The sequence below is a fragment of the Micromonospora fulviviridis genome, from assembly GCF_014648395.1.
Classification (GTDB): Bacteria; Actinomycetota; Actinomycetes; order Mycobacteriales; family Micromonosporaceae; genus Micromonospora; species Micromonospora fulviviridis.
On the sequence record NZ_BMRA01000002.1, the window covers coordinates 592,150 to 647,089 of the forward strand.

General features: G+C 73.0%; 59 protein-coding genes (1 of these 59 cut by a window edge). 25 read left to right on the top strand and 34 right to left on the bottom strand.

The window, feature by feature from the left end:
- Window positions 1–7: 7 nt before the first annotated feature.
- Both ctaD and IEY96_RS07735 read right to left on the bottom strand, forming a co-directional pair.
- The gene (ctaD, locus tag IEY96_RS07730; RefSeq protein WP_189194084.1) at window positions 8–1,765 is read right to left on the bottom strand and encodes an aa3-type cytochrome oxidase subunit I; all 1,758 of its coding nucleotides are present in this window, start codon (window positions 1,763–1,765) and stop codon (window positions 8–10) included.
- Window positions 1,766–1,893: 128 nt separating this feature from the next.
- Window positions 1,894–3,000 carry an FAD-dependent monooxygenase gene (locus IEY96_RS07735; protein ID WP_189194085.1) on the bottom strand — a complete coding sequence of 369 codons (1,107 nt, stop codon included), beginning with the start codon at window positions 2,998–3,000 and terminating at the stop codon, window positions 1,894–1,896.
- Between the two features lie 342 nt (window positions 3,001–3,342).
- On the opposite strand from IEY96_RS07735, the gene IEY96_RS07740 reads away from it, so the two are divergent.
- Window positions 3,343–4,482, top strand: a complete 1,140-nt coding sequence (locus tag IEY96_RS07740) for a glycoside hydrolase family 12 protein (protein WP_189194086.1) — start codon at window positions 3,343–3,345, stop codon at window positions 4,480–4,482.
- 78 nt (window positions 4,483–4,560) lie between these two features.
- On the opposite strand, the gene IEY96_RS07745 is transcribed toward IEY96_RS07740, so the two are convergent.
- The 4 genes from IEY96_RS07745 to IEY96_RS07760 form a co-directional block, all read right to left on the bottom strand.
- Window positions 4,561–5,019, bottom strand: coding sequence for a hypothetical protein (locus IEY96_RS07745; RefSeq protein WP_189194087.1), 459 nt, complete (start codon window positions 5,017–5,019; stop codon window positions 4,561–4,563).
- 50 nt (window positions 5,020–5,069) lie between these two features.
- Entirely contained in the window at window positions 5,070–5,996 is a 927-nt protein-coding gene (locus IEY96_RS07750; protein ID WP_189194088.1) for a hypothetical protein, read from the bottom strand.
- A gap of 3 nt (window positions 5,997–5,999) precedes the next feature.
- Window positions 6,000–7,181: an AAA family ATPase gene (locus IEY96_RS07755; protein ID WP_189194089.1), complete on the bottom strand. Its 1,182-nt coding sequence runs from the start codon at window positions 7,179–7,181 to the stop codon at window positions 6,000–6,002.
- A 565-nt stretch (window positions 7,182–7,746) separates the two neighbouring features.
- Window positions 7,747–8,529: an aldo/keto reductase gene (locus IEY96_RS07760; RefSeq protein ID WP_189194090.1), complete on the bottom strand. Its 783-nt coding sequence runs from the start codon at window positions 8,527–8,529 to the stop codon at window positions 7,747–7,749.
- A 118-nt stretch (window positions 8,530–8,647) separates the two neighbouring features.
- On the opposite strand from IEY96_RS07760, the gene IEY96_RS07765 reads away from it, so the two are divergent.
- Complete coding sequence (locus IEY96_RS07765; protein ID WP_189194091.1) at window positions 8,648–9,682, top strand: DNA polymerase ligase N-terminal domain-containing protein; 1,035 nt, start codon at window positions 8,648–8,650, stop codon at window positions 9,680–9,682.
- Window positions 9,683–9,690: 8 nt separating this feature from the next.
- Window positions 9,691–10,878, top strand: a complete 1,188-nt coding sequence (locus IEY96_RS07770) for a threonine synthase (protein ID WP_189194092.1) — start codon at window positions 9,691–9,693, stop codon at window positions 10,876–10,878.
- Window positions 10,879–10,917: 39 nt separating this feature from the next.
- On the opposite strand, the gene IEY96_RS07775 is transcribed toward IEY96_RS07770, so the two are convergent.
- The 4 genes from IEY96_RS07775 to IEY96_RS07790 form a co-directional block, all read right to left on the bottom strand.
- Entirely contained in the window at window positions 10,918–12,285 is a 1,368-nt protein-coding gene (locus IEY96_RS07775) for a pectate lyase (protein WP_229791433.1), read from the bottom strand.
- Window positions 12,286–12,556: 271 nt separating this feature from the next.
- Window positions 12,557–12,949 (bottom strand): cupin domain-containing protein, encoded by a 393-nt coding sequence (locus tag IEY96_RS07780; protein WP_189194093.1) that lies wholly within the window; start codon window positions 12,947–12,949, stop codon window positions 12,557–12,559.
- A gap of 200 nt (window positions 12,950–13,149) precedes the next feature.
- Window positions 13,150–13,932 (bottom strand): hypothetical protein, encoded by a 783-nt coding sequence (locus IEY96_RS07785; RefSeq protein WP_189194094.1) that lies wholly within the window; start codon window positions 13,930–13,932, stop codon window positions 13,150–13,152.
- Window positions 13,933–13,979: 47 nt separating this feature from the next.
- Entirely contained in the window at window positions 13,980–14,381 is a 402-nt protein-coding gene (locus IEY96_RS07790; RefSeq protein WP_189194095.1) for a hypothetical protein, read from the bottom strand.
- Window positions 14,382–14,706: 325 nt separating this feature from the next.
- On the opposite strand from IEY96_RS07790, the gene IEY96_RS07795 reads away from it, so the two are divergent.
- Window positions 14,707–15,810, top strand: a complete 1,104-nt coding sequence (locus IEY96_RS07795; protein ID WP_189194096.1) for a beta family protein — start codon at window positions 14,707–14,709, stop codon at window positions 15,808–15,810.
- A 1-nt stretch (window position 15,811) separates the two neighbouring features.
- Here IEY96_RS07795 and IEY96_RS07800 read toward each other — a convergent pair whose 3' ends face one another.
- Window positions 15,812–16,093, bottom strand: a complete 282-nt coding sequence (locus tag IEY96_RS07800) for an iron-sulfur cluster biosynthesis family protein (RefSeq protein ID WP_189194097.1) — start codon at window positions 16,091–16,093, stop codon at window positions 15,812–15,814.
- Between the two features lie 315 nt (window positions 16,094–16,408).
- On the opposite strand from IEY96_RS07800, the gene dacB reads away from it, so the two are divergent.
- Window positions 16,409–17,992, top strand: a complete 1,584-nt coding sequence (gene dacB, locus IEY96_RS07805; protein ID WP_189194098.1) for a D-alanyl-D-alanine carboxypeptidase/D-alanyl-D-alanine endopeptidase — start codon at window positions 16,409–16,411, stop codon at window positions 17,990–17,992.
- Between the two features lie 25 nt (window positions 17,993–18,017).
- On the opposite strand, the gene IEY96_RS07810 is transcribed toward dacB, so the two are convergent.
- The 5 genes from IEY96_RS07810 to IEY96_RS07830 all read right to left on the bottom strand — a co-directional run bounded on the left by IEY96_RS07810 (window position 18,018) and on the right by IEY96_RS07830 (window position 21,072).
- Window positions 18,018–18,329, bottom strand: a complete 312-nt coding sequence (locus IEY96_RS07810; protein ID WP_189194099.1) for a hypothetical protein — start codon at window positions 18,327–18,329, stop codon at window positions 18,018–18,020.
- Window positions 18,330–18,421: 92 nt separating this feature from the next.
- Window positions 18,422–18,859: a nitroreductase family deazaflavin-dependent oxidoreductase gene (locus tag IEY96_RS07815; RefSeq protein WP_189194100.1), complete on the bottom strand. Its 438-nt coding sequence runs from the start codon at window positions 18,857–18,859 to the stop codon at window positions 18,422–18,424.
- Window positions 18,860–18,938: 79 nt separating this feature from the next.
- Window positions 18,939–19,817, bottom strand: coding sequence for a hypothetical protein (locus tag IEY96_RS07820; RefSeq protein WP_229791434.1), 879 nt, complete (start codon window positions 19,815–19,817; stop codon window positions 18,939–18,941).
- A 154-nt stretch (window positions 19,818–19,971) separates the two neighbouring features.
- Window positions 19,972–20,424 carry a pyridoxamine 5'-phosphate oxidase family protein gene (locus tag IEY96_RS07825; RefSeq protein WP_189194101.1) on the bottom strand — a complete coding sequence of 151 codons (453 nt, stop codon included), beginning with the start codon at window positions 20,422–20,424 and terminating at the stop codon, window positions 19,972–19,974.
- A gap of 54 nt (window positions 20,425–20,478) precedes the next feature.
- Window positions 20,479–21,072, bottom strand: a complete 594-nt coding sequence (locus tag IEY96_RS07830; RefSeq protein ID WP_189194102.1) for a pentapeptide repeat-containing protein — start codon at window positions 21,070–21,072, stop codon at window positions 20,479–20,481.
- Window positions 21,073–21,138: 66 nt separating this feature from the next.
- On the opposite strand from IEY96_RS07830, the gene IEY96_RS07835 reads away from it, so the two are divergent.
- Together IEY96_RS07835 and IEY96_RS07840 are read left to right on the top strand one after the other, a co-directional pair.
- The gene (locus IEY96_RS07835) at window positions 21,139–22,371 is read left to right on the top strand and encodes a serine hydrolase domain-containing protein (protein ID WP_189194103.1); all 1,233 of its coding nucleotides are present in this window, start codon (window positions 21,139–21,141) and stop codon (window positions 22,369–22,371) included.
- A 58-nt stretch (window positions 22,372–22,429) separates the two neighbouring features.
- A complete protein-coding gene (locus IEY96_RS07840; RefSeq protein ID WP_189194104.1) occupies window positions 22,430–23,071 on the top strand; it encodes an NAD(P)-dependent oxidoreductase in 642 nt (213 codons plus the stop codon).
- A 2-nt stretch (window positions 23,072–23,073) separates the two neighbouring features.
- On the opposite strand, the gene IEY96_RS07845 is transcribed toward IEY96_RS07840, so the two are convergent.
- Together IEY96_RS07845 and IEY96_RS07850 are read right to left on the bottom strand one after the other, a co-directional pair.
- Window positions 23,074–23,538, bottom strand: a complete 465-nt coding sequence (locus IEY96_RS07845) for a PPOX class F420-dependent oxidoreductase (protein ID WP_189194105.1) — start codon at window positions 23,536–23,538, stop codon at window positions 23,074–23,076.
- Window positions 23,539–23,570: 32 nt separating this feature from the next.
- Window positions 23,571–24,212: a DUF6642 family protein gene (locus IEY96_RS07850; RefSeq protein ID WP_091313069.1), complete on the bottom strand. Its 642-nt coding sequence runs from the start codon at window positions 24,210–24,212 to the stop codon at window positions 23,571–23,573.
- A 342-nt stretch (window positions 24,213–24,554) separates the two neighbouring features.
- On the opposite strand from IEY96_RS07850, the gene IEY96_RS07855 reads away from it, so the two are divergent.
- Window positions 24,555–25,331, top strand: a complete 777-nt coding sequence (locus IEY96_RS07855; protein WP_189194106.1) for a D-Ala-D-Ala carboxypeptidase family metallohydrolase — start codon at window positions 24,555–24,557, stop codon at window positions 25,329–25,331.
- A gap of 126 nt (window positions 25,332–25,457) precedes the next feature.
- On the opposite strand, the gene IEY96_RS07860 is transcribed toward IEY96_RS07855, so the two are convergent.
- The 3 genes from IEY96_RS07860 to IEY96_RS07870 all read right to left on the bottom strand — a co-directional run bounded on the left by IEY96_RS07860 (window position 25,458) and on the right by IEY96_RS07870 (window position 27,928).
- Window positions 25,458–25,910: a hypothetical protein gene (locus tag IEY96_RS07860; protein WP_189194107.1), complete on the bottom strand. Its 453-nt coding sequence runs from the start codon at window positions 25,908–25,910 to the stop codon at window positions 25,458–25,460.
- Between the two features lie 105 nt (window positions 25,911–26,015).
- Window positions 26,016–26,693: a response regulator gene (locus tag IEY96_RS07865; RefSeq protein ID WP_189194108.1), complete on the bottom strand. Its 678-nt coding sequence runs from the start codon at window positions 26,691–26,693 to the stop codon at window positions 26,016–26,018.
- Window positions 26,690–27,928: a sensor histidine kinase gene (locus IEY96_RS07870; protein WP_189194109.1), complete on the bottom strand. Its 1,239-nt coding sequence runs from the start codon at window positions 27,926–27,928 to the stop codon at window positions 26,690–26,692. Before IEY96_RS07870 ends, IEY96_RS07865 begins: the two co-directional genes overlap by 4 nt.
- Before the next feature lie 132 nt (window positions 27,929–28,060).
- On the opposite strand from IEY96_RS07870, the gene IEY96_RS07875 reads away from it, so the two are divergent.
- The 5 genes from IEY96_RS07875 (at window position 28,061) to IEY96_RS07895 (ending at window position 31,616) form a co-directional block, all read left to right on the top strand.
- Complete coding sequence (locus tag IEY96_RS07875; protein ID WP_189194110.1) at window positions 28,061–28,960, top strand: ABC transporter ATP-binding protein; 900 nt, start codon at window positions 28,061–28,063, stop codon at window positions 28,958–28,960.
- Complete coding sequence (locus tag IEY96_RS07880) at window positions 28,957–29,733, top strand: ABC transporter permease (protein WP_189194111.1); 777 nt, start codon at window positions 28,957–28,959, stop codon at window positions 29,731–29,733. Before IEY96_RS07875 ends, IEY96_RS07880 begins: the two co-directional genes overlap by 4 nt.
- Window positions 29,734–29,735: 2 nt before the next feature.
- A complete protein-coding gene (locus IEY96_RS07885) occupies window positions 29,736–30,452 on the top strand; it encodes a YqeB family protein (protein ID WP_189194112.1) in 717 nt (238 codons plus the stop codon).
- A 37-nt stretch (window positions 30,453–30,489) separates the two neighbouring features.
- The gene (locus IEY96_RS07890) at window positions 30,490–31,053 is read left to right on the top strand and encodes an SOUL family heme-binding protein (protein WP_189194113.1); all 564 of its coding nucleotides are present in this window, start codon (window positions 30,490–30,492) and stop codon (window positions 31,051–31,053) included.
- A 68-nt stretch (window positions 31,054–31,121) separates the two neighbouring features.
- Window positions 31,122–31,616, top strand: coding sequence for a hypothetical protein (locus IEY96_RS07895; protein ID WP_189194114.1), 495 nt, complete (start codon window positions 31,122–31,124; stop codon window positions 31,614–31,616).
- Window positions 31,617–31,675: 59 nt separating this feature from the next.
- Here IEY96_RS07895 and IEY96_RS07900 read toward each other — a convergent pair whose 3' ends face one another.
- Complete coding sequence (locus IEY96_RS07900) at window positions 31,676–33,805, bottom strand: M6 family metallopeptidase (protein WP_189194115.1); 2,130 nt, start codon at window positions 33,803–33,805, stop codon at window positions 31,676–31,678.
- A 254-nt stretch (window positions 33,806–34,059) separates the two neighbouring features.
- Here IEY96_RS07900 and IEY96_RS07905 point away from each other — a divergent pair, with 254 nt between their 5' ends.
- Window positions 34,060–34,599, top strand: coding sequence for a DUF1697 domain-containing protein (locus IEY96_RS07905; protein ID WP_189194116.1), 540 nt, complete (start codon window positions 34,060–34,062; stop codon window positions 34,597–34,599).
- Between the two features lie 44 nt (window positions 34,600–34,643).
- On the opposite strand, the gene IEY96_RS07910 is transcribed toward IEY96_RS07905, so the two are convergent.
- Entirely contained in the window at window positions 34,644–35,624 is a 981-nt protein-coding gene (locus IEY96_RS07910; protein ID WP_189194117.1) for an MBL fold metallo-hydrolase, read from the bottom strand.
- 152 nt (window positions 35,625–35,776) lie between these two features.
- A complete protein-coding gene (locus IEY96_RS07915) occupies window positions 35,777–36,658 on the bottom strand; it encodes a serine hydrolase (RefSeq protein WP_189194118.1) in 882 nt (293 codons plus the stop codon).
- A 49-nt stretch (window positions 36,659–36,707) separates the two neighbouring features.
- On the opposite strand from IEY96_RS07915, the gene IEY96_RS07920 reads away from it, so the two are divergent.
- Entirely contained in the window at window positions 36,708–37,700 is a 993-nt protein-coding gene (locus IEY96_RS07920; RefSeq protein WP_189194119.1) for a LysR family transcriptional regulator, read from the top strand.
- On the opposite strand, the gene IEY96_RS07925 is transcribed toward IEY96_RS07920, so the two are convergent.
- Entirely contained in the window at window positions 37,682–38,185 is a 504-nt protein-coding gene (locus IEY96_RS07925; protein WP_189194120.1) for a hypothetical protein, read from the bottom strand. The genes IEY96_RS07920 and IEY96_RS07925 overlap by 19 nt on opposite strands.
- A gap of 289 nt (window positions 38,186–38,474) precedes the next feature.
- On the opposite strand from IEY96_RS07925, the gene IEY96_RS07930 reads away from it, so the two are divergent.
- The gene (locus IEY96_RS07930) at window positions 38,475–39,329 is read left to right on the top strand and encodes an aldo/keto reductase (protein WP_189194121.1); all 855 of its coding nucleotides are present in this window, start codon (window positions 38,475–38,477) and stop codon (window positions 39,327–39,329) included.
- A 46-nt stretch (window positions 39,330–39,375) separates the two neighbouring features.
- On the opposite strand, the gene IEY96_RS07935 is transcribed toward IEY96_RS07930, so the two are convergent.
- The gene (locus IEY96_RS07935) at window positions 39,376–40,212 is read right to left on the bottom strand and encodes a helix-turn-helix transcriptional regulator (RefSeq protein WP_189194122.1); all 837 of its coding nucleotides are present in this window, start codon (window positions 40,210–40,212) and stop codon (window positions 39,376–39,378) included.
- A 102-nt stretch (window positions 40,213–40,314) separates the two neighbouring features.
- On the opposite strand from IEY96_RS07935, the gene IEY96_RS07940 reads away from it, so the two are divergent.
- From IEY96_RS07940 to IEY96_RS07955, 4 genes are all read left to right on the top strand, one after another.
- Window positions 40,315–41,064, top strand: a complete 750-nt coding sequence (locus IEY96_RS07940) for an SDR family oxidoreductase (RefSeq protein ID WP_189194123.1) — start codon at window positions 40,315–40,317, stop codon at window positions 41,062–41,064.
- Window positions 41,065–41,128: 64 nt separating this feature from the next.
- Entirely contained in the window at window positions 41,129–42,112 is a 984-nt protein-coding gene (locus IEY96_RS07945) for an aldo/keto reductase (protein ID WP_189194124.1), read from the top strand.
- Window positions 42,113–42,438: 326 nt separating this feature from the next.
- Entirely contained in the window at window positions 42,439–42,852 is a 414-nt protein-coding gene (locus IEY96_RS07950) for a DUF4357 domain-containing protein (protein ID WP_189194125.1), read from the top strand.
- 156 nt (window positions 42,853–43,008) lie between these two features.
- Window positions 43,009–43,638, top strand: coding sequence for an NYN domain-containing protein (locus IEY96_RS07955; RefSeq protein ID WP_189194126.1), 630 nt, complete (start codon window positions 43,009–43,011; stop codon window positions 43,636–43,638).
- Window positions 43,639–43,668: 30 nt separating this feature from the next.
- Here the strand turns inward: IEY96_RS07955 and IEY96_RS07960 are convergent, their stop codons facing one another.
- Entirely contained in the window at window positions 43,669–44,166 is a 498-nt protein-coding gene (locus tag IEY96_RS07960) for a GNAT family N-acetyltransferase (protein ID WP_189194127.1), read from the bottom strand.
- A gap of 135 nt (window positions 44,167–44,301) precedes the next feature.
- Here IEY96_RS07960 and IEY96_RS07965 point away from each other — a divergent pair, with 135 nt between their 5' ends.
- From IEY96_RS07965 to IEY96_RS07975, 3 genes are read left to right on the top strand one after another with little or no spacing between them, the layout of a single operon-like run.
- Window positions 44,302–44,856 carry an NADPH-dependent FMN reductase gene (locus IEY96_RS07965; RefSeq protein WP_189194128.1) on the top strand — a complete coding sequence of 185 codons (555 nt, stop codon included), beginning with the start codon at window positions 44,302–44,304 and terminating at the stop codon, window positions 44,854–44,856.
- 27 nt (window positions 44,857–44,883) lie between these two features.
- Window positions 44,884–45,894: an ATP-binding cassette domain-containing protein gene (locus IEY96_RS07970; protein ID WP_189194129.1), complete on the top strand. Its 1,011-nt coding sequence runs from the start codon at window positions 44,884–44,886 to the stop codon at window positions 45,892–45,894.
- Window positions 45,891–46,745: an ABC transporter permease gene (locus IEY96_RS07975; RefSeq protein WP_189194130.1), complete on the top strand. Its 855-nt coding sequence runs from the start codon at window positions 45,891–45,893 to the stop codon at window positions 46,743–46,745. Before IEY96_RS07970 ends, IEY96_RS07975 begins: the two co-directional genes overlap by 4 nt.
- Window positions 46,746–46,800: 55 nt before the next feature.
- Here IEY96_RS07975 and IEY96_RS07980 read toward each other — a convergent pair whose 3' ends face one another.
- On the bottom strand, window positions 46,801–47,799 hold the full coding sequence (locus IEY96_RS07980; RefSeq protein WP_189194131.1) for a hypothetical protein: 999 nt from the start codon (window positions 47,797–47,799) through the stop codon (window positions 46,801–46,803).
- A gap of 81 nt (window positions 47,800–47,880) precedes the next feature.
- The gene (locus IEY96_RS07985) at window positions 47,881–51,294 is read right to left on the bottom strand and encodes an ATP-binding protein (protein WP_189194132.1); all 3,414 of its coding nucleotides are present in this window, start codon (window positions 51,292–51,294) and stop codon (window positions 47,881–47,883) included.
- A gap of 234 nt (window positions 51,295–51,528) precedes the next feature.
- Here IEY96_RS07985 and IEY96_RS07990 point away from each other — a divergent pair, with 234 nt between their 5' ends.
- Window positions 51,529–51,750, top strand: coding sequence for a hypothetical protein (locus tag IEY96_RS07990; protein WP_189194133.1), 222 nt, complete (start codon window positions 51,529–51,531; stop codon window positions 51,748–51,750).
- Window position 51,751: 1 nt separating this feature from the next.
- Window positions 51,752–52,072 carry a GYD domain-containing protein gene (locus IEY96_RS07995; RefSeq protein WP_189194134.1) on the top strand — a complete coding sequence of 107 codons (321 nt, stop codon included), beginning with the start codon at window positions 51,752–51,754 and terminating at the stop codon, window positions 52,070–52,072.
- A gap of 42 nt (window positions 52,073–52,114) precedes the next feature.
- Here IEY96_RS07995 and IEY96_RS08000 read toward each other — a convergent pair whose 3' ends face one another.
- The 5 genes from IEY96_RS08000 to IEY96_RS08020 all read right to left on the bottom strand — a co-directional run.
- On the bottom strand, window positions 52,115–52,519 hold the full coding sequence (locus IEY96_RS08000; protein ID WP_229791435.1) for a hypothetical protein: 405 nt from the start codon (window positions 52,517–52,519) through the stop codon (window positions 52,115–52,117).
- On the bottom strand, window positions 52,516–52,776 hold the full coding sequence (locus IEY96_RS08005) for a hypothetical protein (RefSeq protein ID WP_091269514.1): 261 nt from the start codon (window positions 52,774–52,776) through the stop codon (window positions 52,516–52,518). Before IEY96_RS08005 ends, IEY96_RS08000 begins: the two co-directional genes overlap by 4 nt.
- A 13-nt stretch (window positions 52,777–52,789) precedes the next feature.
- Complete coding sequence (locus tag IEY96_RS08010; protein WP_189194135.1) at window positions 52,790–53,497, bottom strand: hypothetical protein; 708 nt, start codon at window positions 53,495–53,497, stop codon at window positions 52,790–52,792.
- A 169-nt stretch (window positions 53,498–53,666) separates the two neighbouring features.
- Complete coding sequence (locus IEY96_RS08015; protein ID WP_189194136.1) at window positions 53,667–54,320, bottom strand: hypothetical protein; 654 nt, start codon at window positions 54,318–54,320, stop codon at window positions 53,667–53,669.
- A gap of 55 nt (window positions 54,321–54,375) precedes the next feature.
- On the bottom strand, window positions 54,376–54,940 hold the end of the coding sequence (locus tag IEY96_RS08020) for a sensor histidine kinase (RefSeq protein WP_189194137.1). It continues 692 nt past the right edge of the window; the window shows 565 of its 1,257 coding nt (coding positions 693–1,257); its start codon lies beyond the right edge, outside the window; its stop codon occupies window positions 54,376–54,378.

Below are 54,940 nucleotides of genomic sequence, written 5' to 3' on the forward strand. Positions count from 1 at the left end.
GCTTGGGTCAGCTCTTCTCGAGCCGGCCCTCGGTGTCCTCCTGGTAGCTGGCGCCACCGTCGGACTCGCGGGTCAGCGGCTTGGCGCCGCCCTCCGGCGGGCCGGCCAGGCTGGTGCCGGCGGCCAGCTCGGGGAACTTGTGGTCGAAAGCCGGCCGCTCCGAGCGGATCCGCGGCATCCGGTCGAAGTTCCGCAGCGGGGGCGGCGAGCTGGTGGCCCACTCGAGCGAGTTGCCGTGGCCCCACGGGTCGTCGACCTCGACCACCGGACCGGTCTTGTACGACTTCCAGCAGTTCCAGATGAACGGCAGGGTCGAGATACCGGTGATGAAGGCGCCGACCGTGGACAGCGTGTTCAGGAACGTGAAGCCGTCACCGGGCAGGTAGTCGGCGTACCGGCGGGGCATGCCCTCGGCACCGAGCCAGTGCTGCACCAGGAAGGTGGTGTGGAAGCCGATCATGGTCAGCCAGAAGTGGATCTTGCCGAGCCGCTCGTCGAGCATCCGGCCGAACATCTTCGGGAACCAGAAGTAGATGCCGCCGAAGACGGCGAACACGATGGTGCCGAAGAGCACGTAGTGGAAGTGCGCCACCACGAAGTACGAGTCGTGCAGGTGGAAGTCGAGCGGCGGGCTGGCCAGCAGCACACCGGTGAGGCCACCGAAGAGGAAGGTCACCAGGAAGCCGACCGCGAAGAGCATCGGCGTCTCGAATGTGATCTGGCCCCGCCACATGGTGCCGATCCAGTTGAAGAACTTCATACCGGTCGGCACGGCGATCAGGTAGCTGAGGAAGCTGAAGAACGGCAGCAGCACCTGGCCGGTGGCGAACATGTGGTGCGCCCACACGCTCATCGACAGGGCGGCGATGGCGATGGTCGCGGCGACCAGGCCCTTGTAACCGAAGATCGGCTTCCGGGAGAAGACCGGGATGATCTCGGTGATGATGCCGAAGAACGGCAGCGCGATGATGTAGACCTCGGGGTGCCCGAAGAACCAGAACAGGTGCTGCCAGAGCATCGGGCCGCCGGTGGCGGGGTCGTACACGTGGGCGCCGATCAGGCGGTCCGCGGCGAGCGCGAACAGCGCGGCGGCCAGCAGCGGGAAGACCAGGATCGCCAGCAGGCTGGTGACCAGCATGTTCCAGGTGAAGATCGGCATCCGGAACATGGTCATGCCGGGGGCGCGCAGGGTCAGGATCGTGGTGATCAGGTTGACCGCGCCGAGGATCGTGCCCAGACCGGAGATGGCCAGGCCGACGACCCACATGTTCGCGCCGACGCCCGGCGCGTGCTCGGCGGTGCTCAGCGGCGTGTACGCCGTCCAGCCGAAGTCGGCCGCACCGCCCGGGGTGATGAAGCCGGCCGTGGCCATGGTGCCGCCGAACAGGTACAGCCAGTAGGCGAACGCGTTCAGTCGGGGGAACGACACGTCGGGCGCGCCGATCTGCAGCGGCACCACGTAGTTCGCGAAGGCGAACACGATCGGCGTCGCGAAGAACAGCAGCATGATCGTGCCGTGCATGGTGAAGAGCTGGTTGTACTGCTCGGGCGACAGGAACTGCAGGCCCGGCCGCGCCAGCTCGGCGCGCATGATCAGGGCCATCAGGCCACCGATCAGGAAGAACGCGAACGCGGTGACCATGTACATGATCCCGATCTGCTTCGCGTCCGTGGTGCGCAGCAGCCGCGCGATTGCCGACCCCTTGACCGGCTCGCGGACCGGCCAGGGCCGGGTCACGACCGGCTTGGGTGCGACGGTGGTCACGAGTGGCCTCCGGTTCTGGGTTGTCCCGCTCGGCGCGCTGTTCATCTGCGCGGCCGTCATCCGCAAGGAGGATAGTCCCCGGTAGGTGGCCCCGCCGCGTGGGGTGGGCGGCTACGATCACCGCCCCGTCAGAGCGGACCGGTCAACAACCGGTAGTGCTCCTGGAAGATCCGCCCGCCACGTCCGCGCAGCAACGGGTCGCGCAGCGCCGGCGGCACGTCGCGGGTGCGGTTGCGGTCCCGGGTCCGGTCCCGCACCCAGCGGGTACGCGGGCGGCGGCGACTCTCGTACGCGATGAGCGCCGCCTCGACGCTGCCGGCCGCCCGCAGCGACTCGGCGAGCACCACGGCGTCCTCCAGCGCCATGGCGGCGCCCTGGGAGAGCGTCGGCGCGGTGGCGTGAGCCGCGTCACCGACGAGCAGCACCCGGCCGTGGAACCAGCGCCCCAGCTCGACCTCCTCGGTGAGTTCCACGTCCACCGTCTCCAGCGCGGCGAGCACCTCGGGGACCGGCCCGCCGTAGTCGCCGAACAGCTCGTGCAGCCGGGCGAGCGGGTCGGCCGGCAGGCTGGTGCCGGCCTCGTCGGCGTAGCAGTGCAGCCGGCCGGCGCCGATCGGCACCACCAGGAAGCCGGCGCGCTGGCCGAGCAGGGCGGTCCAGTCGGCCACCCGGGGGCCGCCGCGCACCACGCTGCGGTAGACCACCTGGCCGGCGGGGCGGGCCGGGCCGCCGAGCGCGGCCAGGGTACGCACCGCCGAGCGGGGGCCGTCGGCGCCGATGACCAGGTCGTACTCGCCGCTGGTGCCGTCGGTGAAGCCGACCGCGACGCCGCCGGGCAGCGGCTCGACGGTGCTGACCTCGGCCCCGTGCCGGACGGCGCCGCCGGCCCCGGTGAGCAGCACCCGGTGCAGCTCGGAGCGGGGCAGCGCGCGGCACTCCCCCACCCCGGCCCAGAGCGCGTCGAGGTCGACCTCGCAGAGCGGCGCGCCGGTGGCGTCCAGGAAGCGCTGCCGGTGGATGACCTGGCCGAGGGGGCGTACCGGGCCGTCCAGGTCGAGCCGGCGCAGTGCCCGGGCCGCGTTGCCCGGGAGGTAGAGGCCGATGTCGGCGCGCTCGGTCGGCGGCAGCTTCTCGGTGACGTCGGGGCGGAACCCCGCGAGGCGCAGCGCCCGGGCCACGGCGAGACCGGCGATGCCCGCGCCGACGACGAGGATGCGCAGGGGGGAACCACCCATCGTGGGGTACGCCTCCGGAGGGGATCGGAACGCGTTGGAGGCAAGACATTACTCGCCGCAACCAACCGGCGGAAGTGCCCATCGGCCCTGGCGTCGCGGCCCGGTCAGCGACGACGGCCCCTCCCACCGGCGGGAATCCCGCCCCGACCGGGTGACCTGGACGTCGACGGCCCCGACGCGCTGCCACCGATCACGTACGGACGGTGGTCGATTCGATTGCTTCGGTCGGTACGGTTGCGCACCTGTTTCAGACATGTAAATGTGTTGCTCTGAGCTTGGGAGCGCTCCCGGCCGTACCTCCCGACACGAACCGGCGCCCCCGCGCCGAGCCCAAGGAGCATCATGAAGCGTCCACTGAGAGCCCTCGCCGCGGCCGGCCTGCTGGCCGCCGGCTCGATCGTCGCCGTCGCGCTCGGCGGCACCGCCTCCGCTGACACCCAGATCTGCGAGCAGTACGGGTCGACCACCATCGGCGGCAAGTACGTCGTGCAGAACAACCGTTGGGGCACCAGCGCGCAGCAGTGCATCAACGTGACCTCCACCGGCTTCTCGATCACCCGCCAGGACGGCGTCGGATCGACCAGCGGCGCGCCGGTGTCGTACCCGTCGATCTTCGTGGGCTGCCACTACACGAACTGCTCACCCGGCACCAACCTGCCGGTGCAGGTGAAGAGCATCAGCAGCGCGCCGGCCAGCATCAGCTACAACTACGTCAGCGGCGCCGTCTACGACGCCGCGTACGACATCTGGCTCGACCCGTCGCCGAAGAAGGACGGCGTGAACCAGATGGAGATCATGATCTGGCTCAACCGGCAGGGCCCCATCCAGCCCATCGGCTCGCCGGTCGGCAACGCCAGCATCGCCGGCCGGACCTGGGAGGTCTGGCGGGGCAGCAACGGCTCGAACAACGTCATCTCGTACGTGGCCCCGTCGGCGATCCCCAGCATGAGCTTCGACGCCATGGCGTTCATCAACGACACGAAGAACCGGGGCGCGATCACCGGTGACTGGTACCTGACCAGCATCCAGGCCGGTTTCGAGCCGTGGCAGGGCGGCGTCGGCCTGGCGGTCAACTCCTTCTCGCAGAGCGTCAACACCGGCGGCAGCACCCCGCCGCCCACCACGACGCCGCCCCCGACCACCACCCCGCCCCCGGGCAATGCGGCCTGCGCGGTGAAGTACACCGCGACCAACGTCTGGAACAACGGCTTCACGGCCGAGGTGACGATCACCAACACCGGCTCCGGCACCGTCAACGGCTGGACCCTGGCCTACAACCTGCCCTCCGGGCAGGCCGTCACGAACGCCTGGAACGCCACCGTGACCCAGAGCGGGTCCGCGGTGACCGCCCGGAACGTCAGCTACAACGGCACGCTGTCGCCCGGGGCCTCGACCAACTTCGGCTACCAGGCGACGCTGAACGGCGCGTTCTCCGCCCCGACCAGCTTCACCCTCAACGGCGCCACCTGCACCAGGGTCTGACAGCGGCACTGCGCGGCTGGAGGTCGGCGACGACCTCCAGCCGCCCGTTCCGGGTTCGGCAGGACAACGTGCGTGTCCTCACCCGGGTCCACCACGACGCCACTGATTGGTGCCGCCACTGTGCCATACGGTCCGTTGGGCGTCCGAGTAGGACCACAACTCCGAACCGACACTCCAGTCGACCTTCGACTCACACCGCACCGTGGCTGACGATGCCCCGCCCGGAGCCAGGTGGCCGAAGAGGACCACGACCGACCCCGCCTCCTGCTCGAGTCGTACGGGACGGTCCGATCTGAGCAGATGGCAGGTCAGCGCTCCGACCGGGTCGATGGACACGGCGACACGCAAATTGAAGATCGGAAGGTCCGAATAACTCTGCGCGTGGAACTCCAACTCCCGGGCATGCGCCCCCACAACGTCCCGCGCCGATACCGAGCCGATGATCGAATGAGCTCTCGACCACCACAGCTTCTCTTCCTCGTCCGCCCGCTTGCGAACCTCGTTCCTGATGGTCCAAGCGGCGAACGTGGCGCTCAACCCGGCTACTCCAGCGCCGAGCCAAGCCGGCACTGTCCCCATGTCCACCATCAAGGGAGAACGCTCGCCGAGCTTCGGAAGTCGATGCCCGACATGATTTGGCTCATGAAGCTGAGGATCGCCTTATCCCTGAGGAATCTGCCGTACGCGACCTCGTACTCGCCGAAGAACTTGCGGTGCTCGAACGGCTCACGGTCCCGGCTGTTCGGTGACTTGTATGTCTCCCCGCCGTATCCGAAGGTGAACCACAGGCCGGCGAACTCCTTGTTGGCCGGCGCTTCCACGGTGTACCTCTCCAGCCGTAGCAGCTGATCCGAGGTGCGGACCCATCTCGAAATGTTGACGTCGATCCGTCCTGCGGTGTCGAACACCTCCTCCTCGTCCGACAGCTGGCCACTGTCGTTCGGCAGGCCTTTGACCAGCTTCCGCATGACCTCTGAGTTACGAATGCGACGCTTGCTGCCCTCGGCATAGAGGCTGTGCACGATGAACTTGAAGTAGAAGCTGGCCCGGAAAATCGTGAACTCTCTACCCGTCAAATTTTTCAGTTCATCGAGACAGCCCGCGATCAGCGCGGAGAGCGGATCTCCGAACTTGAGGAACCAGTAGTGGAAGTCTTCCATCCGCGAGCCGTCCCGGCGGACCAGGATGGTGTCGTTTCCGATCTCTACCTTGAAGTCGTACCGGTCGTCCTGATACACGACGCCGGCTCGGCCCGGCATACCCGAGAGTGCCAGATCGGACTGGTTGAAGAACCGAGCCTTCTCGATTGCCGACAGCACGTGCGGATAGACCTTGGAACTGAGTTCCTGCGCGAAGCCCCCTTCGCCGACCTCCGGGATCGGCGGAATCTCCGCCACCACCGCGAACTCGTTGATGTCAAGTAGCTTGTCGAATATCGAGCGTCGGCCGGAGAACCTTTCCCACGACATCATCTCCTCGCTGGTAGCGTCCCAGCCCGCATCATCGCTGTTCAATTCTCAGGACTCCTTCGGCTGATCCGGTTGCGCCTCGGTCTGCACTTCGGGGAGGGGTTCGAGCGGATTCAGCTGCGATTCACGCCGAAAGTCCTCCACCGCGAGCCGGACGGCGGCTCCCCCTTTAATGTCGGCGGCAACAGTTTTCCGGGCAAGCAGCGGGAACACTACTTGTTGCAAGGCGCGGGCACCCATACGCAGCCGCACCGCCTCCTTGGCGAGGAACGGAAGGACCCGATCCTCGACCTCGAACGGGATGTCGAGACCGGCGAGAGCGTCCTGCCACAACTTGAGCGGTGACACCTGGTCGTTGCGTAGAATCTGCTCCAGATGCCCGGTGCTGAGTTCCGTGAAGGGAACTATCACGGGTAGGCGCGCGACAAGTTCGGGCATGAAGCCGTAGTTCTGTATGTCCTCCGCGGTGACACCGCCGGCGTTGGCGCCTTCGGTCTCGGCGGGCTTGGGCGCGACCCTTCGTTTCGAGCGGACCTCGTTGGAGTCGATACCCGCAAACGCTCCACCCACCAGGATGAGGAGATTCGCGGTGTGAATGTAGTGCTCCGACCAGGAAACGGTCTTTCGCCCGATTGCAACCAGATCGCCCTCGAGCAGGGTCAGCAGCCGACGCTGCACCGCTCTGCCGCGTTCCGAGCCTCCTCGGCCACCCTCCTTGCCGTCAGGACTGGCGAGTTTGTCAAATTCGTCGAAGAAGACGATGCCTCGACCGGCGAGCCAGCGGACGTCATCCTGGCTGGGTCGACTCTGCGTCGAGTCAAGGAGCGTCTGCGCCTCTCCGACCAGCATTTCCATGATGTCCTCGGGCTGGCCGCCCACGATGCCCGCCTCCACCAGGGTGGAGCAGTCGACAGTGACGAAGGGCAGGCCGATCTGGTGGGAGAGGCTTCTCATGCTGTGCGTCTTACCGACGCCCGTAGGGCCCACCAGCACGGCCGACGGGAGCCCCCGTTCCTGATCCTGGCCGGCCAACACCCGGGCGAGGTGGAGCGAGAACAGCACGGAGAGGTAGTCCTTCGCCGTGTCCTGGCCGATGACGGCGGAGAGGCGGGACCGGATGGCGGCAGGGCGGGCTTGCGCCGGTTCGATGTGGACCAGGAGGCGTTCGTGCGGCTTCCGGTCTCGATGCTCGTCCGCAGGAAATTCATCCGGCGAGAACTCGTCCAGCATGGGTTCGGTTGACGGGCCCCATGGACGACCTTCTCGCCGGGTCAGCGGCGGTGGGTCCAACCAGACCGGATCGAACTCATCTGCGTTGTCACGAGAGTCCAATCGGTCAGCCCAGCGCCGGAGCAGCAGCGCCGAACGCCGTCGTATCTTCGGGACCCTGCGCGGCTTCGGCTCACCCCTCACGGCGGGCCGCGGAGTCGCCGGCGGTGCCGACCGCCGTCTGCACGTCCGGGGAGTCTTCTGGCGGAACTGACATCATCTCCGGTCCCCCTGAGCGAGAGGTGCGACTGATGACCAGCGCTGGCGGCGTCGGCTGAGGTCCGCCTCTCGCGGGACCGCGCAAGGCTCGCCCCGGCGGAATCACTCACGCCTGTGTGGGAGACGTGGTTCCGACTGCGCCTTTCGCGTACGTTAAGCGAAGCGTCATCTGGACGCCACCCTCTGAACAGACCGCTGGCGGCCGCAGTAGTCGGCGGGCCGCCCACATCGGACAGGAGTGGGTCGCCTGAGTAGCCGGTCTCGGAACGGCAACCGGCGCACCGGAGTCAGGCGCCGGGAACGGGCGTCAGCCGCCGAGGGCGTCGATGTCGCGCATCTCCTCGGCGGTGAGCGAGAAGCCGAACACGTCGGCGTTGGCCCGGATCCGGTCCGGGGTGACCGACTTGGGGATGACCACGATCTCGTGGTCGATGTGCCAACGCAGCACCACCTGGGCCGGCGAGACGTCGTGCGCCTGGGCGATCCGGACCAGCACCGGGTCGGAGAGGTCGCTGGTCTTGAACGGGCTGTAGCCCTCCAGCACCACGCCCCGGTCCCGGTGCGCGGCGTGCACCTGGCGGTCGTACAGCGACGGGCTCCAGCGGATCTGGTTGACCGCCGGGGTCTCCTCGGTGGCCTGGATCAGCTCGTCGATCTGGCTGACGCTGTAGTTGCTCACCCCGACGGCCCGGGTCAGGTTCTCGTCCCGGGCGGCGAGCAGCTCGCGCCAGACCGGGATGCTGTCGCCGGGCGCGGACGGCGGCCAGTGGATCAGCCACAGGTCGACGTGGTCGGTGTCCAGGGCGGCCAGGCTCGCCTCGATGGTCTCCCGCTCCCGGCCCACCCGGTCCGGCGGCAGCTTCGTGGTGATGAAGAGGTCCTCGCGGCGCAGCCCGCTCTCCCGGACCGCCCGGCCGACCTCCTTCTCGTTGCCGTACATCGTGGCGGTGTCGATGTGCCGGTAACCGGCGTCGAGGGCGGCGAGCACGGCGTCGTACCCGGCGTTGCCGGTGGCCTGCCAGGTGCCGAAGCCGAGCAGCGGCATCCGGACGTCGCCGGTGAGCGGGACGGTGGGCTGGTCGAGGTCCATACCGACGCTTCTACCCGTGATCGCCCCCGCCATGCCGGCGACCCGCCGACCGGCGGTCGAACGGGACAGAAGCGGCAGGAAGCGGGCGATCGGGCCGGACCTGCCGGAGAATGCGGGGGTGGCTGACCGGCTGGAGGAGTACCGGCGGAAACGGGACGCGGCGCGTACCCCGGAGCCGGTGCCGGAACCGACCCCGGAGCGGAAGCGGGCCGCGCGGCGCAAGCCCCGGTTCGTGATCCAGCAGCACCACGCCCGGAGCCTGCACTGGGACCTGCGCCTGGAGCACGACGGCGTGCTGGCCTCCTGGGCGGTGCCGCGCGGCCTGCCCCGCGACCCGGGCCGCAACCACCTCGCCGTGCACACCGAGGACCATCCGATGGAGTACCTCACCTTCCACGGCGAGATCCCGGCCGGCGAGTACGGCGGCGGTCGGATGAGCGTCCACGACACCGGCACCTACCGCGCGGAGAAGTGGCGCGACGACGAGGTGATCGTGGTCCTGGACGGCCGGCGGACGAAGGGGCGGTACGTCCTCTTCGCCACCGGCGGCCGGGGCCGGGACTGGATGGTCCGCCGCACCGACCCGGCCCCGGAGGGCTGGACGCCGATGCCCGAGCTGGTCCGTCCCATGCACACCACGCCCGGCAAGGGCCTGCCGAAGGACGAGGCCTCCTGGGGCTACGAGCTGCGCTGGGACGGCGTGCGGGCGATGGCCTACGTCTCCGGCGGCCGGTTGAGGCTGCTCGACTCCGCGGACGAGGAGGTCACCGGGGCGTACCCGTGGCTGCGGGCGATGGCCGAGGAGCTGGCCCCGGTCGAGGCGGTGCTGGACGGCGTGCTGGTCCGGATCGACCCGGGCGGGCGGGTCAAGCCACCCAGCAAGCGGGACGGCCAGTTCCTCGCCGTCGACCTGCTCTGGCTGGAGGGCGTGACCAGCCTCGACGTGCCGTACGCGCAGCGCCGGGAGCTGCTCGACGGTCTGGCGCTGACCGGCCCGCACTGGCAGACTCCGCCGTGGTTCCCGGGGGTCGGCGCCGACGCCCTGCGGACCGCCCGCGAGCAGGGGCTCCCGGGGGTGGTGGCCAAGCGCCTGGACTCCCCCTATGAGCCGGGTCGGCGCAGCCGGCACTGGTTGAGCCTCGACCCGAGCTGAGGAGCACCGTGCACCTGACGCACCTGGAGTGCCCGCGCTGCGACCGGCGGCATCCGGCCGACAAGTTGCAGAACCTGTGCGAGTGCGGCTCTCCGCTGCTGGCCCGCTACGACCTGGCCGCGGTGGCCGCCGCGGTCACCCCGGAGCAGTTCGGGCTGCGCCCGGCCGACCTGTGGCGCTACCGGGAGCTGTTGCCGGTGGCCGATCCCCGTTTCGTCACCACGCTGGGCGAGGGCTGGACGCCGCTGCTGCGCGCCCCGGCGTACGGGCAGGAGATCGGGATCCCGGACCTGATCGTGAAGGACGAGGGGCTGACCCCGACCGGGTCGTTCAAGGCCCGGGGCGCGGCGGTCGGCGTGAGCCGGGCCCGGGAGCTGGGCGTCGAGCGGATCGCCATGCCGACGAACGGCAACGCGGGCGCGGCCTGGGCGACGTACGCGGCCCGGGCCGGGATGGGCGCGACCATCGCCATGCCCCTCGACGCGCCGACCATCTGCCGGCGGGAGTGCGTCGCCGCCGGGGCGGACCTGCGGCTGGTGGACGGCCTGATCAGCGACGCCGGCCGGTGGGTGGCCCGGCTGGTCGCCGAGTCGGGCGGGCGGGTCTTCGACGCCGGCACGCTGCGCGAGCCGTACCGCCTGGAGGGCAAGAAGACCATGGGGTACGAGATCGTCGAGCAGCTCGGCTGGCAGGTGCCCGACGTGATCATCTATCCGACCGGCGGCGGGGTCGGGCTGATCGGCATCCACAAGGCGCTGCACGAGCTGCGCGAGCTGGGCTGGGTGGAGGACCGGCTGCCCCGCCTCGTCGCGGTGCAGTCCACCGGCTGCGCGCCGATCGTCCGGGCGTTCGCGGCCGGCGAACCGCGGGCCACCCCGTGGGCGGACGCCCACACCCTGGCGTTCGGCATCACCGTGCCCGCCCCGCTCGGCGACGAGCTGATCCTGGCCGCGCTGCGGGAGAGCGGCGGCACCGCGATCGCCGTGGACGACGCGGAGATCCTCACCGACCTGCGTGACTTCGCCGCACGGGAGGGCCTGCTGCTCTGCCCCGAGGGGGCGGCCTGCCTGACCGCCGCCCGGCATCTGCGGGCCGGCGGCTGGATCCGCTCCGGCGAGCGGGTGGTGGTGCTCAACACCGGCGCGGGCCTCAAGTATCCGGAGACGGTGGACGTCTCCGGCGTGCCGACGGTGTGACGCGGGCCCCCGTGACCGGGGAGCCCGCGCCGGACCGTTCTACCGGTAGGTGATGTCGGAGGCGGAGTAGAAGCAGTTCACCCCGTCGGCGCCCGCGCCGATCTCGGTGGGTTCGCTGCCCTTCGGCACGCCCTGGTACTTGACGCAGATCCGGGTGGACCGGTTCGGGTCGTTGAGGATGGTGATCCGGCTGAACCGGGCCGTGTCGCCCCAGTTGGTGTTGATGCCGGCCAGCACCTTGGTGCCGGTGGCGGTGACGTTGTCCATCACCACGTGGCGCTGGTAGGAGGTGGAGCAGTTGCCGCAGGCCCGGTAGAGCTTGCCGGCGCTCTCCACCCGGAAGTTGCGGATGTAAACGGTGCCCGGGCCGTTGTGCTGGAAGACCTTGTCGCTGGCCGACCGGGCGCCCCCGCCGTCCACCGTGTAGGTGGTGCCGCCGCGGAAGGTGGCGGCGTCCTCGCCGACGTCCTCCCACCAGACGTTGACCAGCGTGCAGTTGCCCTCGCAGTGCACGCCGTCGCCAGCCGGCGCGCCGATGATGACGTTCTTCAGCGTGGCGCCGGCGGCCAGCTCGAACATCGGGTCCTGGCTCTCGCTCTGCCCGCCGTCGCCGATGCCGTAGTAGCGCTTCATTCCGCCGTCGAAGGTGCCGGAGACCGCGGTGGTGGCGTCCACCTTGACGCTGGCGGTGGGCGTGGGCCACGAGGCGGGCGGCGGCGTGGTGCCGGTGGGGGTCGGGGTGGGCGAGCCGGGCGGGGTGCTGGTCGGCGGCGTGGTCGGGGTGCTGACCGAGGAGTCCACCGCCACGTCGTCGAAGCTGCCGGCGGCGTAGGCGGTGACCAGGCCGATCCGGCCGGCGCCCACGAGGCTGTTGCTGCCGCCGCCGACCTGGGCGCCGTTGACGTAGCCGCGGATGGTGCTGCCGCTGGCCTCGATCCTCAGGGTGTACCAGGTGCCGGTGGTCGCGCCGACCGACGCCGAGCCGAGCGAGGTGATCTGGCTGCCGTTGACCGCCTGGAGTTCGGCCCGGCCGGAGCCGAGCAGGGCCAGCCGGTACATCTTGGTGCTGCTGCTGGCCCGGGCGGCGAGCCCGACCAGGGCGCTGGACGAGGCGAAGCCGGTCGGGCGTACCCGGGCCTGCACCTGGTAGTCGGTCCAGCCGGTCTGGCCGGCGAACTGGCGGGCCAGCTCGCTGGCGGTGCTGGACTGGGTGAAGGCCCCGTCGGCGACCGCCCAGGTCCCGCCGGACTTGGACCAGCCGGCGGCGTCGCCGTCGGAGAAGGTGTCGGAGAAGACGGTGGCGGCGAAGGCCGAGGTCCCCATCCCGGCGGCGAGCGCCGCCACGGTGGCTCCGGCGCCCACCGCGAGCAGCAGCGGGCGGCGGAGTCTGGCACGTGAGGTCTGCACGGTTGTCCTCCTTGAGGCACGTGGTGGTGGACCGCCGCGGCGGAGGGTCGACGCCTGGCCACGGTCGCGACGGTCGGTGCGCCCCGGCCGGAGGCCCGGTCTCCGGATGCGGGGGCGAGGAAGCGGAGCCCAGGAAAGGGCTTTCCCGTACCAGCAGGCTAGGCCCGTGCAGATATCGACGTCAATGGCTGCGATGTGCAGGATTGTTGCAGGTCAAACGACTCGCGCTCCACCATGGGTGATGGTGGAGCGCGGAAGCGGTTCGGCGCGGTCAGGAGGTGGGCGGCTCGTCCTCGCCGGCTGCCTCGGCCGCCTCGGCCTCCTCCTTGGTCCGGTGCACCGCCCCGTCGGCGTGGTCCGGCGGGCCGTACACCGTGTACAGCACGAGCGGGTTGGGGCCGGTGTTGACGAAGTTGTGTTTCGTGCCGGCCGGTACGACCACGAGGTCGCCCGCCACGACCTCCTTCTTCTCCCCGGCCACCCGCGCCTCGCCGGTGCCGCTGACGAAGGTCAGGATCTGGTCGATGCCCTCGTGGACCTCCTCGCCGATCTCCCCGCCCGCCGGGATCGTCATGATCACCAGCTGGGTGTGCTCCCCGGTCCAGAGCACGCGGCGGAAGTCGGGACTCTTCTCGGCGACGGTCGCGATCGTGAAATGCTCCATGGCCCGCACATACCCGGTCCCCGCGCCGCTCACGCCGGGACTCGCAAATGGTGGAATTCCCCACCCGCCCGGGGTTTGGATCCCCTCTGGACGGGCATCTGCTGCTCCGAGACCGGTGCACGCTGGCCGGTCGAGCCAGGTCCCTGCTGTCGTACCGCCGTACGGCTGCGGTGGTGGGAGACGGCCAGAGCGCGGCGACGTTACGACCCAGGTCGGGCGGCGCCGTGCGCTCGTGTGCGCACCCGGTCCGCCCACCGGCACCCGGCCAGCACGAACGCCGCCGCCAGGAAGCCCAGCAGGTCGGCCCAGACCCCACCCCCGGTCACCCGGACGCGGTACTCCTCCGCGCTGTAGAAGACCAGCCCCGGACCCGGGGCGCCGCCCGCCGGCCAGGCCGGCGGCACCACGCCGAGCGCGGCCACCGCCGCCAGGCCCAGGCCCAGGGCCGCGGGCACCGACCCCGACCGGACCAGGGCCACCAGGGCGAGGGCCACCAGCACGAGGTACGCCGGCAGCACGTCGCCCGGGTCGGGCGGCAGCGCGTACGGGGGCAGGAAGACCGCGCTGTCCCGGACCACGGCGAGCAGGCCGGCCAGCACGGCCAGCACCACGGCGGCAGCCGTGCGACGCCGGTCCGGCGCCCGCCTCGGCAGGGCGGCGACGGCCACCGCTAGCCCGATCCCGGCCACGCCGCGCAGGGCCTGTTCCGCGGTCCACCCCGGCTCGACCGGTGGCGCTGCCACCCAGCCGAACTGCGGCTCACCGTGCAGGGGCGCGGTCGCCACAGCGACGGCGGCCGCGGCGACGGCCAGCCCGTACCGGGCGCGGGGTGGCAGTTCGGGCGCGGTCAGCGCGGCGCCGGCCAGGGCGCACCAGGCCAGGGCCTGCGCGGCCGGCAGCAGCGGCTGGTCGTACCAGCGCCCGACCAGGTGGGCGAGGGCCGACAGGGCCGCGGCGGCGACGAGCAGGCGGTGGGGGCGCACCGCGCGATGCTGCCACAGGACACCCGCCCGGCACCGCCCCGCGCCGGTCAGGCGAGCACGGCCAGGTGGAACGGGCGGTCGGTGTGGCCGCTCGCCGCGTACGTCTCGACGAAGACCGCGTTCGGGATGCCGGTTCGCGGCGCCACCGTGATGGCCCCCTGCGGGGCGAGCCCGCCTGCGGCGGGCCCCACGGTGCCGACGTAGGCCGCGCCGGCGACGTCCTGGTCGAAGGCGACCTGGTACATCCCGGCGGCCAGGCGGGTGGCCGAGGTGGCGCCGAGCCCGCGGACCAGGCTGCCGTTCGCGTCGACCACGGCGAACAGCACGCGGGCGGTGGCCGGCAGTCCGGCCGCGGTGCACGAGTTGATCTCGGTGTCGGCGCGGGCGGCCTCCTCCGCGTCGGGGGCGGGCTGGCCGACCGCTCCCCTCCTCGATCTGGAGCTGGACATGGCGGTCCTCTCTGCCGCCGGTGCGGCGGCGGCGGCGAGGCGTACGGGGCGGGCGGGCGGATCGGCGGCGATCGCCCTCCGTGTTCCCGAAGCTATGCCGGCCCACCGCCCGCCAACCAGCGGCAGCACTGTCCGATCAAGGACAGTTCAGGCCGCTGAGCTGGGAAAACGCGGTCGCGGAGGGCTGTGCGACATCGGATCGGAGCGCTCGGGGCCCCGAGCGTCCGGCCCCGTCAGGAGGTGCCGGCCCGCGCGACGCCGGATGGATCGGCAACGATGCCCGGAAGGCCCGTGGCGGAACGCGATCGGGTCGCTACATTGAAGTATGGTGCCCGCCCACGGGGGTCGGGCGGCGGAACCGGTCTACCGCCCTGTGCTGGCCGGTCGTCGGGGTGAGCTGGAGGCGCTGGCCCATCTCGACGACGCGACCGCTCCGCTGCTCGCTCCGGTCATCGACGTCCACGCGGTGGATCCGTGCACCGTGGACCTGCTCGGCCGGCTGCCGGCCGGGCTCCTTCCCGCCGTCGACGTGTCGGCGCTGCCCGACTCGCCGGAGAGCGAACTGGTCCGCTGGGGCGTACCGCTGCTGCCGGTGATCGGGCTCGCGGAGGGCGACCGGCGGCTGGTGGCGCACGGCGCGGCCGCCCGGGCGTACGCGCGGCGGGCGGTGGTCCGGCTGCGGACCGGGCAGGACCGGGGCGGTCCGGACGCCTCCACGGCCGCGGTCGAGCGGGTGTGGCGGCTGGCCGGGCTGGTGCCGGAGCAGTGCGACCTGCTCGTCGACGCGGGAGACGTGTGCTGCCCGGCCGATGTCCGGCTGGTCGAGCCCCGGGTCCGGCGGCTGGCGGAGTGGGCCCGGCGGCACGCCTGGCGCTCGGTCAGCGTGGCGGCCGGCGGGATGCCGCCGACGCTGGCCCGGCTCCCCACCGACGAGCCGGTACGCGTCGACCGCTTCGACTGGCAGCTCTCGCAGCGCCTGGCCGACCTCGGTCTCGGCTACGGGGACTACGGCGTGAGCTGCGCGGTGCCCGGGGCGGACGGGCCGGGCGACCGGCTGCCGACGCTGCGCTACACCACGACCGGGGCGTGGTGGGTCTACCGGTGGTCGCGCCGGGGTGGCCGCGGTGACGACCGGTTCGCCGACCTGTGCCGCACGCTCGTCGCGTCCCCGCACTGGACGGCCGCGGGCGCGAGCTTCTCCTGGGGCGACCACGAGATCCTGCGCCGGGCACGGCGCGGCGCGGGCGCCGGCTCACCGGCGAACTGGATCGCGTGGAGCACGTCGCACCACCTGGCGCACGTGCTGGCCACGCTGCTCCGCTTGGAGCGGGAACAGCGCGGCGGGCCCTGGCGGGCCGATCAGGACAGCCCCGAGCGGGGGCGTGCCGGCCGGCCGCAGCGCGGCGGCGAGACGCGTCGCGCCGGGTGAGTCACTCCTTCTCGGTGAAGCCGAACTGGACGATGCCCTCGTCGTCGACCGTAGCGTCCACGGAGGTGTCGTTGAGCAGTTCGGCGGCGTCGGCGTCGAGGAAGATGCGGGCCCCCTGGTTGTCCACCACCTGGTCGCCCTGGATCGGCTCCTCGACCAGCTCGATGGAGAGCGAGCCGGCGTCGGTGTCGGCGGCGATGCGCAGGCCACCGGCCTCGGCGACGTCCTGCTGGTTGGCCAGGTCACGGATCACCAGGATGGCGTTTTCGGTCATGGTCAGCATGGCGGCACTCCTCGTGGGCTGGTTCGGGAATCGCGGGCGGTCGACGGCCCGTGCGGCCGGTCGAGGCCCGGGGATGGCGAATCAGGCTTCGCCGTGCAAACCAGGGCAGGTCGAACGCCCCTCACGGCCTACGGTGCCCCCTGCCCGGGCATCCGTCAAATAGAGCCGGGTCAGTCGACACCGGACCGGTGACGCCGCGCCGACGAATGTTTTTCCCGCCGTATTCGGGGTATTGCGGCGGGTTCGGCCCCCGTCCGTCAATAACTTTCGCGCGGGAGTCTTCTCCGGAGGAAAGCTCCATGGCAGCATCGGCACATGCATCGTCGTCTCTTCCCCCGGGCGCTCGCGGTGCTGGCGCTGGTCGCCACCGCGGCCACCGCCGGCGCGCCCACCGCCACGGCCGAAGCGCCCACCCCCGCGCAGACGCGGCTGCACGCGACCATCGACGCGATCCTCGCCGACTCCCGGCTGGCCGGGGCGCAGGCGGGCGTGGTCGTCGTCGACACCACCACCGGGCAGACCCTCTACGACCGCAACGGGGACCGGCGGCTCGTCCCCGCCTCGAACACCAAGCTGCTCACCTCGACGGCGGCCATGGAGCTGCTCGGCCCGGGGCACCGCTTCACCACCGACGTGGCCGGCGACGGGGCAAGGCGGGCGGGGCTGCTCTCCGGCAACCTCTACCTGCGGGGCGGGGGCGACCCCACGATGCTGGCCGAGGACTACGACCGGCTGGCCGCCGAGGTGGCCGCCGCGGGCGTACGGGTGGTGACCGGCAACCTGGTCGCCGACGACACCCGCTACGACCGGACCCGGCTCGGCCCGGACTGGACCTGGGACGACGAGTCCTACTACTACGCGGCGCAGGTGTCCGCGCTGACCGTCGCGCCGGACACCGACTACGACGCCGGCACGGTTATCGTGCACGCCGCGCCGGCCGGGCAGGCCGGCACGCGGCCGAAGATCACCATGACGCCGGCCAACGGCTGGCTTCGGATCGACAACCGGGCCGAGACGGTCGCCACCGGGCAGACGACGATCTCCTTCGAGCGCGAGCACGGTGGCAACACCATCGTGGTCACCGGCCAGATCGCGGTCGGCCAGGCCGAGGAGAGCGACTGGATGACGGTCTGGGAGCCGACCGGGTACGCGGCCGACATCTTCCGGTCGGCGCTGCACCGGCACGGGGTGCGGGTCCTCGGCCGGACCGTGCTCGGCCAGGCCACCCCGGACGACGCCAAGCCGGTCGCCCGGCACGACTCGATGCCGCTGGCCGACCTCATGGTGCCGTTCCTCAAGCTCTCCAACAACGGCCACGCCGAGGTGCTCACCAAGGAGCTGGGCCGGGTGCTCTCCGGCTCCGGCACCTGGGCCGCCGGACTGACCGCGATCAGCGAGTACGTCGGCGACTCCGGAATGGACACCGGGACACTGCGCCAGCGTGACGGCTCCGGGTTGTCCCGGCGCAACATGATCCCGCCCGCCCAGTTCGTCGCGCTGCTCTCGGCGGTCCGCGCCGAACCCTGGTTCGACACCTGGTACGCCGCCCTGCCGGTGGCCGGCAACCCGGAGCGGTTCGTCGGCGGCACGCTGCGCAGCCGGATGCGCGGCACCGCCGCGGCCGACAACGTGCACGCCAAGACCGGCAGCCTGACCGGCGCGTCCAGCCTCTCCGGCTACGCCACCGACGCCGACGGGCACGTGCTGGCCTTCTCCGTCGTGCTCAACAACTACCTGACCTCGTCGGTGAAGGGGCTGGAGGACCAGATCGCGATCGCGCTGGCCTCGTACACCGAGATGGGGACGACCACGGCGCGGCTGGCGGTGCCGACGGCGCCGGAGTCGCCGCGGGTGTCCGAGGGTCTGGAGTGCTCCTGGGTGAAGCCGGTCGTCTGCTGAGCCGCACCCGCTCCGGTCCGGCCGCTCAGGCGCCGGGCCGGGGCGGGCGCGGCTCGGCGGCGGGGTCGCCGCGCTCGATCAGCGCGTCGATCTCGGCCGGCGGCAGGCCGCGCAGCGTGAGCACCCGCCGTCCCCACCGGTGCAGCCGGCACGGGTGAGGGCTGGCGTCGTTGCGGCAGATCGTCCCGCCCGACCAGCGCCGTGGCGCGTGCACCACCACCGCCCGCACCGCGAACTGGGCGTCCTCTCCGGTCACGTACGGCGGCAGCGGGATCTCCCGCAGCACGTCGCCGTCGGACGGCGGAAGGGAACGGACGACGCGGGCCCTGCTGCTCATCGGTCGAGCCTCCACAGCGGATGGTCGGACGGGAACATCGGAAAACTACGGCGTCCCGCGACGGCCGCGACGGACAAACTGTCCCCGGCGACTCAGACCCGTTCCAGCACCACCACCGGGATCTCCCGGTCGGTCTTCGTCTGGTACTCGTCGTACGCCGGCCAGGCGGCCGTCATGGTGCGCCACATCCGCGGCTTCTCCTCCGCCGTCGCGGTGCGCGCCCGGACCGCGAAGGTGTCCGCCCCGACCTGCACCTGCGCCTCGGGGTCGGCCAGCAGGTTGAGGTACCAGGCGGGGTGCTGCGGCGCTCCGCCCTGGGACGCCACCACCAGGTAGGCGTCGCCGTCCCGGCCGTAGATGAGCGCGGTACGCCGCAGCTTGCCCGAGCGCCGGCCGCGGGTGGTGAGCAGCAGGGTGAAGACGCCGGGACGCCACTCGTGGCCCTCCGCGCCGCCGGTCTCCACATATCGCCGGATGTGCTCGGCGACCCAACCCTCGGGGCTGTCCAGCACCTGCTCGCCCGTGGTCATGGTGTCCCTCCCGGATCGTCGGTCGGCCCGCCGGGCCCACGCTACCCCCGGCCGGAGCCGGGCACCGGGCGATCGGCGGTCAGCGCAGCGCGACCGCCTGGAGGCTGACGTTGCCGCAGTCCCCCAGGGACTCCTCCACCGTCCAGGTCATCAGCAGCTTCGCGCCGGCCGGGGCACGGAACCGGATGGTGAAGTCGGCGGTCCGCGCGGTGTGCGGGTCCTCCAGGCGCAGGGTGCTGGCCGGTCCCCCGCCGGAGATCCGCAGGTCGAGGCGGCCGCGGGCCATCCACACCCCGGCGTAGAGGTGCACGGTGCGGGGCTGGCCGTCGGCGGCCACGGCCAGGGTGAAGCCGTTGCCGCGGTCGCAGGTGTACACCCCGGACATGGTGCCGCTGGCCGAGCCGACCGGGGCGCCGTCGTGCCAGGCGTACGCCTCCGGGTTGTTGCTGTAGCTCTGCCGCTCGCCCCGGCCACCCTCGTCGCGGATGTCGCCGGAACCGTGCCGCTTGCGCACCGGCGTCCGTGCCCCGAGCAGTCCCCACTGGACCCAGTCGACCGGGCCCGCCGCGCTGAGGTCGACCCGTGCCGGCACCTCGGCCTGGCTCACCGTCAGGGTCGGCGGCACCGCGGGCGTGGACGGCGACGGGCTGGGCGAGGGTGGGCGCTGGCGGGGGCGCAGCCCCGGCGTGACGGCCCCGGCCTGGGCGCCGCCGGGGGGCGGCAGCACGGGGCGGCCGGTCGGCCGGGCCGGCAGCACGGCGCTCTCCTCCCGCGGCTTGTCGTGCCGCTCGCTGCCGAGGTAGGCCACCAGGGCGGCCAGACAGGCGAACGCGGCCACCGCCTCCAGCAGCCAGCGCCGTCGTCGCCGGGCCCGGGCCAGCCGGCGGAGCGCCGACCGCGTGTGCCCGTGCGGGTACGACGTCCGGTCGCCGACCCGACCGTGGTCCTGCTGCCCCACCGAACCTCCGCTCACCGCCGCGCTCCGGCCGCCGGTTCACGTTTCCATCATGGGCGGCGGTGCGCCATATGTCGGCGGGGGGCAGTTTCCAGTTCGTTACCAAGCGGTAGCGACGGCGGCCCGACTCACCGTAACCGTCTTCCACCCACGACGGTCAGCGCCGCTCGCGCCGCCGCAGGCCGCGGCCCGGGTGCCAGCTCTCGATCACCAGGTGGTCCGGCGGGTCGCCGACCCGGGTCAGCACCACCTCGGTCAGCTCGACGCGGAACCGGTGCGAGCCGTCCTCGCCCGCCGGCTCCTCGTGCGCCCGGCCGGCGATCTTCGCGTCGCCGCCCCAGGAGGCCGGGTCGTCCTCCGGGGTGTCCTCGGTCGGGCAGTGCAGCGCCACCCGGGGGTCGCGGCGCAGGTCGAGCGCCTTCAGGGCACCCGCCATGCTGCCCAGCCGAAGCTGCCCGTCGTCGGCGAAGTCGAACTCCGTGCCACTGATCCGGGGCGAGCCGTCCCGCCGCAGGGTCGCCATCGTGCCGTGCTTGCGGACGGCGAAGCGGGCGCGCACCCGCGCCGCGAAGTCGGGTTCGGACGCCACCAGGTCGGACCACCATGTCATGCGGGCCAGCCTGGCAGGGAAACCTGACACCCCGCGGCGCCTTTCCCCCGCGGGTCAGCGGATCTCGAAGCCCAGCGCCTGCGCCAGCACGACGGCCTGCTCGGCGTCGACGACCGCGCCGGCGCGCTCCACCGCCGTGGGGTCGAGCGCGGTCAGGTCGCTGCCGCGCAGGTCGGCCCGGATCAGCTTGGCGGCGTGCAACTGGGCGCCGGAGAGGTCGACGCCGGTGAGCACCGCGCCGGTCAGGTCGGCGCCGGTCAGGTCGACCTCGCGCATGCGCACGTCGGTGATCCGCACCCCGCGCAGGTCGGCGCCGGGCAGGGCGACGAAGGACCAGTCGCCGCCGTCGACCCGCAGCGGGCGCAGGTCGCACTGCTCGAAGCTGCTGCCGACCAGCTTGCAGCCGGTGAACTCGGCCTCGAAGAGGTTGCACCGCTTGAAGGTGCAGCGGTGGAACGCGGAGTCGGTGTGCCGGGAGGCGTTGAGGGCCACGTTGCCGAAGACGCACTCGGTGAAGGTGGCGCCCTGGCTGACCGCCTCGGTGAGGTCGACGTGGAAGAACTCGCACCGGACGAAGTGCCGGTCGACCAGTTCCTCGGCGTACCAGTCCTGGTGGCGGTAGGTGACGTCCTCGACGGCTTCCGGCATGGGGCCGAGACTAGTGTGCCCGGCCGACACTTCCCGGCCGGCGTACCGGCCGGTAGGTTCGGCGTCGTGAGCGTCGCAGTGAGCACCGACCCGGACCGCATCGGCTTCGACCCCGCCCGGCTGGCGCGGATCGACGAGCACTTCGGCAGGTACGTCGACGACGGCCGGCTCGCCGGCTGGCAGATCGTCGTCACCCGCCGGGGCGAGGTGGCCCACTCCTCGACGTACGGGCTGCGGGACCGGGAGGCCGGCGCGCCGGTCGAGTCGGACACCCTCTGGCGCATCTACTCGATGACCAAGCCGATCACCTCGGTCGCCGCCATGATGCTCTGGGAGGAGGGCCGGCTCGAGCTGAACGACCCGGTCAGCCGCTGGCTGCCGGAGTTCGCCGACGTCCGGGTCTACGACCGGGGTTCGGTGCTCAAGCCGTACACGGTGCCGGCGGTCGAGCCGGTCCGGGTCTGGCACCTGCTCACCCACACGGCCGGCCTGACGTACGGTTTCGCCCAGGTCAGCGTGGTCGACGGCCTCTACCGGGCGGCGGGCTTCGACCTGGGTGTGCCGGCCGGCGCGGACCTGGCCGAGGCGACCCGCGGGATGGCCCGGCTGCCGCTGCTCTTCCAGCCGGGCACCAGCTGGAACTACGGCGTCTCCACCGACGTGCTGGGCCGGCTGGTCGAGGTGGTCTCCGGGCAGTCGCTGGACGCGTTCTTCGCCGAGCGGATCTTCCGGCCGCTGGGCATGACCGACACCCGCTGGTGGGTCGACGAGCCGGACGCCAAGCGCCTCGCCGCGCTCTACACCCCCCATCCGGCCACCGGCCAGGCGGTCCGCGCCGAGGCGATCGGCCGCTACGCGCTCAGCGCGCCGGACTGCCTCTCCGGCGGCGGCGGGCTGGTCTCCACGGCCGCCGACTACCACCGGTTCACCCAGTTCCTGCTGCGCGGCGGCGAGCTGGACGGCGTCCGCCTGCTCGGCCCCCGCACGGTGCGCTTCATGACCCGCAACCACCTGCCCGGCAACCGGGACCTGGCGTCGTTCTCCCCGGAGGGCTTCGCCGAGACGATCCTCGACGGGGTCGGCTTCGGGCTGGGCTTCGCCGTGGTGCTCGACCCGGTGCCGTCCCGGGTGCCGAGCAGCGTGGGCGAGTACTACTGGGGCGGCCTGGCCAGCACGGCCTTCTGGGTGGACCCGGTGGAGGAGGTCACGGCGCTGCTCTTCACCCAGCTCATGCCGTCGAGCACCTACCCGCTCCGCCCCCAGCTGCGCCAGCTCGTCTACTCAGCCCTGGTCGACTGAGCCGGCCGGTTCGTCGGAACGGCACCGGTCGGGCGGCCCGCTCCCTAGCCTGGGGAGCATGAGCGACATCGTCGTGTTCGGCGCCGGCGGCACCGCGGGCTCCCGGATCGCCGCCGAGGCGGCCGAGCGGGGGCACCGGGTCACCGCGGCGGTGCGCCGCCCGGAGGCGACCAGCTACCTGCCGCCCGGGGTCCGCACGGTGACCGGTGACGCGACCTCGGCGCGGAGCGTCCGCGAGCTGGCCGAGGACGCCGACGTGTTCGTGGTGGCCATCGGCGGCGGCGAACGGGAGCTGTGGCGCGACGCCGCGCGGACCCTCGTCGACACCCTGCGCGAGCTGCCCGACCCGCCCCGGGTGATCCACGTGGGCGGCGGCGCGACGCTGCTGACCCCGAAGGGCACCCGCTACCTGGACGAGCCGGACTTCCCCGAGGAGTACCGGGACTCGGCCGAGGGCCAGGCCGAGGCCCTGGACATCTACCGCTCCTCGGCCGACGGGGTGACCTGGACCTACGTGTCGCCGCCGCCGCTGGAGTTCCATCCGGGCGAGCGGACCGGCCACTACCGCACCGGCACCGACCACCCGGTCACCGACGCGCAGGGCCGCTCGGTGCTCACCTACGAGGACCTGGCGGTGGCGATCGTCGACGAGATCGAGAACCCCCGTTTCGGCAACGCCCGTTTCACCGCGGCGTACTGAGGTCAGTCGGCCAGCCGGGCGGGGAAGCCGCCGGTGGCGATCGGCCCCCAGCTGTCGATGGTCACCCGGATCAGCGACTTGCCCTGCTTGACCATGGCGGCGCGGTACTCGTCCCAGTCCGGGTGCTCGCCGGAGATGCTGCGGAAGTACTCGACCAGCGGTTCGAGCGCCGCCGGCAGGTCGAGCACCTCGGCGGTGCCGTCGACCTGCACCCACGGCCCGTTCCAGTCGTCGGAGAGCACGCACGCGGAGACCCGGGGGTCGCGGCGGATGTTGGTGACCTTGGCCCGTTCCGGGTACGTGGAGATCACGAGCCGGCCCTCGGCGTCGACGCCGCAGGAGACCGGGGACGACTGCGGCCGGCCGTCGGCGCGGGTGGTCATGAGCACCACCCGGTGCCGGGGACGGAGGAACTCGATCAGGGCGTCCCGGTCGACCCGGGTGTTGCTCGCGATGCTGCGTGGCATGTCTCGGTTCTACCAGGCGGACCGGGCGGGCCTCAGCGGGGACGGCCGGCGACCCGGCGCGGGGACGCCTGCTCCGGCACGCGTGGCCGGGCGCTGGGCCGCCAGGCGCGGCCGTTGGCGTAGATCACCCGGAAGCCGAGGTAGGAGGCGAGCGGCGCCCAGTGCGCCGAGCCCATCCGCAGCTCGGCGGCGTTGTGCCGCTGCCCGTTGGCCAGCACGTCGAGCAGCACGGTCTCGAAGGCGGCCGACTCGACCCAGTCGACCTCGCGGGTGAAACCGCAGACCAGCGCGGCCCCGGTGACGTCGAGGAAGTCGCGCAGCGCGGCGTCGGATGCGCGCAGCACCGAGCAGCTGCCGAAGTAGAGGCGGCGCCCCTCGCAGCGCCCCGCCATCCGTTCGGCGACGTCGGCCAGCTCGACGGAGTCCCAGTCGGTGAGGCAGAGCCGGCTCGGCTCGCCGTGCATGGCGAAGAAGCCGACCCGGTAGTCGGCGTACTGCTTGAGCAGCCAGCGGTCGAGGAAGTAGAAGAGCTCGTCGCGGGTGGCGGCGTCCTTGTGGATGAAACGGATCCGGCCCAGCCGTTCGAGCAGTTCGAGGGTGGGCAGCACGGAGCCGCGCTCGTTGAGGTCCCGGTGCCACTGCCCCTCGACGCAGAAGACGCCACCACGCGCCAACGCCCACCTCCCCCGCCCGCGAAGGTCGCCCCGGAGGCCGTACCCGGCCTTGGTGGCAGACGTTACCGGGCCGGGGTGACAAGGCGGCATCACCCTCGGTGTGGTCGATTGCCGTATTCCGTCACCGTCGCGCGGTTCCGTCGTCGCCGATGCCGACCGGGCGTGAATGGGCGTTTCGCAATTCACCGCAATTCACAGGCAATGCCCGGCGAGCGCCTAATGTGAGAGCAATTCCGGTTATTCGCCACGAATCGTCAGGGCGGCTGTCACGGTGGAAGGGACGGGACGTCCCGGTCGATGTTCCGTCCCAACCCCGAACCACTCTCAACCGGGAGGAACTCTGTGCGCGTCAACACGCTCAAGCGGGTGGCCGTCGCGTTCGCGCTGGCCCTGCCCGGGGCCGCGATCGCCACTGTCGTCGCCGCGCCACCGGCCCACGCCGACAGCTGCTACACCTGGCCCCGGAACCTCTACCAGGGGCGCTCCGGCGAGGACGTACGGCAGCTCCAGATCCGCGTGGCCGGCTGGGCCGCGTACCGGGACATCGTCCGGGTCGACGGGATCTACGGCCCCGAGACGGCGGCCGCGGTCCGACGCTTCCAGTCCGCGTACGGGCTGCGGGCCGACGGCGTCGCCGGCCCGCAGACCTTCGCCAAGATCTACGACCTCCAGGACAGCGACTGCACGCCGAAGCACTTCAGCTACACCGAACTCGACAACGGCTGCGGCAAGGGCGGGTGGAGCGGGGGCCCGCTCTCGCCGACCGCGACCCGGGAGAAGGCGCTGCGCACCATGTGGAAGCTGGAGGCGCTGCGCCGCAGCCTCGGCGACACGCCGCTCTACATCAGCAGCGGCTTCCGCAGCATCGCCTGCAACCAGCAGGTCGACGGCGCCTCGGACAGCCAGCACCTCTACGGCAACGCGGCCGACGTGACCTCCCGCAACCGGACGCTCTGCCAGGTGGCCCGGTCGGCGCGCGACCACGGCTTCAGCGGCCTCTACGGTCCCGGCTACCCCGGCCACGACGACCACGTCCACGTGGACTCGCGCCGGGAGAACAACCAGGACCGGTCGTCGAACGGCACCAACTGGTCCGTCCCGGACTGCGGGGTGAGCTGACCCGACGTCGACGGCGGCCCGGCGCAGGGGTGGGGGCTCCCTGCGGCCGGGCCGCCGTCCCCCGGTGGAGCAGGACGACCATCCCGGCTCGGCGTGTCCACGCCACGCCGCGACCCGGGATGCCCGTCAGCTCGCCCGGGGCCAGCGCGGCCGGGTGGCGGGGGGCGCCACGGGCCGACCGGTACCGCCGGGCCGGAGAGCGGGCCGCACCGGAGGTGCGGCGACCCGGCCGGCCGGGCCGCGCGGGGACTGGGAGGCCGCCGGCCGCCCGGCCGACGGGCCGGACAGCACGAACGGGAAGGGCACGTGCACGAACGGGTTCCCGTGACGTACCAGGGCGTCGATCTGGCGCTCGTTGAGGCCGTGGGCCTCCAGCACCCGCCGCCCCCACCGGTGCAGCCGGCAGGGGTACGCGGCGCCGTCGTTGCGGCACTTCGGTCCGGCGGGCCACTCCTCGGCGGCGTGCACCACCACCGCCCGGACCGCGAGCCGGACATCCTCGGGGGTCAGCGATGCCGGCACCGGCACCTCGCCCAGGATCTGATCGATGGGATCCGTCGACTGCTCACCAACTCGCACGGCAGGCCTCCCGCAGCTCGGCAGCGGTGCGGCGGACCGGCCGCACCACATCCTCGACCACTGGTACGGCCCCGTGCCGGCAGCAGTTCAATCCGCACCCGGCGGTCAGACCAACCCGGCGTCCTGCACCAGCAGCGCCACCTGCACCCGGTTGTTCAGGTCGAGCTTGGTGAGCAGGCGCGAGACGTACGCCTTCACGGTGGCCACGCTCATGAACAGCTCCGCCGAGATCTCCGCGTTGGTCCGGCCCTGCCCGAGCGCCACGGCGACCTCCCGCTCCCGCTCGGTCAGCCCGTCGAGCAGCCGCAGCGCCCGGTCCCGCCGGGAGTCCGGCGCCCGGGCCGGCGCCGGGGCGGTCACGTGCGCGATGAGCTTGCGGGTCACCGCCGGTGACAGGGTCGCCTCGCCGGCCGCGACCCGGCGCACCGCCGCCACGATCTCGGCGGGCGGGGTGTCCTTGAGCAGGAAGCCGGCCGCCCCGGCGCGCAGCGCCCGCAGCACCTGCTCGTCGGCGTCGAAGGTGGTCAGCACCAGCACCTCGGGCGGGTCGGGCGCGGCCCGCAGCGCCTCGGTGGCGGCCAGCCCGTCGACCCGGGGCATCCGGATGTCCATGAGCACCACGTCGGGGGCGTACGCGGCGACCGCGGCGGGCACCTCCGCGCCGTCGGTGGCCTCGCCGACCACCCGGACGTCCGGCACCCCGCCGAGGATCATCGACAGCGCGGCCCGGACCAGCGCGTCGTCGTCGACGATCAGCACCCGGACGGGCGGCTCGGCGCTCACGCGGGAGCCCAGGGCAGCCAGGCGATGAGCCGGAAGTCGCCGTCGGCGTCCCGCCCGTGGTCGAGCCGGCCACCGGCCAGGCTGACCCGTTCCGCCACCCCGACCAGCCCGGTGCCGGTGCCGGGGATCGGCGAGCCCGCCTCGCCGACCGGCCACGGGTTGCGGATCTCCACGGCCAGGCCGTCGCCGGGGCCGCCGGCCAGCCGGACGGTCACCACCGCCCCGGGCGCGTGCTTGCGGGCGTTGGTGAGCCCCTCCTGCACGATCCGGTACGCGCTGCGCCCGACCGCCGCCGGCACCGCCGCCGGGTCGGCGACCTCGTCCACCACGCTGACCCGTACCCCGGCGGTCCGGGACTCGGCGACCAGCGCGGGCACGTCGCCGAGGGTGGGCTGCGGGCGCTCCGGGGCGGCCTCGGCGGCCGGCTCGGCGCGGAGCACGCCGATCACCTCGCGCAGGTCCTGGAGCGCGGCGTGCGCGCTGGCCCGGATCACGCCGGCCGCCCGGGCCACCTCCGCCGGTGGCGCGTCCGGGCGGAATTCCAACGCGCCGGCGTGCAGGCTGAGCAGGGAGATCCGGTGCGCCAGCACGTCGTGCATCTCCCGGGCGATCCGGGTCCGTTCGAGCTGGCGGGCCTGGTCGAGTCGGAGCTGCTGCTCGGCCTCGGCCCGCTCGGCCCGGTCGCGCAGCGACAGCACGAGCTGGCGGCGGGCCCGGACGAACAGCGCCCAGGCCACCGTGCCGCCGATGAAGAGCAGGGTCCAGGCCACGGCCGCCCAGAACGGCAGCACCGGATCGGGGCGGATCGCCAGGTAGAGCGGCGTCGTCACCAGGTGCCAGCCGACCAGCGCCAGGGCCACCGCCAGCCGCTGGTGCACCACCAGCGTGAACAGGATGATCAGCAGCGCGATCCCGGAGGTGACCGAGAAGAGGGCCAGCGGCGCGGCGGCCACGGCCAGCCCGACCGGCCAGCGCCGGCGCAGCCAGAGGGCGGCGCTGACCAGCAGCCCGATGGCCAGGTCCAGCTGGTTCAGCCAGGCCGGCCCGAGGTTCATGGCGAACTCCGGCTCCGGCCGCACCGAGTCGCCGTAGGCGAGCAGCACCCAGGCCACCGAGAACAGGAAGGCCAGGCTGTCGACCAGCCAGTCCCGGGGCGTACGCCGGGGCACCCGGGCGGCGGGCGTCAGGGAGCCCGGCAGCAGCCAGGGGTGATCGGGTACGACGGCGCTGCTCATCCACCCATGCTAGGAAGCCCCTTCCGGGCCCCACCAGCTACCAAAGTCGACGTCTGGCGGTAGACCGAGGTATCGGCGGCACCGACCGCCGGCCGCAGCGGGCGACCGGGTCGCCCCGGCAGGCTCGACGGCATGATCGAAGTCGACCACCTCACCAAGCGGTACGGCCCGCACACCGCCGTCGAGGACGTCTCGTTCCGCTGCGAACCGGGCACGGTGACCGGCTTCCTCGGCCCGAACGGCGCCGGCAAGTCCACCACCATGCGGATGATCTGCGGGATGACGACGCCCAGCGCGGGCGGCGCCACGGTCGCCGGGCGGCCCTACCGGCAACTGCCCAACCCCGGGCGGGAGATCGGCGTCCTGCTCGACGCCTCCGCGCAGCACGCCGGGCGGACCGGGCGGGAGGCGCTGGCCCTGGCCGCCCGGACCATGGGCGTGGCGCGCGGGCAGGTCGCGGCCAAGCTGGACCTGGTCGGGCTGAACGAGACCGCGGCGCGGCGGCGGGTCGGGGCGTACTCCCTGGGCATGCGCCAGCGGCTCGGCCTGGCGCTGGCGCTGCTGGGCGACCCCCGGGTGCTGATCCTCGACGAGCCGGCCAACGGCCTCGACCCGGAGGGCATCTTCTGGATGCGCGGCCTGCTGCGCGACTTCGCCGACCGGGGCGGCACCGTGCTGCTCTCCTCGCACCTGCTGCGCGAGGTGGAGGCGGTGGCCGACCGGCTCGTGGTGATCGGCGGCGGCCGGGTGGTCGCCCAGGGCGGCAAGGACGAACTGCTGTCCGGCGCCGGCACCCTGGTCCGCGCCCGGGACCAGCACGCCCTGCGGCTGACCCTGGACCGGGCCGGCCTGCCGGCCACCGCGGGCACCGACGGCGGCTACGTCGTGCGGGCCGAGCCGGAGGCCGTCGGCCTTGCCGCGGCGGACGCCGGGCTGGTCCTCACCGAGCTGCGCCCGGCCGGCAGCGGCGGCCTCGAACAGCTCTTCCTCACCCTCACCGCCGGCGCGTCCACGAAGGAGGCCGTCCGATGACCGCCGTCACCGCCCCCGCTCTGCGCCGCCCGGCCGCGACCGGGCCCTCGCTGGCCCGGCTGACCGGGGTCGAGCTGCGCAAGCTCGCCGACACCCGGGCCGGACGCTGGCTCCTGATCACCATGGGCCTGGTCGCGGCCGCCATCGTGACGGTGCAGATCTTCGTGCTCAAGGACCCCGAGCAGACCTTCACGGCCTTCTTCACCCCGTCGCTGTTCCCGGTGGGGCTGCTCCTGCCGGTGCTGGGCATCCTCTCCATCACCGGGGAGTGGTCGCAGCGCACCGCGCTGACCACCTTCGCCCTGGTGCCCCGCCGGGAGCGGGTGGTCACCGCGAAGCTCGCCGCCGTGGTGCTCGCCGCGCTGGCCTCGGTGCTGGTCAGCCTGGCCGTCGCCGCCGCCGGCACGCTGGCCGCCCGGGCCACCGGCGGCGCGGGCGCCTGGACGTTCGACTGGCACCTGCTGCCGTACGCGGCGGTGTTCCAGGTGGCGAACGTGCTCATGGGCGCGGGCTTCGGCCTGCTGCTGCTGAACACCCCGCTGGCGATCGTCACCTACCTGCTGCTGCCCACCGTGTGGAGCATCCTCGCCGCGATGATCCGGGCGCTGCGCGAGCCGGCGCGGTGGCTGGACACCTCGGTCACCATGGAGCCCCTGCTTGGCCCTGAGGTGACGGCCGGGCAGTGGGGCCGGCTCGGGGTGTCGCTGGCCGTGTGGCTGCTCGTCCCGCTGGCCGCCGGGCTGGTCCGTACGCTGCGCCGGGAGGTGTCCTGACCGTGGCGCGGGGGTCCGGCGAGGCCGTCGTGGTCAGTGGCGGCGCCGGCGAGCTGGTGCTGATGTGGGCCGGGTTCCCGCTGCTCGGGGCGGGGCTGGGCGCGGCGCTGGCCGCCGTGTCCGGCTGGGTGGCCGACCTGCCCTGGTTCCCGTTCCAGGGCTGGTTCGCGCTGCTGGACCGGTGGCCGGAGGAGCGGTCGTACCCGGTCGGGGCGGGGCTGGCCGCGCTGGCCGGCCTGGTGCTCGCGTTCCTGGGCACCCGGGAACGGTTGACCGTGACGGTGGGGCGGGCCTCGGTCCGGCTGCACCGGGACGGCCACGGCCGGGACGTGGCGCGGGCCGCGGTCACCGGCGTCTTCCTCGACGGGCGGGCGCTGGTGTTGCTGGACGCCGCCGGCGGCGAGCTGGCCCGGGAGCGGTCCGACCTCAGCCCGGAGGGCCTGCGCGCGGCGTTCACCGGGCAGGGCTGGCCCTGGGTCGCGCAGGACCCGTACGGGTCGGCGTACCGGCGCTGGGTCGAGGGCCTGCCGGGGCTGCCGGCCGGGGCGGACGCGCTGCTGCGGGCCCGGCAGCGGGCGGTCGACGCCGGCCGGGGCGGCGAGGCGGGTGAGCTGCGCGGCGAGCTGGCCCGGCTCGGCGTGGTGGTCCGGGACGAGGGGAAGCGGCAGTACTGGCGGCTGGTCCCCGGTCCGCCGGACCGGGACGGCGTGCGGCGGTAGCGTCGGCGGTGGGACCACCGAGGCCGGGGAGGGTGCGATGACCGAGCGGCAGCCGTACCGCGTGGTGGCTCGTCACCCGGGGTTCGAGCTGCGCCGCTACCCGGCCCACCTGGTCGCCGAGGTGCGCGTCGAAGGGTCGTTCGAGTCGGCCGGCAACGCGGCGTTCCGGCCGCTCGCCCGGTACCTCTCCGGCGCGAACCGGTCGCGGCGGGCGGTCCCGGTGATCGCGGCGGTGGCACCGGGGGCCGCCGGCGCGGAGCGGATCGCGATGACGGCTCCCGTGCTCCAGGAGGAGGGCGACCGGCCGGGGTGCTGGCTGGTGCGGTTCGTGATGCCGGCGGGCTTCACTCCGGCCACGCTGCCCGAGCCGACGGACCCGCTGGTCCGCACCCGGGAGGTCCCCGCGCAGCTCGCCGCGGCGATGCGGTTCTCCGGGCGGTGGACCGCGCGGGCGTTCGAGCGACGGGCCACCGCCCTCGGCCGCGCGGTCACCGCCACCGGCCTGCGCCCGACCGGTGCCGTCCGGTACGCCCGCTACGACCCGCCGTGGAAGCCCTGGTTCCTGCGCCGTAACGAGGTCGTCCTCCCGGTCGCCGAATAGTCGGCGGCCGGCGCGGTCGCCGGGCCACCGCCGGACTCGGTGGCCCCGCCCGCCAGATGGGAGACCCCGTGCGCCGCTGGCCCGCCGCCCTGGCCCTGGTGCTGCTGCTCGCCGGCTGCGGCGGGGGCAGCGACACGACCGCCCGGCCGACCTGGGCGACCCCCGCGCCGAGCGCGCCGGCCCCGCTGACCGTGACGGAGGCGAAGGGCCGCTACCTGGCCATCGTGGCGCCGTACAACACGGCGCTGGAGAAGCTGGAGGAGGCGCTGAAGGCGGGCCGGCCGTGGCGGACGGTGCGGGGCCTGACCCGGACGGTCGCCACCACCAACGCCGCGCACGCCGAGCAGCTCCGCGCCACCGCCTGGCCGGCCGTGGCGCAGGCCCCGGTCGCCGCGCTGCTCAAGGAGAACGAGGTGGCGCTGCGGCACTGGCGGCTCGCGGCCGAGGCCGGCAGCGCCGCGGTGCTCATGCGGGAGATCCGCGCTGCCGCCGCGCACGACGGCGGCTCGCAGGCCGACAAGGTACGCACCAGCCTCGGCCTCCCGCTCTACCGGGACTCCTGACCTCCGGACGACGTCGGGCCCGCGCCGAGGTGCGGCGCGGGCCCGACGGGGTGGGATAGCTACTTCCGGTTGCCCGTGTTGTTCACCCGGAAGGTGTAGTCCGCGTCCAGGTAGGTGAGGTCACCGGTCGGCAGGTTGGAGATCAGGACGGCGAAGTCGTCCTGGTTGCCGTTGGCGCACTTCGTCTGCAGGCCGCTGGCGGTGAAGTGGTCGCCGGTGGACCGGTAGACCCAGTTGCCCGCGCCGTCGGTGGTCTCCCCCGCCGAGGTGACGCCCGGCGTGAGGTCGCAGTGGCTGACCACCTGGACCGTCCAGTTGTTGTCCTGCACGCCGTCGGTGGCGATCCAGTTGCCCGCCGCGGAGGTGAGGTTCGCCGCGGCGCCGTTGACCCGGACGTCATCGACGAACCAGCCGGTGTCCATGTACGCGGCGTCGGTGGAGTAGCGGAACCGCACGTCCGTGGTGCCGGCCGGCAGGTCGGCGGTGAGGTGCAGGTAGACCGGGTCGTCCACGAAGTACTCGCCGCCGGAGGTGCCGGTCAGGCCGTTGCCCTCCTCGTTGTTGCCGTGGGGGTCGTCGTCGGTGGTGACGACCTGCCCGGCGTCGTTGCGCACCGGCACCGTCACCCAGTTGCCGCCGACGAGCGCCTCGACGAAGCCGTAGTCCCAGCCCTCCTCGATGAAGTACCAGCTCCAGAAGTCCAGCGAGGTGACCGCGCCGGAGGTGTTCACGTCGAGGATGTTGTCGTCCTGGCTCTCGTAGCCGGCGTACCAGTGCGTCGTGCCGGTGTGCGGCGCGATCACCGTCTCGTCGTCGCCGTCGAAGGCCAGCGACACGGTCGGGCCGGGGTTGCGGAACCGCTCGACCGACATGCCGAACGGCACGGCGGTGGTGTCCGGGCGGTTCTTCAGCCGCGCCCACTTGGCCTCGGGGGTGGCGCCGTTGTAGCTGCCTCGGCCGCCCCAGAAGACGTCGTCGGCGATGTCGATCGTCCACGAGGTGTCAGCCGGGTCGCCGAAGTTGAACGCCTTGATGTCGTAGATCGGCGAGTCCTCGTCGTCGAGGTAGACCGCCACCGACCAGTCGCGGAACAGGTCGGCCGCGCTGCGCAGGTGCGCCCCGGTCGCCGCGTTGAAGTCGTCGATGGCGTTCTGCACGCCGGCCATGCCGTCGGCCTGCTCCTCGAAGATCGTCTTGATGAGCAGGTCACCGGCCTTGCCGTCGTACTGCTTGTCCGGGGTGTAGGTGCCGTCGCCGTTGCCGCCCGCCTGCTCCCAGAGGTACTGGAAGTAGGTGAACGCCGCCCCGTAGTTCGCGAGGCTGCCGCCCCAGCGGGTCAGCGAGGTCTCCTCGTACAGGACCTGGTGGTTGGTGAGGTGCGAGCCGCCGGCGTCCAGGCCGTTGAGGAAGATGGCGAAGTCGGCCAGGCCCTCGTCGACCCAGGACAGCTCACCCGGGTCGCTGTAGTTGTGCAGCAGGTGCTCCAACTCGTGGGCGACCGTGCCCTCGTACAGCTCCGGCCGGTCGTTGGCCGGGTTGGCGTCCCGCCACGGCGAGTCGTTCGGGCCGACCCGGTTGGCCCAGTCAAGACCGTCGACTGAGATGACGTTCATGCCGACGCTGTCGATGAAGTCCGGCGCGAAGTAGCCGGCGGTGTACGAGGTGACCGCGCAGTCGTAGTACGCGTCGTCCTGGATGTTGTAGACCAGCATCACCAGCGAGTCGCTGGCCGGCTCGTCCGGGTCCGCCGCGTCCATCGGGCCGTAGTGTTCCTCGTCCACGGCGACGATCTGGTCGGCGAGCTTGTCGCCCACGTAGTTGATCTGCGCCTGGGTGAGGGTGAACTGCGCGGCCGTCGCGGTGGCGCAGGGAACGAACTCGTCGCCCGGGTTGTGGTCGAACTGCGGGTCGAGGCTGGCCACGCCGGTCGGCGCGGTGCCGTCGAGCGGGGTGCCCTTCGGGACGTAGATGTAGACCGGGGTGCCGTCGGGGGTGGTGTTGGCGTAGACCCGGGTGAAGTCCTGGTTGTAGGTGCCGCCCGCCGCGCTGTCGTTGATCGGCACCGTGATGGTCGGCTCGCCGGGAAGGTTCTCGTGGTCGTTGGCCTCGGCCGGGGCCGAGACCGTGAAGGCGAGCGCCGTCACGCCCGCCACCGCGGCCGCGATCCGGCTCGGTCGTCTCATTCGCACGCGGATGCCTCCTGCCATGAGGCGGTGATCAGCTCCGGCCACCGCCGTCGGATGAGCAGTTGCCCGGTCGGTGCCGCCCGAGGCAGCAGCTGACCAGGGGAATTTTGTCTTCAGGCAACCACTTGCGACGGTGCGGCGGGAGGGAGCTTCGGTAACGAATGTGTCACGAACGCGAGTCACTTGTCCGCGCGCGGATAGCGGGCGGCGGCGGTTCTAGGCTGGGGGTCCACGTGACGCCGAGGCGAGGAGGCCCGATGACCCGCTACGCCGCCCTGCTGCGGGGCGTGAACGTCGGCACCACCCGCCTCGCCATGGCCGACCTGCGCCGCCTCGTCACCGACCTCGGGCACGAGGACGTCAAGACCTACCTGCAGAGCGGCAACGTGGTCTTCAGCAGCCCGCCGACGAAGGACGACATCCTGGCTGAGGGCATCGCCCGCAAGCTCGCCGACGAACTGGGCCTGCGCGTGCCGGTGCTGGTGCGCAGCGGCGACGAACTGGCCTCGGTCGTGGCGGCCAGCCCGTACGCCGGGAAGCAGGACGACCCGACCCGGGTGCTGGTGGCCTTCCTCGCGGCCGCGCCGAGCAAGGCCAAGGTCAGGGACCTCGCCGCGCCGGCCGGGGAGAACCTGGAGTTCGCGGTCGACGGCCGGGAGATCCACCTGCACTTCCCCGACGGCGGCTACGGGCGGACCAAGTTCACCAACGCCCACCTGGAGAAGAAGCTGGGCGTGGTGGCGACCACCCGGAACTGGAAGTCGGTGCTGGCGCTGCGCGACCTGGCCGCCGGCTGAACGGAGGGGCCGGCCCCGTGACCCGGCCCCTCCCCCACCGGCCTCTAGAAGTGGTACGCCGTGTGGTACTCCGGCACCAGCACGCGGCTGCGCGGCGACGCCTTCCGCACGGCGGCGATCAGGTCCTCGAGGCGCTTGCGGTCGTTCGGCGCCACCGTCGGCGGGTTGGTCAGCGGGGTCTCGAAGTTGTCCCAGTGCACCGGCACCACGACCTTCGGGTAGTCGAGTGCGGCCATCAGCCGGGGCACGTAGTCGGCGGTGGCGGTGCTCGCGGCGGAGGCCACCATGGCCACGTCGGGGGCCAGCCCGACCAGGTTGCGCTCGGCGAAGTCGCTCGCCCCCATGAAGAACACCGACGGGCCGCCGTCGACCCGGATCTGGTACGCCAGGGTGTCCCCCTCCGGCAGGTCGGAGATCTTCTCCGGCCTGGGCGGCCGGCTGACCCGTACGCCCGGGAAGGCCATCGACCAGGCGCCGTTGCGGCTGTGCCGGGAGCTGACCACCTCGACCGTGTACGCGCCGAAGTCGAGCACCTCGCCGCCCTTGACCGGGGCGAGCTGCCCGGACGGCAGCCCGTAGGCCAGCCCGAGGTGGTAGGCGGTAAGGGTGCCGAAGACCCGGCCGCCGGTCCGCTCGGCGATGTGGGGCACGTCGTTGAAGTGGTCCCAGTGGGTGTGCGTGACCAGGATGTTCTCGGCCCGGTCCACCAGCGGGTCGACGACGGTGGTGTCCACCGTCAGCGGGGTGTTCTCGTTGAACGCGCCCTTGAACAGGCCGGTGTCGTAGCGGCTCAGGTACGGGTCGACCAGCACCGTCCGGTTGCCGATGTCGATCCGCCAGCCCGACGTACCCCACCAGCGGAAGCTGACCGCGCCGGAGCCCCCGGCCCCGGCGGTGGCGGCGGTGGTGGTGTTGGCGGCCCGGGCCGGCGCGCCGGCGGCGAGGCCGGCGGTCGAGACGGCGGCGGCGCCCACCGCGGCGTCGCGCAGGAAACGGCGGCGGTCGTACGACCGTTCGTCGAGCATGGAGCGTCCTCCCCGTGGAGCAGGTTGTTCGGTGGCCCCACCCCACCACCGGCCGCCCGCCGATGTCCAAGATCGTCCGCTGGTACGGTCGATACGCGTCCGGATATCACCGCAGGTCACGGCCCCGCGAACGGCCCGAGCCGGCCGGGAAATCAGCCGGCGCGCAGCGCCTCCACGGCGGCCCGGGCGGCGTCGCCCATGGCCCGGTCCACGTCGATCCGGCGGGTGCTGAGTCGCTCGGTGCGCGCGAAGACCGCGACCGCGTACCGGCCGCCGTCGGGATACTCGACGACCCCGGCCTCCAGGTGCAGGCCGGGCAGGGTGCCGGTCTTGCCGGCGACCCGGACGCCGGGCGGGAAGCCGGCGGCGAGCCGGGTCCAGAAGAGCTGCCGGGCCATCAGCTCGCGGACCGTCGCGCAGGCGGCGGGCGGACCGGCCTCGTCCCGCCAGATCAGCCCGAGCAACCGGGTGATCTCCCGGGCCGTGCTGGAGGTGGTGTGGGCCGGGTCGAAGACCCGCATGGCCCGGACCCGCTCCGGCGGCAGCGTGGGGAAGATCCGGGCGAAGTCGGCCTCGGTCCGGGCCCCCACGTCGGCCAGCATCGTCTCCACCAGCTGGCGGGGGCCGCCGACGATCCGGGTACGCGGCAGGTCCAGCTCGGCGGCGAGCATCGGCAGCACGTCCGGGCCCACCCGGCGCAGCAGCAGGTCGGCCGCCGTGTTGTCGCTGACCGACATGGCGAAGTAGGCCAGGTCGCGCAGGGACACCTCGACGTCGTCGGCGCAGCCGGCGACACCCCAGCCGCCGAGCCGGTCGGCAGCCCCGACGAGCACCCGCTCGGCCGGGTCGAGCTGCCCGGCGACGGCCTGCCGGGCGAACTCCAGCACCAGCAGGATCTTGAACACCGAGGCGATCACCACCTGCTCGTCGGCGCGCAGCGCCACCTCCCGCCCCGGCGCGTCGACGTCCACGACGTGCAGGCAGCCGCTGATCCCGGCCCGCTGGAAGATCTCCCCGATCCGCTCCGCGCTCACCCCGACACGCTAGCCACCGCAGATCGGGGCGGGCGTAGGGTGGCCCGTCGTGGACCTGCTGCGACACCTGCGGCACTTCGTGGTGGTGGCCCGGGAGCTGCACTTCGGCCGGGCGGCCGAGGTGCTCGGCATGGCGCAGCCGCCGCTGAGCCAGTCGATCCAGCGGCTGGAACGCGAGCTGGGCGCCACCCTCTTCGACCGGTCGCAGCGCCGGGTCCGGCTCACCACGGCCGGCCAGCTCCTGCTCGGCGAGGCCGACGACCTGCTCGCCGGGGAGCGCCGGCTGCGCAACCTCGTCGACCAGGTACGCCGGGGCGCGCTCGGCGTGCTGCGCGCCGGCGTACCCCCGGAGACCCCGGCCGTGACACTGCGCGCGCTGCTCGACGGGCTGGCCGCCCGGGCGCCCGGGCTCGACCTGGACCTGCACGAGCTGACCAGCGCCGAGCAGCAGCGGATGCTGGCCGAGGGGCGGCTCGACGTCGGCCTGCTGCACCACCCGGTCGAGGAGACCGGGCTGCGCTTCGGCCCGGCCGTGGACGCGCCGGTCGGGGTGCTGCTGCCCCGGGCCGCCCCGGTGGCCCGGGGCCGGGAGGTGGAGCTGGCCGACCTGGCCGGCCTGGACCTGATCACCGCGCCGCCGGCCACCGCGCCCGGCTGGCACGGCCACCTGCTGGCGGTCTGCCGGCGGCACGGCTTCGTGCCCGCCCGGGTCCGGCCCGCCCGCAACCCGGAGTTCCTGTTCGGACTGCTGCTGGCCGGCGGCGCGGTCGCCCTGGAACCGGAGTCCCTGGCCCGCCGCGAGCCCCGGATCGCCTGGCGGCCGCTGGCCGGCGCACCCCTGGTGAAGCGCACCTCGGCGGCCTGGCCGGCCCGGGCGGGCCACCCCGCCGCCCCGATGTTCGGGCAGCTCGCGGCCGAGGTGCTGGCCGCCGCGGAGCCGCCGCTGCCGACGGCGGCGCCCGCGTCGGCCGCGCGGCCCTGGCCGGTGCTCTTCGAGGCCGGCCAGGGCGGGCAGAGCGTCGGTCAGCAGCCGCAGGTGTAGTAGAGGATGTCCCAGTGGCTGCCTTCCTTGGTGTAGAGGTTGCCGGAGGGCGCGCGGTACTGGTAGCCGAAGCCGGAGATGTAGCCGACGTAGGTGTAGGCGGCGGAGATGTAGTTCTGGATGCAGGTGCTCAGGGCTATGTCGACCTTGTAGCCGTTCCAGTGGCTGTAGGTGCCGCTCGCGTGGCCGATCTCGGTGCCGGCCGTGATGGTGATGGCGCAGCCGCTGGCGCGCTTGAAGGTGATGATCCCGTCGATCGTGGCCTGGCGGATGCCCTCGAAGGAGGTGCAGGTGGCGACGTAACGGTCGCTGCAGTTCCCGCTGGATGTCCAGGAGATACCGGCGGCCCGTAGTTGTGAGGTGGCGCTGGAGTGGCTGATCGCCCATGCCGGAGCGGCCAGCCCGAGAGCGGCGCCGACGGTGACGGCGGTGGCGGTGAGGAGGGTGAGCAGGCGACGACGCAGACCGGTTCGGATGGACGACATGACGCTCCCGTTCCCGTGGCTTCCTGGAGTCCGGCACGACGGTGAAACGACTTGCCGGATTCTTGCCGTCCATCGACGTAACCCGATATATGTCCGACACACACAGGATCGACATCGATTGATGTGTGTGGACTACCTTGCTCGAAGGGGCGGCGCATGGTGGCGGCACAGATCACCCGGCCACGGCCGTGACGAGCCGGAACGAGCGGGTAGAGAAGACTGGTGGCAGGCCCGGCGCCGCGCATGGAAGCGTTCCCGGGCACCCCGGACGATCGGAGATGAGGCTTCCATGGCCCCGAACAGCGTTCCCGACATCTCGCTCAACGACGGCAACACCATCCCGCAGCTCGGCTTCGGGGTCTTCCAGATCGACCCCAAGGACACCGCGCAGGCCGTCGGCACGGCGCTGGAGGTCGGCTACCGGCACATCGACACCGCCGAGATGTACGGCAACGAGGCCGAGGTCGGGCAGGCCGTGCGCACCTCCGGGCTGGACCGGAGCGAGGTCTTCGTCACCAGCAAGCTGAACAACGGCTTCCACCGCCCGGACGACGCCCGCAAGGCGTTCGAGTCGACCCTCCAGGCACTGAAGTTCGACTACCTCGACCTGTTCCTGATCCACTGGCCGCTGCCGACCCTCTACGACGGCGACTTCGTCTCGACCTGGAAGGTGCTGGAGGAACTCCAGCGCGACGGCCGGATCAGGTCGATCGGCGTCTCCAACTTCCAGGTGGCCCACCTGGAGCGGCTGGCCGCCGAGGCGACGGTCACGCCGGCGGTGAACCAGATCGAGGTGCACCCGTACTTCGCCAACGAGGAGGTCCGCGCCTACGGGAAGGCGCACAACATCCTCACCGAGGCGTGGTCCCCGATCGCGCAGGGCAAGGTGCTCGACGACCCGACCGTCGTCGACATCGCCGAGGAGGTCGGCCGGACGCCGGCGCAGGTGGTGCTGCGCTGGCACGTGCAGCGCGGCGACATCGTCTTCCCGAAGTCGACCACCCCGAGCCGGATCGAGGAGAACTTCCGGATCTTCGACTTCGAGCTGGACGACGCGTCGATGGACCGGATCAACGGCCTGAACAAGGGCGAGGCGGGCCGGCAGGGGCCGAACCCGGACACCTTCGACTACGTTCCCCGATGAGCCGCCACCGCGCCCGGGGCCCGGCCGCCGGGCCCCGGGCGCGGGTTCAGGAGTCGACCCGCTCGGCGACCCGGCGGAACGCGGCCTGGGTCGGCGACCCCGGTTCGGGGACGTAGACGATGAGCCGCTGGTCGGTCTCCGGCACGTGCAGCACCCGGCACTCGAACTCCAGCGGACCCAGCTCCGGGTGGGCCACCCGCTTGACCGTCGGGCGCCGCTCCCCCACCTCGTGCTCCGCCCACAGCGCGGCGAACCGCGGGGAGAGCCCGAGCAGCTCGGTGACCAGCGCGGCCAGCGCCGGATCGGCCGGGTAGCGGCCGTAGGCGGCCCGCAGGTCCGCCACGGTGGTCCGCGCGAAGCGCAGCACCTCCGGGTCGGCCCAGTGCGACTCGGGCACCGTCCGGCCGAACATCCAGCGGACCATGCTCCGCTCGCCGGCCGGCACCGCCGACAGGTCGCCGACGAACCAGGCGGCCAGCCGGTTCCAGGCCAGGATCTCGTACGCCGCGTCGACCAGGTAGGCGGGCGTCTCCGACATCGCGTCGAGCAGGTGCCGCAGGCCCGGCGACACCTCCCGGCCGGGCCCGGTCGCCTCCGGCGGGGCCTCCCCGGCGACCCGGAACAGATAGGCCCGCTCGTCCCCGCTCAGCAGCAGCGCCCGGGCCAGCGCGGCGAGCACCTGCCGGGACGGGTGCGGGCCGCGCCCCTGCTCCAGCCGGATGTAGTAGTCGATGGACATGCCGGCGAGCTGGGCGACCTCCTGGCGGCGCAGGCCCGGCGTGCGGCGGCGTACCCCCTCGGGGAGGCCGACCTCGGCGGGGCGTAACCGGGCGCGGCGGGTGCGCAGGAAGTTCGCCAGTTCGTCGCGGCGCAGCGTGCTCATGCCCCCAGCCTGCCGCATCGCCGGCCGCCCGAGGTGGTACCGCCGGTACCAGCCTCGGCGGGCCTCTCCCGCCGGCCCGCGACCGGCGGCAGGCTCGACCGCATGACGACGACGATCGCCCTGATCACCGGGGCCAACAAGGGAATCGGCCTGGCCACCGCCCGGCAGCTCGGCGCGCGCGGGATGACCGTGCTGGTCGGGGCGCGCGACGCCGCGCGCGGCGGGGAGGCGGCGGACAAACTGCGCGCCGAGGGGGTGGACGCCCGGTTCGTGCCGCTGGACGTCACCGACGCGGCGTCGGTCGCCGCCGCGGCCGAGCTGGTCGAGCGGGAGTACGGCCACCTGGACGTGCTGGTCAACAACGCGGGCATCATCCGGGCCGACGGGTCGGCGCTGCCCAGCGAGACCACCCTCGACACGCTGCGCGAGGTGTACGAGACGAACGTGTTCGGCGTGGTCGCGGTGACCAACGCGCTGCTGCCGCTGCTGCGCCGGGCCCCGGCCGCCCGGATCGTCAACGTCTCCAGCGAGGTCGGCTCGATCGCGGTGATGACCGACCCGGAGGGCGCCCTGTTCGCGCTGACCTCAATCCCCTACCCGTCCTCCAAGACGGCGCTGAACATGGTCACCGCCATGTACGCCAAGGAGCTGCGGGACACCCCGATCAAGGTGAACGCGGCCAACCCCGGCTACTGCGCCACCGACCTCAACCACCACAGCGGTTTCCGCACCCCGGAGGAGGGCGCGGAGGTGAGCGTGCACCTGGCGACCCTGCCGGCGGACGCGCCGAGCGGCCTGCTCTGGGGCTACCAGATGGACGCCGGCGGCGGCTACGGCGTGCTCCCGTGGTGAGGGTTTGACTTCGCGCGCACTCGAAGGTGGAGGGTGGTGGGCACGCTCTGACGGGGAGGAAACCATGCGTTACCGCACCATCGGCACCGATCCGGCCACCCGCCGCGAGGTGAGCGTGCTCAGCCTCGGCGCGATGCTCTTCGGCACCGCCACCGACGAGGCCACCTCGTACGCCATCCTCGACCGGTACGTCGAGGCCGGCGGCACCTTCATCGACACCTCGGACAACTACGCGTTCTGGCAGAACGGGGGCCAGGGCGGGGAGAGCGAGGAGCTGCTGGGCCGCTGGCGGCGCAGCCGCGGCGTCGGCGGCGAGGTGGTCGTCGCCACGAAGCTCGGCGCCCGTCCCCTCGCCCCGGGCACCAGCTACGTGGACAACGCCGAGGGCCTGTCGGCCAAGGTGATCCGCGAGTCGGCCGAGCGCAGCCGGGAACGGCTCGGCGTGGACCGGCTCGACCTGCTCTACGCGCACATCGAGGACCGGACCGTGCCACTGGAGGAGACGGTCCACGGCTTCGCGGAGCTGGTCGCCGAGGGCGCCGTCGGGCTGCTGGGCGCCAGCAACCACCGCGCCTGGCGGGTCGAGCGCGCCCGGGCCGTCGCCGCCGCGGCCGGCCTGCCCGGGTACGAGGTGCTCCAGTACCACCGCAGCTACCTGGCGCGGCGGCCGGACCTGCCGAGCGAGCTGGACCCGGACGGCGACGTCGGCTGGGTCGGCCCGGACCTGGCCAGCTACCTGCGGGCCGAGCCGCGGCTCACCCTGGTGGCCTACTCACCGCTGCTCAAGGGCGCGTACGCGAAGCCGGAACGCCTCGGCGAGGACTACGCCCTGCCCAGCACCCCGGCCCGGCTGGCGGCGCTGCGCGCGGTGGCCGACGAGACCGGGGCGACGGTCAACCAGGTGGTGCTCGCCTGGCTGCTGGGCGGCGACGTGCCGGCGATCCCTCTGGTCGGCTTCTCCTCGGTGGCGCAGTTGGAGGAGAGCCTCGCGGCGGTCGAGCTGGAGCTGACCCCGGAGCAGCGGGCCCGGCTGGACACCGCCCGCTGACGCCCCTGCACACGGGCGGGCCACCCGTCCGTGCCCCTGAAATCCGCCAGTTCCTCTTCAATATTCGGTGACTACAGGCGCAAGGCTGAAACCTACAGACGCACCCCATGGCAGATCTCCTGCCATGGGGTGCGTCCAGTTGTCGGCAGACGATGCCGCCCGAGACATGATCGACTGACGAACTACGCGAGCTCGCTCAGGTTTCCCTCGACAACCGCCTTGACTGAACCTACGTCCACCCCTATAGTTTCTATAGTTGACCCTAGGCGGCGGAGTCGGAGCCGTCATTGCGCAGCCGATCCAGGCCCACCTCCGTGAGGGACACCGTGAAGCAGATCGACGTATACGACGACACGTACGACCGACTCAGGTTCGCGGCCAAGGTGTTCGGCGTATCGATCGCAGAGGTCGTCGAGCGGATGGTGCAGACGCATGACGGGCCACAAGTAGGGGCTGTCAAGCCAGAGCAGCCCGCCCCCCCCACCCAGACTCATGAAGTACCGGTACACGTCGTGTACCAGAACATCCGAATCCAAGGACTTTTCGAGCCGGACACGAACCTCTTGAGGATCACGACCGGGGACCTCGCCGGCCGCACATACTCCTCACCCAGCGCTGCCGCGATAGCTGTGGTGGAGAAGATGAACCCCGGGCGCGCGTTTCCCCAGACCAACGGTCGAACCTTCTGGGTGGTTGACAGCACGGGAAAGACGCTTCGCTCGATCCTCGGAAAGCGCTAGCTCTCTTCTTAAGAAGCTAAAAAGAACGACGGCCTCGCTGTGCGAGGCCGTCAGGCCGGAGAGCAGGTCACCGGCGGAGTTGAAGCAAGGCTAACCGCCTCAAGCGAGCTGTGCAACCCTCCGGCCGTATGACGGCCCCCACCCCGAGGAGGACCGGTGGCCGAGGTCATCGCATATGTCGACGGCTTCAACCTCTACCACGGGCTTCGCGAGCGATTCCAGCATCGTTACCTCTGGCTGGACCTTCAGACACTCGTACAGCGGTTGCGCCCTCAAGACAAGATCGTGGCCATCCGGTATTTCACCGCCGCCGTGCGGAACGATCCACCAGCAGAGGCACGCCAACACACCTATCTCGAGGCACTGAAGGCGCATTGCGGCAGCAGCCTTCAGGTCGTCCTGGGCAGGTACCAGGCTAAGTCCCGTACTTGTAGGGGTTGCGGGGCGACATGGATTGCGTACGAGGAGAAGGAAACAGACGTCAACATCGCCGTCACGTTGGTCGCCGACGCCGCCGCCGGCGCGGCCGACATTGCCCTGCTGGTGAGCGCCGACTCCGATCTGTGCCCAGCCGTCCGGCAGGCACGTACAGTCGCGGCCCAGTTCGGACACAAGTTGGGCATGGTCGCTGCCTTCCCTCCTCGCCGGAACAGCAACGAGCTGAGGACCTTGATCCCAGCGTCCTTCCAGCTCTCGCAGGCAAATATCCGAAATTCGCTCCTACCCACCACGGTGACGGACACGTCGACGGGACGCACATACGCTCGTCCTCAGAAATGGTACTGAGGTGCACAGCCACAATGGATCGGCGACGCTTCAACTCAGCTCGACGCGCCAGTCGTTGGAGCGCATCAGCTGCCCCGGCGGGTATTCGAACTCCGTCTCGCCGAGCAGCGTGAACCCGGCCTTGCGGCACACCGCGTTCGACGCCGGATGGTCCACCGACGGGTAGGCGTGCGCGTAGCGCCGGTCGCCGTGCGCCGCGGCCTCCGCGATCAGCGCGCGCACGGCCGCGCTCGCCAGCCCCCGCCCCTGGTACGCCGGCAGCACCGCCCAGCCCATCTCGTAGACCGGCTCGCCGCGCCACTCCCGCGCCCAGTAGCCGACGCTGCCGGCCTTCGTCCCGTCGGGCAGCCCGACGGTGAACATGTGCCCGCTGCGCGGGCCGGGGCCACGCAGGTAGCGCTCGTGCCGGGCGAGCACCTGCTCGTCGGTCTCCGGGCCGCCGGTGTGCGCCCGCACCTCCGGCGCGTTGAGCTGCCGCAGCAGCGCCAGGTCGTCGGCGCTCCACCGCGCGAGGCGTACCTCGGTCATGCCGCCCCCTTCCGTCGCGGCGCCGATTGAAGCACCCACCCCCGACACGCGCCCGCCGCCAGATCCGATCTGGCGGGCTGCCGGCCGGCGTCTGGCGCCTGTGGGACGAGGCCCGACACCAGCGGGGAGGGGAGCATGACGCCGTTGCGGCTCGCCGTGATCATCGGCAGCACCAGGGAGGGGCGGATCGGCGACCGGATCGGTCGCTGGTTCGCCACGCAGGCACGCCGGCGCGAGGGACTGGCCGTGACCGTGCTCGACCTGGCCGGATACGACTTCCCGGCCAGCCTGCCGGCCGAGCCGACCGGGGCGATGCGCTCGTTCGCCGCCGAGGTGAACCGCGCGGAGGCGTTCGCCGTGGTCACCCCCGAGTACAACCACAGCTTCCCGGCCTCGTTGAAACAGGCGATCGACTACGCCTACGACGAGTGGCAGGCCAAGCCGGTCGGCTTCGTGTCGTACGGCTGCCGGTCGGTCGGCCTGCACGCGGTCGACCAGCTGCGGACCGTGTTCACCGCCCTGCACGCGATGACCGTGCGGGACACCGTCGGCGTCGACCTGCTCGACGGCGAGCCGACGGGGCGGGCCGAGGAGCAGCTCCGGCAGGACGTCCGGGTGCTCCTCGACGAGCTCTGCTGGTGGGGCCTGGCGCTGCGCGAGGGCCGCGCGGCGCGCCCGTACGTCTCCTGAGAACACCGACGAAGAGAGGTAGTGATCATGGGTAACCGGAACACCGGCCCGGCCGTCGAGGCCGACGGGCTGGTCCGGTCGTTCGGCTCGACCCGCGCGCTCGACGGCCTGGACCTCCAGGTCCCCGCCGGCACCGTCTACGGGCTGCTCGGGCCGAACGGCGCCGGCAAGACCACCGCGGTACGCGTGCTGGCCACGCTGCTGCGCCCGGACGGCGGGCGGGCCCGCGTCTTCGGCCACGACGTGGTCACCGAGGCGGACGCGGTCCGCGCCCGGGTCAGCCTGACCGGCCAGTACGCCTCGCTCGACGAGGACCTCACCGGGGCGGAGAACCTGGTCCTGCTGGGCCGGCTGCTCGGCCTGGGCCGGCCGGCGGCCCGGCAGCGGGCCGACCGCCTGCTCGCCGCGTTCGGGCTGACCGAGGCGGCCGGGCGGCAGGTGAAGAAGTACTCGGGCGGGATGCGGCGGCGGATCGACATCGCGGCCAGCATCCTCAACACCCCGGACCTGCTCTTCCTGGACGAGCCGACGACCGGGCTGGACCCGCGCAGCCGCAACCAGGTGTGGGAGATCATCCGGGCCGTGGTCGCGCACGGCACCACGGTGCTGCTGACCACCCAGTACCTGGACGAGGCCGACCAGCTCGCCGGGCGGATCGCGGTGGTCGACCACGGTCGGGTGATCGCGGAGGGCACCCCGGGCGAGCTGAAGTCGTCGGTCGGCTCCGGCACCGTCCACGTCCGACTGCGCGACGCCGGGGAGCGGCCCCGGGCCGAGCAGGTGCTGCGGGCGGCGCTGGGCGTGCCGGTGCAGCCGGCGGCGGACCCGGTGGTGCTCACCGCCCGGGTCGGCGAGGACGGCACCGACCTGGAGGCCGGCGAGCAGGCCGCCCGCGCCCTCGGCGAGCTGGCCCGCGCCGGCATCGTGGTGGACGACTTCTCCCTCGGCCAGCCGAGCCTGGACGAGGTCTTCCTGGCCCTGACCGACCACCCCGCCGTGACGGACGAGCGGGACGACGAACTGGAGGCGGCCCGATGAGCGACACCGCGACCACGACCGGGCGGCCGCCGTCCGTCTACGTGCCGTCCGCCGAGGCCCTGGCGACGGTCCTCGCCCCCGGTGAGCGGCCGCCGAGGCCGGGCGCGCTGTCCGCGTCGCTGACCTTCGGCTGGCGGGCGATGCTGAAGATCAAGCACGTGCCGGAGCAACTCTTCGACGTGACCGCGTTCCCGATCATCATGGTGCTGATGTTCACCTACCTGTTCGGCGGCGCGCTCGCCGACAGCCCGCGGGACTACCTGCAGTTCTTCCTGCCCGGCATCATGGTGACCAGCGTCGTGATGATCACCATGTACACCGGCGTCGGGCTGAACAACGACATCGAGAAGGGCGTCTTCGACCGGATCCGCACCCTGCCGGTCTGGCGACCCGCCGCGCTCGTCGGCATGATCTTCGGCGACGTGCTGCGCTACGTGCTCGCCGCGCTGGTCATCCTCGGCGTGGGGCTGGCGCTCGGGTTCCGGCCCGGCGGCGGGCCGGTCGGCGTCCTCGCCGGCATCGGCCTGCTGGTGGTCTTCTCGTTCGCGTTCTCCTGGGTGTGGACGTTCTTCGGCCTGGTGCTGCGCAGCGAGAAGTCGGTGATGGGGGTCAGCATGATGGTGCTGTTCCCGCTGACGTTCCTGAGCAACGTCTTCGTCGACCCGGCCACCATGCCGGGCTGGCTCCAGGCGTTCGTCAAGGCCAACCCGGTCACCCACCTGGTCGCGGCCGTACGCGCCGCGATGGCCGGGTCGACGGACGCCACGAACACCCTGTGGCTGCTGCTGTGGAGCGCCGGGTTCGTGGTCGTCTTCGGCACGCTGACCATGTACCGCTACAACCGCCGCTGACCCGACGGGACGACGGGGGTGTCGCCGCGGCGGCACCCCCGTCGTCGTCCCGCCCCTACCGGACGCGGTTCGCCCACCGCCAGTTGTGCACGAAGCCGTGCTTGACACCGCCGAAGAAGTACGCCCACACGGGGCTCGTGGCGTACGGGCCGATCTCGTCGAACATGGCCTTCGCCTCGTCCCGGCGGTCGGACAGCGAGTAGGCGAGGGCGAGCCAGTTGCGGCACACCATCGCGTCGCCGTGCCGGGGCGGGCCGGCCGCTCGCCACTTTGCCGCGCAGGCGTCGTACTCCTGCCGCACCTCCGGGCGCTGGAAGTACTGGCGGCAGGCCAGCACCCCTTCCGGAGTGGGAGTGCCCCAGTTGAACTCGCGCATCGCGTACTCGAAGTGCGCGAACAGGGGAAGCAGGGTGACCGCCGTCCCGGGCGGCGCGGCGGCGGCGGTGGCCCGGGCCAGGCCGAACATCTCCTCGTGCGAGCCGTACCACTTCTCGCAGAGGAAGCTCACCGCCGCCAGGTGGACGCCCAGGTTGAACGGGTCACGGCGCCGCGCCTCGGTGAACGCCTGGTGGAACTCCGCCTGCCGCGAGCGGCCGTCGGAGAACATCGCCCACAGCACGTCGATCCACGGCACGGGGTCGTGGGGCGCGAGGGCGATGGCTCGGCGCGCGGCGACCGCGGCCTGGGCCGACAGCTCGGCGAACCCCTGGAACTGCTCCTGGGTCGTCTGGCTGGCCGGGGCCGAGCCCCGCGCCCGGCCCGCCCGTTCCGCCAGCGTCGCGGCGAGGAGGACGGCGGCGGTCGGATCGTCGGGAGCGGACACCAGCCAGGCGTCCAGCCACGTGTCGTCGGCGGCGGCGTCGCTGAGGACGGAGACCCGGCGGGCGCGGCGCTCCCAGTCGGAGCCGGCGGCCTCGATCACGTCGCGGGCGACACGCCAGTCGGCGGACGCCTTGTCCCGCGCGGCGCGCAACTCCAGGTCGTCAAGGGCCCGGTCCAGGTCGACGGCCGGCTCGACCGGCCGCTGACCGCGGCTGAAGAGGTTCCGGAACATCGGGGGAGCATATGCCCCTCGGACCGGTCGTGGTGGTCGTCCGGTCCGGTAGTTGATCATCGTCGATCCCGGGCCGTGGGCTCAGCGGCCAGCTGCCTCACCAGGCTCGGAGAGGCGCCAGGGCACGGGCTCGGTGGGCAGGTAGCGGCAGGAGCTGCCGGTGGAGACGGTGGCGCGCAGGTGCTCGGCGAGCGCCGGATGCCGATCGTCCAGCCGACGCAGCGTGTCACGGATCCGGGCCGTCACCGCCTTGCGGGCCCGCTCGGCCTCGTCGCCGAGCCGGCGGGTGCGCCCGGCCAGCCCGGCCGCGGCGCGCAACTCGGCCAGCAGCGCGGTGCGCTCGGCGTCCAGGGCGGCCACCTTCCGGTCGTCGCCGCGGGCGGCGGACCGGTCGATCTCGTCGTCGAGCCGTTGCAGGTGTCGCCGGTAGCGGGCCTTGGCCTCGTCGTCGAGGACCGGGTCGCCACCGAGCCGCCGGGCGGCGACCAGCTCCGGGCCGGCGGCCGGGTCGAGCAGCTCGACCGCGGGCACGTCGACGCCGGGCCGGCTCAGCAGCAGCCGCAGGTCGTGCAGGCCCTTGGCATCGGGCAGGTGCGCCACCGTGCCGCCGTACGCGAGCCGCCACACGGCCCCGTCCCGCCGGAACTCGGGCACGCCGGCGACCTCGGCCGCACCGGCCCGGTCACCGTCGACGATGCCGGAACCCGCGACGGCGACCCCCGCCTCGCCGGCCCGGCCAGCGCCGCCGATTCCGGAACCGGCTGGGCCGCGGAGGCCGGGACCGGCTGGGCCGCCGATGCCGGGACCGCCCGGGCCGCCGGCCGGGTGACCCGCTCCGGCCGGGGCAGGCACCGGGACGGTCGGGACGGCATCCTGTCGTCCTGGCCCGGGTCCGGCGGCGACGGGCAGCTCACCCAGCCGGTGCAGGACCTGGGTCATGCCGAGCGCCCGCGCCTCGGCCGCCGTGTCGGCCCGCAACCGCGCGGCCGTGGCCGCGTCGTCGGGCCGCCCCCGTGCCATCAGGGCGGCCACCAGCCCGGCCCGGCTCAGCAGCGACCAGGGCCGGGCGCCCATCCGGTCGGCGGCCTCGCGGGCTGCCGCGTAGCCGGTGACCGCGTCGTCCCAGCGCCGCTCGGCGGCGTCGACGGCGGCCAGCCAGAGGTCGACCGGGCCGCTGATGTCGCAGCCGAAGAGCGCAGCCAACCACCGGCCCCGGTGCGGCTCCAGCGCCGCCCGCGCCTCGACGCAGCGGCGCGGGTCGCCGCCCGCTGCCGCCGCCTGCGCCCGCAGCCGCACCCACAAGGGCGACACCGGCCGGGAGTACCTGGTGCCGGCCGCCTCGATCCCGGCGGTGAGCCGCAGCACGGTCTCCGTGTCGCCACGCTCGGCGGCCGTGATGGCCCGGAGCAGCTCCAGTTGCGGGTGGCCGGCCGCCTCCGGCCCGTCGAGCAGCGCCTCGGCCTCGGCAAGGCGGCCCCGGAGCAGCAGCAGGCACCAGCGCAGGTGCTGGCCCATGAAGGCGTGGTCGGAGTGCTCCCACTCGCCGTACCCGTCCATCTCGGCGAAGTGCGCGTCGGCGGCGGCGAAGTCGCCGCGGAAGCCGGCGATGATGCCGCTGTCGATGGCCGCCGCCATGCGCTGGCGGGCGACCTCGCCCTGCCGGCAGCCGGTGGCGAAGGCGGTGAGCTCGTCGTGGTAGCGCGGGTCGCCCAGTTCCAGCAGCGCGACCCAGCGCAGCGAGGTCGCCCACAGCTCGGTCTCCCGGTCCCCGGTACGGCGGGCCACCTCGCGGATCTCGGCGGTGACCACGGCCCGGTCCTCGGCGGTGCCCAGCCCCCAGGTGGTGTCGTGCCGGGCCCACAGGCTGAAGGTGAGCGCCTCGTCGTCGCGGCCGTGCCGGGCGAGCGTCTCGGTGGCGGTGATCAGGTCGGTGACCAGGGCCCTCGTCCCCCGCCCCGGCTCGGGCTCCCCGATCAACCGCCGGTACGCCTCGCCGACCAGCGCGTCGGCGTCGACGCGGCGGCGGGCGGCCGCCTCCTGCCGGTGGGCGGTGAGCGCGACGCGGGCCAGCAGCGCCGGCTCGTCGAGCGGGCGGGCCAGCGCCGCGGCGTCGACGAGCAGCCGCTCGGCCTCCTCCTGGGGGCCCACGTGATACAGCAGTTGGGCCAGCTCCAGCAGCACCTTGACCCGACGGGCCGGCTCGTCGGCGACCTCCAGCGCGCGGCGGAAGTGCCGCGTCGACTCCTCCACGGCCAGCCGGCCGCCAGCGTCCCGGGCGGCGGCGACCAGCAGCTCGACGGCGCGCGCCGGGTCGATCTCGGCGCCGGCGAGCCAGGCGTGGCGGGCCAGGTCGGCCGGGATGAGCCGCTCGGCGAGCGCCGCCGACCGGTCGACGGCGCGGACCACGGCGGCGTGCCGGGCGCGCCGCTCGGCATCGGTCAACCCGTCGTAGAGGGTCTCCCGGACCAGGTCGTGGGCGAACGCGAACCGGCCGTCGCCCCGGGGCAGCACGAGCCGGGCGGTGGCCGCGCGGTCGAGCAGCCGGTCCACCTGTGCGGCCGGGCCGGGCAGGCAGGCCGCGAGGACCTGACGGTGGAAGTCGCGGCCGAGCACGGCGGCCACGGTGAGCGCCTCGACCACCGGAGCGGGCAACTGGTCGAGCCGGCGACGCACCGCCTCCCGTACGCCGGGTGCGATGGTGGTGGCCAGACCGTCGGTGTGCCACAGCCGGGCGGTCTGCTCGACGAAGAACGGGTTGCCGCCGGTGCGCCGGTGCACCTCGTCGACGAGGTCGGCGCCGGGTTCGCGCCCGGCGGTGCGGCGGATCAGCGCGGCCACCTCGTCGCGGGCGAGCCCGGTGAGGGTGATGGTGGTGGCCTTCGCGGTCAGCGGCAGCAGCAGCGGCCGGAGCCGGTGGTCGCCGGACTCGACCTCGGCGTCGCGGTAGGTGCCGACCAGCAGGAGCCGTTCGAACCAGGTGTGCTGGGTGGCGAACTGGAGCAGCCGCATCGAGGCCGGGTCGGCCCAGTGCAGGTCGTCGAGGACGACCACGACCGGCCGGTGCTGGGCGACGGCCACCAGCGCGGTGGTCACCGCGTCGTGCAGGGCGAACTCCGCCTGGCCGCCGTCGTCGGAGTGTTCCTCCCCAGTCGGGTCGGCGGTGCCCTCGCCGAGCAGCGCCGCGAGCCCCGGCCCGGCGGCCTCCTGCGCCCGGGCCCAGTCGTCCGGCCGGCGGCCCAGGCGGCGCAGCACCTGCACCCACGGCCAGTAGCCGGGGGCGCTGTCGGAGTCCCAGCAGGCCGCGCCGAGCACCAGGGCACCGCGCCGCCGGGCCTCGTCGGCGGCGGCGCTCACCAGCGTGGTCTTGCCGATGCCCGGCTCGCCGGCGACCAGGACCAGGCCGCCGTGGCTGGCGGTCACCCGGTCCACTTCGGCGCGCAGCAGGGCCGCGGGGTGCTCCCGCCCGATGATCGCCTCGCCGAACCGCGGCTCCATGACTTCCCGACGGTAGTCGACCGGTCCGACAACGCGGGATACCCGCCGACAGGGACCAGCGGCGGCGGATCCGCAGCGCCACGCCGGCCACCTCCCGGCTGGCCCCCCGTGCCGGCCGACCGGCACCCGGGCGCTGCTGGTGCACCACGACCGTGACACGTACCGAAGAAAGCGACTGCCGTGGCCGGATCTGGGGCCATGACTAGCGGTGGAGGCAGCGGGTAACCGCGGCCCATGGGTAGCCACAAGCAGAACAAGCACGATCCGGGCGGCGAGTCGGCGCGGGCGAACCGACACCCGGGGAGCGGCGCGCCGGGCCGCCAGGGCGCGGAGATGGAACGCCCGGGTAAGCGCCGGCAGCTGCACACCGCCACCGGCGCCGCCGGCAGCGAACGCGACCAGGGCCGCGCCAAGGTCGAGGGCGCACAGCGGGTGCAGCGGCAAGGTAATCGCTGAGATGCCCGCGTTCCTGCTGCGGTCCGTCTACACGGCGGAGGGGATCGACGGGCTGACGCGCGACGGCGGCACCAAGCGCGCCGAGGTCGTCCGGAAGCTGGTCGAGGACGCCGGCGGGCAGTTGCTGTCGATGCACTTCGCCTTCGCCGACGACGACACCTACGTGCTGTGCGACCTGCCCGACCACCGCACCGCCGCCGCGCTGGCGATGCGCATCGGCGCGGCCCGCGGGCTGCGGACCCGGGTCACCCCGCTGCTGACCCCGGCCGAGGTCGACGAGGCGACCCGGACGCGGACCGACTACACCCCGCCGGGCGACTGACGCCGGTCCCGACGGCCGCCCTGTCGCGCCGGCGGGGCGGCGTCAGCGCGCGTCGGTGACCACGTGCGAGCAGGCCGGGCAGGCCGCCGGGCCCTGCTCGGCGAACCACCGGCAGGTACGCCGGATCGCGCACTTCGGCAGCTGCTCCTCGCCCGGCTCGGCGGTCTCCGCGTACGAGGCGGCCATCCGGGCGCCCAGACCGCAGTGCTCGCCGGTCCAGAAGCCGCAGGACGAGGTGACGCACGGGCCGGCCAGCCGGAAGCGGGACTCGACCGGGGCGTCGGAGCCGCCGGCCGCGGCGAGCGCCACCTCGGCCGGCACCGCCGGCGTCACGTAGGCGACCCGCCCCGCCGGAGTGATCATGCCGAGGAACACCGTGGCGTTCGCCGCCGGCGTGCTCGGACACATCCGCTCCGGCGGGTCGGTCCGTCCGACGGCGTCGGTCACCGCTGCATCCAGAAGCCGATGTCGTTGATCTTCTGGCCGAGGTCCTGGGCGAACGGGCCGTCGAGCACCCAGAGGCCGTACCACTCGGGGCGCAGCTTGAGGTTGCCGTGACCGAGGGTGAGCGGGTTGGTCAGCTTGGCGTTGGCGGTGCCCAGGGCGGCCAGGCCGGCCTTCTGGATCTCGCCGGCGATGAGGGTCTGCTGCTCGGGGGTCAGGTCGACGCCGTCGACCACGAACCGGAACTCGTTGCGGGACATGTGCTACCTCCGGTCACTCGTACGATTCGGTGCCCAGCCCGCGGCGCAGGCTGATCCGGGTGAAGGCCGCCCAGCCGGCGTGCGAGGCGGCGTCGGCCCGCTGCCCGGCCCGGGCGAGCGCCCGGCCGGCGTGCTCCGCCCAGCGGGCGGCGGTGGCGTCGCCGTCGCCCCACAGCTCCCGGCACGCCGCGACCGCGAAGGCGACCTGCCCGGGCGCGCCGGTGAAACCGGCGGGCCCGTCGCCGACCCGGACCGTCCCGTCGGGCAGGACGCGCACGCTCGGGAAGTGGTGGTGCAGGCTGGCCAGGGTCGCCGCGTGGCTGCCGTCCCGCCGCCCCGCCGCGAAGCCGGCGCGCAGCTCGTCGTCGCGCCGGTAGCGGATCGCGTGCAGGGTGAGGGCGTCGCCGGCCGGCGCGACACGGCCGACCACCTGGACCGGGGCGCTCCAGGCGCGGGGTGAGTTGGCCGACCAGAAGGCCAGCCAGGCGGCCAGCCGGGCGTGGAAGTCGGCCTGGAAGCGGACCGCCGGGGCGGTGCCGTCGGGTGCCCGCAGCGCCGCGGTGGCGATCCGGTCCCGGGCGACCAGCGGGGTGGTGGCGCGGGCGGGGGTCGCCGCGGCGGCGGTCGGGGCGACGGCCACGCCGGTCACGGTGACCGCCGAGGCCGCCGCCGCGCCGGCGAGCAGTCGCCGGCGTGAGAACGGGTACGCGTTGTCGTTCATCGTCGGCCTTTCGTCGACGGCCAGTGCACCGACGCTATCGACCGAGACGGATCGAATGAACACTCCGCGTGACGGGAGGCCGACAGGAAGTCCGGGAATCCACGGCGGCGTGAATGACCATTCCTGTGCCGCCCGACATCCATTCACGGGCGGCGTCGGGCAAGGGTCGTCAGCCGCGTCCTCGCCGCCACCGCACGACGGTCCGGCAGACGACGCGAACGCCACCGACGAACCGGCCCAGATGGTCCCTGTTCTGGAGCACGTACGTGACGATCAGCATGACGAGGAAGCTCAGTCCCGCCAGCCAGGCCAGCCAGTCGCCGATCGAGGCCAGCAGCGGAAGGGTGGCGACCAGGGCGGCGGCGGCCGAGAGCGGAAAGACCAGTTGCAGCCCGAACTCGTACCGCATGGACCGCGCGTCCTTGTGGCGGGCGTAGAACTCCTCCCACAGGAAGATCCGGTCGTCACCGGAGCACTGCACGGCGATCGGCCGGAGCACCTCGCGGACGTACCGGTGCGCCACCTCCCGGTCCCGGCGGCGCCGCAGGATGGTGATGCCACAGACGGCGGACAGGATGGGAACGGTGATCAGCAAGCGCGGATCGGCCCGATTCGCGACGACGAACCCCAGAATCACGGCCACCACGGTCAGGTATGCGCCGACGAGAGCGTGCGACGCCGATGACTTCTGCGCCACCACGGCCCGGATCGCGGTGTACTCCGCGATGAGCAGGTTCGTGCGGTTGTCGACGCGAGCATCCGCCGCGACGTACTCCGGATGGGTGGATCTGCCTCCGCGGTCAACCACGTCCTCCCACGCCACGGCCCAATGATGGCAATGGATGGCAACCATCCGCCAACACGGACGGCGCGGGTCCTCAGCCGCGCGCCGCGGCGGGCAGCGTGCGCGCCGGTTGGGCGGGGACGGCCACGCCCGGGGACGGCAGGGTCACCGTCACGACGAGTCCGCCGCCGTCCCGGGGATGGGCGTGCACGGCACCGCCGTGCGCCTGGGCCACCGCCCGCACGATCGACAGGCCCAGTCCGAACCCTCGCCCGGCGCCGGCGCGGTCGCGCGCGCCGCTCCGCTCGGGATCCGGCCGGGCAGCGGCCACCCGGTCGTGGTGGAGCCGCCGGAAGGGCTGGAAGATCGCCTCGATCTCGTAACTGGGCACCACCGGTCCGGTGTTGACCACCACCAGGGTGGCGCGGCCGTCGACGGTGCCGGTGCTCACGTCGATCTCGCCGCCGGCCGGCAGGTTGTGCCGGACCGCGTTCTCCACCAGGTTCTGCGTGAGCCGCTCCAGCAGCACCGGGTCGCCGGCCGTGGCGGCGGGCGCGAGCCGCCGGCGTACGGTCAGCTGCGGCGTGCCGGCCACCTGGTCGAGGAGGTGGCCGGCGATCTCGGCGAGGTCGACCGGGGTGCGGTCGACCACCTGCTGC

Excerpts from the sequence above, each read along its gene's own strand:
- IEY96_RS07890 (WP_189194113.1), top strand. The coding sequence starts at position 30,490 with ATGACCGAGCGGCAGCCGTACCGCGTGGTGGCTCGTCACCCGGGGTTC.
- IEY96_RS07845 (WP_189194105.1), bottom strand. The coding sequence starts at position 23,538 with ATGCCACGCAGCATCGCGAGCAACACCCGGGTCGACCGGGACGCCCTG.
- IEY96_RS07870 (WP_189194109.1), bottom strand. The coding sequence starts at position 27,928 with ATGAGCAGCGCCGTCGTACCCGATCACCCCTGGCTGCTGCCGGGCTCC.
- IEY96_RS07800 (WP_189194097.1), bottom strand. The coding sequence starts at position 16,093 with ATGCTGACCATGACCGAAAACGCCATCCTGGTGATCCGTGACCTGGCC.
- IEY96_RS07755 (WP_189194089.1), bottom strand. The coding sequence starts at position 7,181 with ATGCTGGACGAGTTCTCGCCGGATGAATTTCCTGCGGACGAGCATCGA.
- IEY96_RS07940 (WP_189194123.1), top strand. The coding sequence starts at position 40,315 with ATGACGACGACGATCGCCCTGATCACCGGGGCCAACAAGGGAATCGGC.
- IEY96_RS08005 (WP_091269514.1), bottom strand. The coding sequence starts at position 52,776 with ATGTCCCGCAACGAGTTCCGGTTCGTGGTCGACGGCGTCGACCTGACC.
- IEY96_RS07790 (WP_189194095.1), bottom strand. The coding sequence starts at position 14,381 with ATGTCCAGCTCCAGATCGAGGAGGGGAGCGGTCGGCCAGCCCGCCCCC.
- IEY96_RS07965 (WP_189194128.1), top strand. The coding sequence starts at position 44,302 with ATGACGCCGTTGCGGCTCGCCGTGATCATCGGCAGCACCAGGGAGGGG.
- IEY96_RS07985 (WP_189194132.1), bottom strand. The coding sequence starts at position 51,294 with ATGGAGCCGCGGTTCGGCGAGGCGATCATCGGGCGGGAGCACCCCGCG.
- IEY96_RS07825 (WP_189194101.1), bottom strand. The coding sequence starts at position 20,424 with ATGACATGGTGGTCCGACCTGGTGGCGTCCGAACCCGACTTCGCGGCG.
- IEY96_RS07875 (WP_189194110.1), top strand. The coding sequence starts at position 28,061 with ATGATCGAAGTCGACCACCTCACCAAGCGGTACGGCCCGCACACCGCC.
- IEY96_RS07795 (WP_189194096.1), top strand. The coding sequence starts at position 14,707 with ATGGTGCCCGCCCACGGGGGTCGGGCGGCGGAACCGGTCTACCGCCCT.
- IEY96_RS07970 (WP_189194129.1), top strand. The coding sequence starts at position 44,884 with ATGGGTAACCGGAACACCGGCCCGGCCGTCGAGGCCGACGGGCTGGTC.
- IEY96_RS07975 (WP_189194130.1), top strand. The coding sequence starts at position 45,891 with ATGAGCGACACCGCGACCACGACCGGGCGGCCGCCGTCCGTCTACGTG.
- IEY96_RS07945 (WP_189194124.1), top strand. The coding sequence starts at position 41,129 with ATGCGTTACCGCACCATCGGCACCGATCCGGCCACCCGCCGCGAGGTG.
- IEY96_RS07815 (WP_189194100.1), bottom strand. The coding sequence starts at position 18,859 with ATGACCACGGGCGAGCAGGTGCTGGACAGCCCCGAGGGTTGGGTCGCC.
- IEY96_RS07840 (WP_189194104.1), top strand. The coding sequence starts at position 22,430 with ATGAGCGACATCGTCGTGTTCGGCGCCGGCGGCACCGCGGGCTCCCGG.
- IEY96_RS07960 (WP_189194127.1), bottom strand. The coding sequence starts at position 44,166 with ATGACCGAGGTACGCCTCGCGCGGTGGAGCGCCGACGACCTGGCGCTG.
- IEY96_RS07735 (WP_189194085.1), bottom strand. The coding sequence starts at position 3,000 with ATGGGTGGTTCCCCCCTGCGCATCCTCGTCGTCGGCGCGGGCATCGCC.
- IEY96_RS07930 (WP_189194121.1), top strand. The coding sequence starts at position 38,475 with ATGGCCCCGAACAGCGTTCCCGACATCTCGCTCAACGACGGCAACACC.
- IEY96_RS07780 (WP_189194093.1), bottom strand. The coding sequence starts at position 12,949 with ATGGAGCATTTCACGATCGCGACCGTCGCCGAGAAGAGTCCCGACTTC.
- IEY96_RS07910 (WP_189194117.1), bottom strand. The coding sequence starts at position 35,624 with ATGCTCGACGAACGGTCGTACGACCGCCGCCGTTTCCTGCGCGACGCC.
- IEY96_RS07935 (WP_189194122.1), bottom strand. The coding sequence starts at position 40,212 with ATGAGCACGCTGCGCCGCGACGAACTGGCGAACTTCCTGCGCACCCGC.
- IEY96_RS08010 (WP_189194135.1), bottom strand. The coding sequence starts at position 53,497 with ATGAACGACAACGCGTACCCGTTCTCACGCCGGCGACTGCTCGCCGGC.
- IEY96_RS07830 (WP_189194102.1), bottom strand. The coding sequence starts at position 21,072 with ATGCCGGAAGCCGTCGAGGACGTCACCTACCGCCACCAGGACTGGTAC.
- IEY96_RS07760 (WP_189194090.1), bottom strand. The coding sequence starts at position 8,529 with ATGGACCTCGACCAGCCCACCGTCCCGCTCACCGGCGACGTCCGGATG.
- IEY96_RS07925 (WP_189194120.1), bottom strand. The coding sequence starts at position 38,185 with ATGTCGTCCATCCGAACCGGTCTGCGTCGTCGCCTGCTCACCCTCCTC.
- IEY96_RS07880 (WP_189194111.1), top strand. The coding sequence starts at position 28,957 with ATGACCGCCGTCACCGCCCCCGCTCTGCGCCGCCCGGCCGCGACCGGG.
- IEY96_RS07995 (WP_189194134.1), top strand. The coding sequence starts at position 51,752 with ATGCCCGCGTTCCTGCTGCGGTCCGTCTACACGGCGGAGGGGATCGAC.
- IEY96_RS07905 (WP_189194116.1), top strand. The coding sequence starts at position 34,060 with ATGACCCGCTACGCCGCCCTGCTGCGGGGCGTGAACGTCGGCACCACC.
- IEY96_RS07810 (WP_189194099.1), bottom strand. The coding sequence starts at position 18,329 with ATGAGCAGCAGGGCCCGCGTCGTCCGTTCCCTTCCGCCGTCCGACGGC.
- dacB (WP_189194098.1), top strand. The coding sequence starts at position 16,409 with ATGCATCGTCGTCTCTTCCCCCGGGCGCTCGCGGTGCTGGCGCTGGTC.
- IEY96_RS07990 (WP_189194133.1), top strand. The coding sequence starts at position 51,529 with ATGGGTAGCCACAAGCAGAACAAGCACGATCCGGGCGGCGAGTCGGCG.
- IEY96_RS07980 (WP_189194131.1), bottom strand. The coding sequence starts at position 47,799 with ATGTTCCGGAACCTCTTCAGCCGCGGTCAGCGGCCGGTCGAGCCGGCC.
- IEY96_RS07740 (WP_189194086.1), top strand. The coding sequence starts at position 3,343 with ATGAAGCGTCCACTGAGAGCCCTCGCCGCGGCCGGCCTGCTGGCCGCC.